Genomic DNA, 57,671 nt, shown 5'->3' on the forward strand with positions numbered 1-57,671 from the left:
ATATTGGCTTTGGTTTATAAAAATCCGTTTCATCATATTTCCCTCATTTTATGGTATATTCGGCAACCAACCCCATAGCATGTGATAAAAAGGCGGCCATAACAATAGAAGAAATCCCATAAAGAGATAAATGGAACTGCGTAATAAAACAGCAACAGAAAAAGTCCGTTTCTTTAACAGGAGCGTTAATATTCCTTGTGCAACAACCCAAACGATGAGAGTGATCACTTCTTTACCAGCATAAGGACCAATCGCCCAACCATATGGCACCCATTTTCCCATTTGAGCAAAAACACGGTTCGCCTCAAGCGGTTGAATGACACTCCACCATTGCAGACCGATTAAACTATAAAGAGCACACCAACTGGAAAAAACGATGGCGCATGTGCTACCTCTCAATCCTTGCTTTACCTGACTCACCCGGCTTCCCACCTTATACTGATTTTAACAATGCTAATCCAAATCCTGTCACAAAACTAAGCAGCAAACATAACCAGGAGGCATAGATAAAAAAGGCAATCAAAGCCGCCAATTGTTTCTCTTCCATCTGCTGATAAGAACGAAGCAGAATGCTGCCAATCACACCAAAAGGCAATGAACCGAGAGCGACAAATTCTTTGAACTCCATGACAATAAAGTGCATAGCTGGCTCATGAAACTGCAGCCATTGCTGCACGCTATCTGGTGCACGGTAACCAATATACAGCCAATTTCCAAAAATAATCGCAAGCAAGATAAGGCCGTTTGTCACCCAGAGCCATTTCGCTAATGGCAAGAGAATCTCATTGTTCCCTTTTACCAGCATGGTAGCCAAATGTACGGTTACAAAAGAGGCGATCATCGTCATAACGGAAGCCAGTCCATGCAAAGTGGCAGCCCATCGATAGGGAGAATCGCTGAACAGATGAACGAGAGGGATCATAAGAAAAAGAAGTGCGGTTACACTCCCCTGTGTAACCGCCAAATCACGCACGTGGATCATCAGTTTCACTTGTTCCCCACCTTTTTCTTACTACGGTTCACCGTAAACGAATCAATCACGTTATTTTCTTTATCATACACTTGGAAGTTCGCTTGTCCGCCGACAACATCTACCACCATATAATGTTCTTTTGCCGCTGGGCCCACTTCGACATTACGAGAATCCTTGTTGGTGTTGTTGAGTGGTGCACCTGCTCCACCCAGCGTCACTTGTTGGATACTGTTGTTAAACGTATATCCGTTACCATTAAAGGAACTATCAATCTTACGGCGGTTGTAGTTATGTTCATGTCCAACCATGACCGCTGTCACATTGTATTTATCCAATACATCCCAAACTGCATCGCGTTCTATTGGATTTGCATCCAGCGACTTGCCGTGGTGAGAACCAATCGGATAAGCTGGAACATGAAACATCACGAAATGATGTGTTTTATCGCTGGTAGCCAGTAGATTTTCTAGCCAATTGCGTTGCTCATCGGTAATTACATAATCTGGATAATGTTGAATATTGACGGCGGTTTTTTTACGATCTGAGTTCATGACGATAAAACGAGCATTCCCATAATCAAAATAATAAGCACTGCGTTGATAACCTGGCAGTTGTTCATTTGGCAGATAATTAAAGACTTTGCTGAAGACCGTTTCGTCATGCTCATGATTCCCTAACGCCGGATAAATCATATTATCTGGATAATAATCATTAACAATGTCTTTCCATTCGATTAACTGAAGCTCGACATCAACACCTCCAAATACTTGATCCCCAGTAAACATGACAAAGTTGGGTTGTACAGATAGCCCCTTAACTTTGTCCATCAAAGAACGGAGTGTGATTTCATTCGTGCCATGTAATTCGCCCCGACTATCCCCCAACACAACAAAACGGAATGAGTTAGTTGCAGCATCCACTTTCTTTTCATAAAATGCCGGAAATTTTGTTGTCGTTAACGAGTTTACAAGTGTTAATGCTAGGCCAGCTCCGGCTATTTTCGTTGTCTGCTTTAAAAAACCGCGTCGACTTAACGGTTTGTTGTCCATCTAGATTCCCTCCTTTATTCTCCCAAAAAACTTTCGCCTCTATTTTCAAGAACCTTTACTATCGTTAGATTCATTCTCAACCAAGTTTCATCTATTATTTTTATATCAAATCCTCTTTTGTTTTAGTTTGAGTGTTATCTACAAAACCTATAAATAGAATGCCAGTTAAGAGAAAATAATGGGTGTAGTGATCTTAAATTTCATCAATTCTAACTCCTCCTTATTTGTTATACAGGAGCCATTATAATCACTGTTTTTTAATTTAATGTTAACTGTATGTAAATTGCATTCAAATTAAATACTACTATAAATCATATATACTTGAATGAAAGTCATATAAAGGAGTGAATGTTATGCATTTAGAACAATTAAAATATATTGTTAAAGTGGCTGAAACACGTTCTATTTCCATCGCCTCACAAAATCTTCATGTTTCACAGTCTACAATTAGTAAAGCTATTACCAATTTAGAAGAAGAACTACAAATAAAATTGTTTAAACGTTCAAGGTTAGGGGCCATACCGACAGTAGAAGGGAAAAACATCATTAAAAAAGCATATGAAATTGTAGTCAAACTTAATGAAATACAAGAAGAAGTGGAAGCGCAAACAACCTTAATAAATGGCGAATTAAATCTATCGGCCAGCCCCAGCTTATTCACGCCAATTTTACTCAAAACGTTATCAAACTTAAAAAAAGACTATCCCAACTTACGGATTGTAATCACGGAAAAAAAATCACCAAATATTATTGAGGATATTTTACAAGGAAAGATTGACATTGGATTAGCCATGATTGATGAAATCAATTGGAAAGCTCATGAAGAGTTAGTTTTCGAAACACTATTAGAAGGGAAAATAATGGTGTGTGTTAGCAAACATTCTCCATTGGCATTCAGTGACTATTTAACTCCTGAGGAGGTAATCAACCAAACAGTAGTGATGTATGATGGAGGCAGATGGAAAGATTACATTTCTATATTTTTAAATAGATATGGCCCCGTAAATTTTTTATTTTCTTCAAACAATACTGAAGTTATTAAAAAAGCCGTTGCAGAAGGATTGGCGATTAGCTTTTTGATGGATATAGCACTAAAAGATGATCATTATGTAAAAAGTGGAGAAATTATCCCAATACCTTTAATTAATTACGACTCCTACCCTCGATCCTTCGGATGGGTACGCTCAAGGAAAAAACATTTTTCTTTAGCAGCCAAAGAGTTTATAAAATGTCTCAAATTACATATCTCCAAATTAAATTGAGGTATAACCACAGCCGTCAATCGACTGTAAATTCATACTACTTATTATCTCAATCTCTTTAAGACAAGTGGAATGGGAATCAGAGCAATTAATAATTAAAAGGGAGCGAGTAATATTCGCCCCCCTTTTTTACGACTCCCAATCTGATACTAATACTTCTTGATCCAATAGTTTTGCATATTCTGATTTTTTATTTATATAAGTGAAAAAACATACTTGTACTATCAGATAAGTGTTTGTACCTCGTAATAAAACCAAACCCCTAAAAGTAAATCGTATTGAGTCGTGAGAGTTTCTAAAGAAATCCATAAAAAAAGAGATTGACTGTAAAAAGTCAATCTCTACGGTTGGAGACGTATGTCAGGAGTGGCAAACCACATACGCCTTATAGGGGTCCTGCCGCATGCCCATCAAGCTAAGAAACTCTAACACCTCAAAACAATAAAAATAAGGCCGGGCTTTTGTGAATTATTACATAAGGAATAGCTTTTTTCTGTTTGGTGGTATCAGAAAATTTGCACGTACTGCTAAAGAATTTACGTTAAATCTTCCTACTCGATAAAAAGAGTCCTCTGTAAGTCATTAACTTCATCAGCAACCCGTATACCTGATTCAAACCTTGGATCCAACCGTGAACGGTTGAAGCGTGTTCACCAGCAAAGTGAACCCGTCCTTCAGGAGATGCGATATAGGGAGAAAGTTCTGTTACCTGTTCCGGTTTAAACATAGCAAAAGCTCCACCAGAATACGGATATCGGATCCAACTGTGGCTCGTTCCTGTTACAAACTCACGATATACCTGTTCACCGTGGATGGTGGCCAAATTTTTCAATGCATATTCCAGTCGATTTTCATTGGTCAAGCTATCCCAAGGTAACGCATCATCTTCCCATGTGTAACTAGCCAAAATGACACCCGGCCCCGATGTACCCACCCCATGGCTCGGATATTGACTATATGTGATAGGCAGGTCAGAAGCTGTGTTTCCCCCAAACATACCTTCTCTTTCCCAGAACCTGCTTTTAAACTGGATGCCGGTTTTAGTGGAGCCAACATAATGAAGGTCACGAATCGCCTGCCATTTGTTTTCGGAAAAAGAATTCCGTGGTTCAACCTCGATAAATTGCAAAATCGAAAAGGGAATAGTCACGATGGCAAGATCACCGGTGATTTGAAATGGTCTCAAGATTTTGGTATGGATGGAGTCAATCGTTACTTGGTTGTTATGCTGCACTATTTTTGTCACTTTTTGTCCAAACATAATGTTATCCTTCAATTGTGGGAGAAATGCTTTAGGAAGTTGGTCGTTTCACCCCGGGATCTCATAGAATCGAACATCAGGGGTATATAAAATCATCACCTCACGCAATAGTTCCAGGAAAGAAAGCTCCGGAAATCCTCCTAGAGAAAGAAGTACTTTAATCATTTCGATGGCAGCCGGAGATAAAGTGACACCAAGCGCGTTATATCTTAAATAAGCATCCATCGAGTATTTATCAAATTCTTTTATGACTATAGGCCAATTTCTCTGCGGGTTTTGGTTGATAAAATCTGTAACCGGTTTTGTTGCTAATGTAAGCAACTCTGCAGCCGTTTTACCTCTTTCATGTGGAGCAACCGGATAGCCAGGGTTCTGTTTATAAAAGGGGATTCCAATTCAAAAATCCTATCTTTGCAATATCATTTTACATTTCCCTTTAAAATATGGAGAACTGAAAGAGCACACTCCAACTTAGACGGAGTGTGCTTTGAATAATTAACCCTTTTGTGAAATGACTTCAATCTACATTTCTATAGATTTATACTAATAATTGTAAAAATAATAAAATTCCCTATATCGGACCTGTTCAACAAGAGCAAACATTAATTGGTGCTTTAATTTTCCCTTATTTTAAGAAAGCATTATAGTATCTCGACATCGCAACCGAGAAATCTCCACGTGTATTTTTTACTAAAGGACTGAATGTTGCGTTAACCATTGGCTTAAGGTCATATGGCCCTTGCGTTACAGCAAACTTTGCATTGAGGATATTCAGATCTAATGCTAGTTGCACATATCCTTTTAAGTGTGCCGGGATTTCTGCTGCATCTTCAATCGCAATTCTTTCATCGTTATACTGGACTGTAAGCTGGCCATTAAAAGTCTCTGCTTCTTTTTGCAGACCAAGCGCCTGTACTAAAGAGTAAGCAAGTTCAACACGAGTAACACCGTCTTTAGGGGCAAATTTCCCGTCTGCTTTTGGCAGAATTACACCCTTTTGAATTTGCTGCTGATCACGTAAAGCTGCTCCAGTTGCAGCGGCCGCTTCAACAAAAGCTAGGTCTGAACTAACTACATCCGAAAAGCTCTTAGTTACTGGCAATGACTGTCGGATTTCCGCACCCATAACCAGATACTTTGCAAGTTCCATCCTTGTTAACAATGCATCCGGTTTGAATGCACCAGTGGAATAACCATCAAACAATCGTTCACTTACACCCATTTTGATAGCATCTGCAGCTGGGTGGCCGGTGATATCGTTCAAACCGTTAAAACCACTGACCTTTTGTGAATGCGAGTGTTCCCTTCACCATCTCTGGCAATGCCGCTCCAATTGGGTTTAGTTCATTACCGCGAAGTCCCCTGATTTCGGCTTTCCAGGTACCGGATGCCGGTGAACTGACCGATACTGTACGATCAGTATATAATGCAAACAGCAGGCTAACACCGGAGCTGTATTCTGTTCCATCCGGAGCAATTAAGACGAGATTAATCGGGTTACCGGTCTCTTCCATCAAACCTTTTCCATCCACTTTGGCGACAAGGCTTGAAATGCTTTCTCCAACTGTAAATTCATACTGGTTTTTTGATACGAATGTTAAAGGGTTATAGTCAAGTGAAAATTCTTTGCGCTCTGTTGAAGACTCGACATGGCTGTTGAAGGTTTGTGTTGAGTTTACAGTTTTACCATAAGCAGTATTATTAAATGCTTTGTCAACAGCAGCGTATGCGTTGACGTATCCTGCACCGGCTTCCCATGATTCATATCCAGGCATGTTTGTGGCTGTCTGTTCCAGAATTTGCTTTACTTCAGCTGGCGACAAAAGCGGATTCGCTTCAAGGATCAAAGCAACAATACCTGCTACATGGGGTGTTGCCATTGAAGTCCCACTCATGGTCGTGTAATAAGGCAAATAGGCTGGCTCAATCGTTGCTGCATCCTGCTCTGCTGCAAGGCTTGAAACCGGTGCAATAACGCGAGTTGAGATGATATCCACACCAGGTGCAGTCACCGTCGGTTCATCCTTCCAAGTCCATTCCTTGCCATCAGCTGTAAAAGAATCACCGACACCCTTTGTTCCTCTTGAAGAGAAATCAGCCAGCTTCCCATCTTTAACTCCTGCTGCTACCGAGATTACCCATGGCGCTTTTGCATAGGGATTGTGCGTGTTCTCTGCAGGCCCTTCGTTTCCTGCGGCGAAAAGAACGGTTATACCGCGGTCATACGCTTTCTTGCTGGCTATATTGATTGGATCATTTGGATCAAAATCACCTGAAGAACCCCATGAATTTGTAATCACACGAATATTGTATTGCTGCTGATGGGTGATTGCATAATCAAATCCTCCAATTCCATCAAGAACAAACAATGCAGCCCCAGATCCGTAGCCAATTAAATCAGCGCCTGGTGCAACACCTTCATATTTCCCTCCAGACATTGCCCCAGTACCGCCGACCGTACCGGCAACATGTGTACCATGACCGGAATTTGTATCAGTATTCGGAATATTTTCTTGGTAAGTAATAGGCAGCAAACCAGGTGCAAGAGCGTTTAAATTGGTAGAACCCAACACATTCTGGACTAGGTTTTTACCAAGCTCGTGATCTTTATGTGTGCCATCAACACCGCTGTCGTTTACAACGACGCCGATTCCTTTACCTGAAACAGGAAGGCCGCCATTCGCTTTACGGAAAGTATCATCAGTTCTCACCTTGTTAACGCCAGTTACTTCCGCTGCCTCAGCATTGAAATAAGACAGCTTTTTATTGAGGTAAATCGAGCGGACTTCCGTGTTAGCTGCAAGCTTCTCAATTTGATTCTTCGTCGCAACCACTCCGGCAATCGGCAGCGACTTCATGCTGACTCCAGTGTCGATTCCGAGCGATTTCAAAAGGGACAGCTGCGTACTATCTGGAGCTCCATCACCTTTAAATGTGACGATTAGTTCTAGTGAACTAGCGGTGTTTAGCGCTTTTTCAACAAGTGGGTCGATAACCGCCGATTGGCTTGGAGCGGCACCAGCCTTTTCCTGCTGTGTTAATAAGGTAGGGACAATGAGCAATAGGGCAAAAAACGTGTAAATTAATCTTTTCATCTTAATCTCCTCTCACACTATAAAATTATGAAAATTCTTAACTTAATTATCATTAAAACAACTAAAGAACTATTCTTCAAAGGTTGTAAAATTTGATTGGGTAATGTCTATTCTTTTGGCGTACAAAAGTTATAGATAGAGTAATGCTAAAAGAGAGTAATCATATTGGGATTAAAATATCATTTACTTTTTGAAAGCAGTGTCTACTGCTTTATAAGCATTGACGTATCCTGCCCCTACTTCCCATGCTTCGTAGTCGGGCATTGAAGTGGCCGTTGTTTCTAGAGCCGATTTCACCTCTGAAGGAGAGAGCAGCGGATTCACTTCATACATTAATGCGATAATTCCTGCAACATGCGGCGCTGCCATCGATGTTCCACTCATTGTCGTGTAAAATGGAACATATGCCGGTTCAATATATTGGGCATCATCTGTTGCCCCAAGCAACGGAATCGGGCTGATTGCTCTGGTAGAAATAATATCGACTCCTGGAGAGGTTACTGTTGGACGGTCTGCCCATCTCCACGTTTGGCCATTGACTGTTACCGTTCCGCCTCTGCCTTCTTCTCCCCTTGATGAAAAATCGGCAAGTTTGCCGGATTTATCACCAGCTGCAACAGTAACTACCCAAGGAGCTTTCTTATAATTGCCGGAAATGGTTTTTGCATTCGGTCCCGAGTTTCCTGCTGAAAATACTGTTACAATCCCACGGTCATACAATCTTTTTGTTGCTACATTGATCGGGTTATAAGGATCAAAGTCTGTTGATGAATCGCTTGTGTCTCCCCACGAATTCGTGATGACACGAATATTGTATTGCTGCTGATGCGTTAAGGCATAATCAAATCCGCCAATCGTATCAAGAATGGCAAGTGCAGCACCAGATCCGTAGCCGATCAAGTTCGCCCCCGGGGCAACTCCCTCATATTTGCCTCCTGAACTTGCTCCTGTTCCGCCGACGATTCCCGCAACGTGGGTACCGTGTCCTGAATTATTATCTGTATTTGGTACACCTTCAAGGTAAGTTACCGGCAGGAGGGCGTCCACTGCATGTAAATTCGTTGATCCTATCACGTTTTGGACGAGATGGCTTCCATATTCCAAGTCCTTATGTGTGCCATCGACACCGCTGTCATTGATTACGACGCCAATACCTTTCCCTGTTACCGGAAATCCGCCGTTCAGCTTGCGCATTTTGTCATCGGTGCGGACTTTGTCTACACCAGTAAGATCAGTTGAAACAGCATTCTCATATTGAAGTGTTTTATTAAGGTAGATTGATAGCACCTGATCGCTTTGCGAAAGCTTCTCAATTTCCGATTTCGTAGCTAAAATTCCTGCTATCGGCAGACTTTCCAGCGCTAACCCTTTGGATATTCCTGCATTTTTTAAAAGCTGCAGCTGTTCAGGCAAGACACCTTTGTTGCTTTTGAATGTAACAATCGCTTCAACAGGCCCGATTGCTGTTAAAAGTGTCTTTGTTAAATTAGTATCAATTACTGCCTTTACCGGCTGATCAGCTTTTGTTGTCGTCCCTGGGACAACCGACGCAAAGACTGTAGCAGCCATTAGAACCAATGATAAAAACGTAGCTTTAAACCTCATCCAGTTCAGCCCCTTAGCTATTTTTCCTTATTCTCTCATGCAGTCCCAACCAAAACTATTCTGCATAAGAGGTAATTTCAGAAGCAAGGGTACTAACCTTGTTAATACTAAAGTAGTAATCTTGAAATTTTTATATAAAAAGAGCTCCTAAGAAGGAGCTCCTATAAAACTAAATTGTATCGTATGAGGATCAATACCTTTGAAGAGTAAAGCTTCACCACGGCGGGAGAAGTGGTGAAGGGTCATTTAGAGAAAAAAGCCTGAACTTATGGAAAACCCTCAATTAAATTTCCACTTTCTCAAAATCATATAGATGGATGAACAGGTGATATATCAATCATAAAAGTATTGAGCATGTACTTCACTCAGTTTCTATTTCAATATTTTATTATTTTGACCTATCTATATTGAACCGTTGGGTGTTGTGGGATTGGGACAAGCTGGTGCTGAACAGCATGGATAACGACTTGGGATCGGCTTTTAACATTTAGCTTTTTAAAAATTTTGCTTACATGTATTTTTACTGTTTTGTCGCTGATATATAGGCGTTCGGCAATTTCTTTATTGCTCAGACCTTCAACAAGACAGAACAGAACTTCTTTTTCTCTTTCGGTTAGCGTTGTATCCTCCTGCTCGGTTTGTTTTTGCTGATGGAAAGCAATCAGCTTTCTTGTCATAGACGGATGGATAACCGATTCCCCGCCTGCCACGGTCCGGATTGCCTCTATCACATGGTCAGAAGGAGCGTCCTTTAATAGATAGCCATCTGCTCCCTCACGGATGGCAGACATGAAATATTCCTCGTGGCTGTGCATGGTCAGCACAAGGATTTTTAGTTGAGGATATTTCTTTTTCAAAATTCCCGTCACTTCAACACCGTTTTTTACTGGCATGTTGATATCCATTAAAATTATATCCGGCTGGCACTTCTCCACTTTTTCCAATGCATCTTCCCCGGATATGGCTTCCCCGACTACATCAATATCTTCCTCTACCGATAAAATATTGCGTAATCCGTCGCGCAAGACTGCATGGTCATCCACTAACATAAGCCTGATCATTGATGCTTCCTCCTTCAAAACCCATTTTTGGTACTTTAATTGATACTTCTGTTCCTGCTCCTTCTTTACTGTCAATCTGCAATGACGCATTAATTTTTTCGGCAGCATCGTTCATCTGCAAAATACCAAAATGCGGTTGACTTGTGGCCTTTAGCATCGCCTGATATAGCGAAAATCCATTTCCGTCATCCTTTATTTTTAATAATATATGCTCAGATTGATAACTTATAAGGATATCAATGTTAGAGGCATTCGAATGCTTGATTGAATTGTGCAAGCTCTCCTGAAATGTATCAAACAAAACTTTTTCGACCATCGGACTTAGCTGAAGCTCTTGCCCCCTGATTTCAAATTGAATATCATGCTGATACTCTTTTTGGACTGCCTCTATTTTACTTAAAATTGCTTTTACGAGACTAGCTCTTTCTGTTGGATAAGGCCTAAGAGCGTAAATGGATTCGCGGACTTCCTTCAAACTCTCCCGGAGACCCATGACGCTTTCCTCGACTAGTTTCATTGTTTCTTCAGGATTTTTATTGAATTTCTTCCCCGCTGTTTCAAGCTTCATAACTGCTCCTGCAAGCGTTTGTGCTACTCCATCATGAATATCGCGGGCAATTCGGTTACGCTCCTCCAAGACAATCCGTTTCTCCTTTTCGGTAAAAAGCATCCTGGTCTTGATGATGACCGCAAGCTGATTGGCCAGCGTCGCAATGGACTGGACATCATCATCCTCGAAGCTCTTTGTCCGACTTCTGGCACTGATGAACATCCCGACAGTTTCGTTTTCAACCACGAGTGGAGTGTATACGAATGCTTTTAAATCCTTATCAAAACAGCAAGCAGCGACTCCCCTTTCATTTTTCTGGTCATTATAGGTAATGGGGTGCTTAATACCTTCAAATTTAAGATAGTCCTCAGGCTTTAAATAACAATCATCTAGTATTCTCCCTTCTTTATAACACAGCTCCCACTGTCCATCCTTTTTGATCCATAATACGCTTGCCTCTACTCGGATGAATTCAGAAAAGCTGCCTTTTAATGCAGAAAGCCACTCCTTGGCAGGAAGCATTTGGTTCAATTCTGTGGTAATCGAAAAAAGCAATTTCAGACGGTGTTTTTCTTTTCTCAGCCTCGCAATCGTTGAACTTAAAAGGGACAATCCAACCAAGGGAGAAAAAAAGAAAAAGTACGAAAAGACATCGATTTCTCCGCGATTCTGGCTTCCGACAAGATAAAGGGTCATCCCATAAATAACAGAGACGGCAGCACTGTTTAGTTCAGTAACTGTCTTTTGCTTCCACATTTTAAAAGAATAAGGCTGTGGCCTTACAATCAGGACTAGGTCTACGATCAAATTATTAATAATAATAAATAAACCCAACAGCAGTGTATATTCGATAATTCCCTGGATGCTTGGAATGTTGACTGCTATATTTTTAAGAAAAGGGCGAAAAAATGACAGCAAAAGAACAGCCACATAAAAACTGAGCACTAGCTGTGCTGGATTGAATAAAACCGTCCTGAGAGGTCGGCGATGAAGGATGTTGACCACAAAAACCGCACCGGCGTAAGCCATTGCAGTATAGGAAAACCCATAAAGCAATTCAATCACATACACGAGCGGAAACGTAATTGCCGTGTAACCTCTCCAGACAGGCATCGGATAATACTCACTAATAAGTAAAAAAAGGATTAAAAGAGCTAAAACACTTGGTTCATTTATTGGTTTCAATTCTAAAAATGAGTAAAAAATCACACTCCAACCAATCAGAGAAACTGATGATAGAAAAAACTTTGAATATGTTTCCCTTAGTTGCGAAAGCTCCTGATTCAAACAGTAGCACCTCTCTTTGTGCGGAATTTTCAGTTAATTAATTTTATCTTGATAATACTTAAAACACAAATAAAACCCGTACACTGGCCGAATGGATGTACCACTAGCCAATGAAGGGTCAAAAACCCTAAAAGAGTTTTGTTGAAACAATTATTCCAAATCCCTTAAAATAATACTATTCATCATATGGGTTATTTTTATAGTACGAATGGTTTAATACTTCCTATTTTTCACAGACGAAATTTGTTATCCATCTGTTAACCTCCCGTTAACTGGCCAAATCACAGGAATAAGGTGCCACCGCTACAGTTGAATTGATATTGAACTGACTGATATGAAGGAAATGCTGTTGATCAAAGAAAAAGAAAGATGGAAATTAACTTTTCATTAGAGGTGAAACTATGAAGTATGGTCTTTGCGCTGTATGTAGACAAACAAAAGATTATACAGAGCTTAAAGAAGTTGAAGATCAATTCGGTAATTATTGGGTTGTATGCCAAGATAGAAAGAAATGTCTTGAAGATCTAGAAGGCAAAAATAATCAGAGTAAATAACTGTGAGCATTTTATATAACGGATTAATTATAGCCCCATTTATCAAAGATTGTTTGCAGTTACGCTGGGTGATATGCAGGAACACAACAATATTTAAATGAATCTTATTATTTAGGCTAAATAGTAAACAGAGCTGCAATCGCAACTGTTGTTATAATGTTATAAATTACCTTGAGGGAGACAGAATTAATAAAAAAACTGACCTTTGTCTATAGGTCAGTTAAGATTCATTATCTACTTTATGCTCTCCATGCAAACTAGCAGATATAGAAGATATTTATCTTATAATAATTGTTACCAACAAGCAAGGACTTCCCATAGATATTAATTGCTGGATCTGCTCCACTACCTCAGTAAGATTTATGAACTATCCGATATAATTGTTTACATTGTTCGACCTGACATGGCTATTTAATTTCTCCAATAAAATCCATTTGCTTCATACCTAATAATCACTCATATATTTTTTACTGATAAAATATTGTGTTCATACAGTTGAGAGCACTTTTATTTAAACATTATTACTCTTGCCATTAAGGATTAGCGTCTCGCGGTAATAGAAAACAGTAGGATACCTGTATAAAACCCACTCTACTTTTGGAGAAAATGATGTTTAAACCAAAACAGGACAAAGTTTATAATATCTGTATAAATTAAAGGACTGGATTAATTCAGATCACAGCTCTTTAATTTATTCTGCTTCGCGGATTTTCAACTTCATTTAGTACAGCAATAACATAATCGACATAACTAATATGACTTTAACCCTTACTATTTAAAATCACATAAGCTATAACTCCATCCCTGTATTTACCAACATTTATTCTGTGTTTACAAGATTTGTCATAATTTTGTTAGCAGCTTTAGGATAGTGCATAGGAGGCATTGAACCTATTAAACTGGTAAAACAATCTAATTCACTACATATTATAGAGCCAAGCACTACCGGCTAAGAATAGTTAGTAAGGATACTAGTTCAAATGAATAGTTAAAGCCAAAACTAGTAATATTTGTCCTATGAGTATTAAGCAGTTTTCTTTAGATATACATGATTCAAAGCAATATCCAGTATTCCTTCCTCAAATTCCTCATTATACATTCCTTTAACCGATTCATATAACCCAGTATTCTCATTAAGAAGAATCATATCTGTTAAATTTTTTCTATTATTTTGGTTATCACAACGAACCATTAGTTTACATTTATAGCATTCGACGTTCTTAATTACATGGAATATGCCTTTGATAGTCAAATACAGCTCGCCATGAATCATTTCACTCTTAACGATCTCAGCATTTGTAAACATAAAAACACCGCGCTTTCTTATTGTTTTATACAATTTATGCGCGGCATTTCTTTAATATGATTATTATCCCATTTATTCGAAATCAAGGTCTTTCTCGGGTAATGAAAATCGCAATAAGAGAAAGCGCTCCAACAAACAGACATCATATAGATCGCAACTGGAATCCATGAATTGTTATAACCACTCATTAATGCAGTAGCAATTTACTTATTAAACAATGAAATAGGGACTATTAAAAGAACGACAATAGATACTTATATTATATAATTAAAAACAACAACAACATTATTAGATAACTTTTAAATGGTTATTTCCCATACACACACTTAAAACTATTCTTTTACGGGAGGCAGAGAGGGCATGCTGCTGTTTTTAAATGCATCCCAAAACCAAAAGTCATATTGTGGCTTTAAGCTCTTAAAATGTTCAAGTTTAAATTGTCTATGAAGGTGGTATTCAACGTCACTCTCCGCATTCCAAACACTTCTATAATTGTTGGGATTTCAGTATCTTTTAACAATCCATCTGGCAATAAACCATTCCATAACGGATAAAACTTTGTATCAATTGGCCTTTGAACCAGACGTTTATTCTCGCACAAAATGTCATATAGTTTGCGTTCAAATGAACTTTCTATTGGTACTCCGTATTTATTAATTGGTAGAATACCAATACTAATAAACTTTGGTGGTCTCCCTTTCCCTACACTTTTTACGAATCCACCTACTATATATGGTCTAGATGAAACATTCAGAGATTCATTTACTTTTCCCCAATGGTTTTTGTTAACAGAAAACTTCATGATCGTTTTATCCTGAGGTGATTCCAGATCAATTAAAATTTCTGTTTCTGTCTCATGAACATCTTGTAAGGGAAATAATACAAATGGGTAAAACTTACCTTCTTGAGCCTGTTCAATGTAATATATTCCGCCTGTTCATTAATCTGATATTCGATGTCTGCGCTGCAATTGCAGATAATATGACTGCTGGGGATGAAGAAAGAAACGGAGGCCCATGTCTTTCTCCAACACCAAAACCCTCAAATCCATGCTTTTCCGCATAAGTAGCTTGTTTTATTATAGATTGGAACTTTTGCTGTGCGGATAATGTTTCTCCGCTTACAGGGTTTTGAAGATTGTTGATCAGAGAAAATAAGAAAAATTTCATATGCAATGCCCCCATTAAAAATCTATTTAAGTTTTCCAACAGAATAGCTTTTCTGTAATTCTTAAATGTTTGTATATTGCTCCAGCAGTTCAATGGTACTTTCATACAAATAATAAGCAGCTTTCAGAATAGCTTTTTCATCCACAGTAAAAGATGGGTGATGCCAGTCTTCATTGCCACTTGTTCCAAAGAAAGCAAATGATCCCGGAATTTTTTGAAGATAGTAAGCAAAGTCTTCACCAGCAGTTGAAGGTTCGGGATCAACCACTTCAAGAGACAGTTTTTCAGCTGCAGTACGAGTAATTTCCGTTATAACAGAATTATTAATCAGGGGTGGCGGCCCCGCAAACCACTGGATTTCTGCTTTTTGTGAAAAAGCTGTAGTAATGTGTTCAGTGACAGTATAAAAACGTTCCTTTACTTCTGATCTAACATTTACATCGAATGTGCGCACTGTGCCTTCAATTGTGACATCACCAGGGATGACGTTCCAGGTACTTCCTCCCTCAATCCTTGTTACACTGACTACAGCACTCTGAAGGGGTGAGACATTCCTGCTGACGATCGATTGAAGAGAGGTAATAAGTTGTGCTGTCGCAGTAATCGGATCACGGCTATTATTTGGTAAAGCAGCATGAGCCCCTTTTCCTTGAATGACGACCTTAAACCTGTCGACAGCTGCCATCAATGGACCATTTTTTAGTCCAATTGTTCCCACTGGTAAATCCGGCTTGTTATGTAGACCAATGACTGCATCTACCCCAGTCAATTGACCATCTTTGATTAGTTTTTCTGCACCTCCCCCTATCTCTTCAGCAGGCTGAAACAATAATCGAACATTCCCTTTTAAATTCTCCTGATTTTCTTTTAAAAGATACGCAGCTCCAATAGCTGCAGCGGTATGAAAATCATGCCCGCAAGCATGCATGACTCCTTTAACTTTTGAGGCAAAAGGTAAGTCTGTGTTTTCTTCTATCGGCAATGCATCAATATCGGCACGCACAGCAATGGTTGGACCTGGTTTATCTCCTTTAATATCAGCAAATACACCAGTTTTTAGAGTCGTTGGCCGAATCTCAATCTTTTTTTCTTGAAGCCATGATGTAATTGACTTCGTTGTTTCAAATTCCTTTCTCGACAGCTCCGGATACTGATGTAAATGGCGTCTTATGGAGATTAAATATGCTTCTAGTTCCGCCTGGTTCATGAGGTTCACCTTCCCTTTTTAAATTAAACCGATAACATTTAACAAGAACATTTTGATTCGTAAATTCTTTTGATTGGTCACGCGTAAATCCAAGCCATTCATATAATTGAATTGCCTTATGCATAACGTCACTAGAATGCAAATATAAACTATCTGCTCCTTTTGATTTAGCATAGATAAGGCTTTCGTTCAATAATGCCCGCGCAACACCGCGTCCCCTTGCATCAGGATGGACGGCAAGCAACCTGACAATCGGAGATGAAATTTCCAGCTCCGGTCTGCCATATGCTGTTTCAGATGTTTCAAACAATTGAAGGGTCCCGATTACGGATTGACCCGTCTTAGCTACTAAGATTCGATCTATTTGCATATTATCAACCGAGGCTGAAATATTTTCCAAATAGGCCTGCCAAGATTCTGGACTATTAAATTCTTTTTCATATTGTCTGTAGCTTTCGATCAGCAATTGACGAACGGTTTCTCTATCGTGTTCCTCTAGAATATGAATCGATAATTCTTGATTCATTTATATCCGCCTCCTTAATATTTCGACTCGTCATTTAATGTACCAATTATTTTACAGACCGAATATTTGGAGATCTTTTTTCTTGTCTATTGATATAACAAGTGACAAATTCGGTTAGCTTAAAAGTCAGTCCGCCACTTCCAAACCTAATAAATTTTCGGGGTTCTAAATCATTATTTTCATCTTTCACAAAGCTCAAGAAAGCTAAAATATATATTCTTCTGTATAGAACATTCAAAATGCCATATTCATAAAACCAGTTGTCAATAGTGTTATACACCCCTCTATTTATAGAATATTGCTGGTAGCACTTACTATAAAAAATCAAGTCAGGAAGATTTAAATATTGGCTTTCCATTAAAGAGGTCTTGCTCTTGTGCTGAAGTATATCCAATGAAGTTAAAACGTTTCTCTGCATATAAAATATCCCCCTTGATTTGATTTGTCAGCAGCTCTAAAGAATCAAACTTCTTTTCTTCTCTTACTTTAAAAAGAATGTGGCATCTTAGGTTTTCTCCGTAAATATCCCCCTGAAAATCAAGTAAATGTATTTCACATGTTTTTTGTGAATTAGAGTCAACAGTTGGCTTCACACCAACATTCATAACACCGAAGTATCTTCTTTCATGCAAAATGACCATTGCACCATATACTCCGTTACTCAGTCTGCTTACATTTGAATCAATATTTGCGGTAGGAAACCCCAGTTCCCTTCCAATTTTTCTTCCGGTAACGACTCTTCCTTCAATAAATACATCCGTTTTAATATCAGATAATAAGTTGTCTGTTCCCAATATTGAACCCTCCTGTATATAAGCAAGTAACCTGTTAAGTTTTCAAAAAAGGCCCAACCATATTATAAAATGGTTAGGCCTTTGGTTATCCAATCGACTCGATTTATTATCTTACATATTCAGTTTTGACTCCGTTTTTTGATTTAGTTTAAATAAAAAGACATAACCCAACAAAAAGGGTTATGCCTTCGGTTATCCGATCAGCTTTACTAATTTGATTATTACAAATTGTAAAACATATTATTCCTACCTGTCAACTCAAATTTAAAGCCATAAACCTTAATATTAGAATGTAACACAATTAATGTAGTTTTCCATTTAGTGATTCATTCCCACTACCTTTTTTAATAAGGATTTTTGAAAAGTTTACTTGATGATTTGACCTAGCCAAATTACTCTAAGGTCTCCCATTAATAAAATGCCACTTGTCATTACACTTACAAAAAAACGTCTCCTTGTCTGTTGAATTAAATCCTCATTGTTTAATTTAAATGCATTTTTATTTTTTTATTATCCCTGCTTCTTCAGTAATCCTGCCCTTTCGTATTATAAGGTCAATCAGTTAATTCTAATTGGTTTGCATTAAATGACTATTTTAATCATTGACTTTTGAAGGTACGTTTGAATTCTTCTTCAAGCTCAGTTAGTGTTAATTCGAAAAGATGCAGATCATTTTTCTTGTAAATGCCATTGCTTAACAGTTTACTTATCAAATGACTCTTTCTTTTTTCAATAGCTTGACGAATAATATTACCCATTGCGAACACCCCTTTATTGAAGGGTTTTATAGCAATTAAAAACCCCTTCTGTTTTTAAGAAGAGGTTTCATCGCTTTTTAGCTTACCTCTTCTCATCTTCCAAGCACATTGCTTGTTGGATTTAGCACAGTCTTCTAGTGATAGAATCTGTTGCTGAGGTTTCATCGGGCCATTCCCTCCGCCTCTCTTGATAAGAAGAAAATACATTAATTTTTTACTAAAGATATCTCAATCTATATTATTAGAATTTGTGTAAAATATACCTACAGATATACTAGCCCTTTCAATCATCCCAAAATACAAATTTCTCATAACTATCTAATTGAGTAATTTCACCGTTCAGAAATGCACCGTTAAATTTCCATCCTTGATCGTATTTATTAATTCAAGAACCTTACTAACGGCTTCCTTCTGGGAGTCTTTCACCAATTTATACCTTCTTATTAAACAAAGCCCATACCGCTTTAGGGTATGAGCTTTCGGATGACCGATCAGCAAAACTTTATAATTTTTTTTATTTAGTACATCCCTTAACCTACTATTATTTAAGAAATCTCCTGTATTAACTGAGGTCTTATTCTTTTCAAAAATTGCTTTGTACGATCTTCTTTTGGATTTGTAAAAATTTCAATTGGGGACCCTTCTTCTACGATTAATCCCTGATCCATAAACACCACGTGATTAGATACTTCTCTTGCAAATCCCATTTCATGCGTAACAACGATCATTGTAATACCTTCTAGAGCTATCTTTTTGATTACCTCAAGGACTTCTCCCACAAGTTCCGGATCAAGCGCAGAAGTTGGCTCATCAAAAAGGAGCACCTCTGGATTTAAAGAAAGGGCACGGGCAATTCCTACACGCTGCTGCTGCCCACCAGATAGCTGACTTGGATACGCATTAATTTTCTCAGATAGTCCTACCTTCTCAAGCATTTCTAAAGCTATTATTCTAGCAGCTTCCGGTTTTTTCTTTTGAACAATCACAAGCCCTTCCATTACATTCTCAAGCACTGTTTTATGTTTAAAAAGATTATATTGCTGAAAGACCATAGCGGTTCTTTTTCTCAAAGTAAGAATGTCGAGCTTGCTTGGTCTCTTGCAATCTACTGAATAGTCACCTATCGCAACTTTTCCATCACTTGGCTTCTCAAGAAAGTTTATGCAGCGCAGAAAGGTTGTTTTTCCAGATCCGCTGGGTCCTAGTATGACAACGATCTCGCCTTTCTTTACGGTTAGATTTATCCCTTTTAGGACCTCCTGGCCATGAAATGATTTTTTTATGTTAGTTAGTTGGATCATACTCATACTCCCTTCTCATAAACAAGAACTCTTCTTTCAATCCAAGCTGCCACTTGCTCCACTATAATAGTCAAGCCCCAGTAAATAAGCGCAGCTGCAATATATGCTTCTAAGAATTTCAAATTGCTGGAAGCTACAATATTGGCAGCACCGTTCAGCTCCTTTAAGGAAACAATAAAAGCAATGGAAGAGGCGTGCAAAAACCCAACAAAAATATTCGTTAAATTAGGTATAGCTGCTGCGAATGCCTGAGGAATAATAATTCTTCTGATTGTCTGGACAGAGCTCATTCCAATAGAATAAGCCGCCTCTATTTGACCTTTGTTTACAGCAAGGATTCCGGAGCGAATAATTTCAGACATATACGCACCAGCATTTAAAGAAAAGGCAATGAGAACAAACACGACAATTGGAATAGAGTTTGATTTAAACGCCCACCCATATTGATCTGCCATGGTGTCATACACCATTGGAATCCCTAAATAAATCACCATAATATGAAGCAAAATCGGTGTACCCCGGAAAAAAGATACATAAAAATCTGCTATGCGATGAATAAACTTGATTTTATACATCCGAATAACAGCGATCACCAGACCTATCCCCAAGCCTGCCAATAATGGGATGATCGTAACTGTAAGTGTTAGAGGCAAAGCTTTAATAATTTCGAGAAATGCAGTCAAGATAAAAAGAGTATCAATAACCATCCATTTCCCTCCTTTTTAATTTGCTGCAATCCCATGGTCATATCTCTGGAGATGAATTTCTGATTTTTTAAATACTTTTTCAAGCAGAATGGCAATAATATAGTAGATAATAGATAAGGATATATAGACCTCTAACGCATGCGCTGTTGCAGCAATCAGCGTATCACCCCTGCCAAGCATATCCATTACTCCAATTGTAAACGCAAGGGATGTGTCTTTTAGAAAACCAATGACAGAGTTCCCGAAATTAGGAAATGCAATTAAAAGAGCCTGGGGCAGAATAATTCGATAAAACGTCTGCCTTTTATTCATTCCAATGCTGTATGCAGCTTCTTCCTGACCTTTTTCTACGCTTGCTACACTGCCGCGGATAATTTCCGAAAATGTCGCACCGCTGCTTAACGCATACGTAATTATGACAAAGTTCATAGGGTTCATACGAGTAATATCAACACCGACAACCTGCAGAATTGCAGGCAAACCATAGTAAATTAAGAACAATTGAATGATGATAGGTGTACCCCGCATAAATGAAACAAATAGGATAGCCGCTCGATTTAAACCTGGAATTTTATATATTCTGGGGATCGCAATCATAAAACCTATAACGATTCCTAAAAGGATGGAAAACACTAATATAAACAAGGTAATGTGCAAATACGAAAGCAGTTTTGGAATAAAATCCAGGATAAGGGTGAAATCAAATGCTTTACCCATTATTCAATCCCCCCTTTAATTTGATTCAACTGAATAATCATCTCCAAGCCACTTTTTGCTCAGTTTGGTCAGTGTTCCATTTTCTTTAAGCTTCTTAAGTGCTTCATCAACTTGTTCCTGCAACTCCGTTTCCGCCTTATTAAACAAGAAATACACCTTAGAATTTATAATGATATCACCAACAACCTTTTGCTCTGCGTCAACGGCTTTATTGCTGAAGTCTACCGCAAACGGCGTGGCAAGTGTCGCACCTACACGGCCTTTTTTCAACTGCGTGGTTGCATCGTCTGATCCCTGACCAGCATAAACAATATTGATTTTATTGCCGTGTTCTTTATTGTATTTCTCCAAAAAGACAGCCGCATTGCTTGTGGCACCAACTATGATTTTTCTGCCATTTAAGTCATCAAGCGTTTCGATGTCATCGGTTTTCTCATTGACAGTGATATAAAGCGGTGAATAATTGTATGTTTCATCATTAAATAAGAATTTCTTTTTTCTTTCTTCATTCTGAGCCATATTATGGGCAATCATATCAATCTTCTTCGTTTCGAGACTTAAGAGAAGATTAGAGAATTCCATGGTGTTAAAATCGAATTCATAATCAGGTAAGAGCTTATCCATGGCGCGGATAACTTCCACGTCGTACCCGGTTAATTTCCCATTTTCATCAATAAAACAAATGTTGGGGAACTGGGTCCCAGTTCCAACCACCACTTTTTTCACTTCACCGTTTTTATCCCCACCTTCAGCATTCATCGTTTGTTTTCCACCGCATCCTGCGGTAATAGCAAGTAAAAGAATAAACATTAAGATAGGTCCTATTTTTCTCATTCCAGCCTCCTGATTAACCAGTTTTTAGTTGGACACTGTATAATCAGCACCAAGCCATTTAGTGCTAAGTTCTGTCAGCGAACCGTCTTTTTTGATTTCCTTTAATGCGCCGTCTACTTTATCCCTAAGCTCCTTGTCGCCTTTTTGAAGCAAAAAGAACACTTTAGAATTAGATAGTGCTGGACCGACGACTTTTTGCTGTGCATCTGCTGCATCATTTAGAAAATCAACTGCAAATGGAGTGCTGATGGTTGCATCTGCTCTTCCCGTTTTAAGCTGCGTTTTTGTATCATCTGATCCTTGACCAGAATAAACGATATTAATTTTTCCGCCATTCTCTTTATTGTACTTTTCAATCAGAACAGCAGAATTGCTTGTCGCACCAACAATCACTTTCTTTCCTGCTAGATCCTCAACGGACTTAATGTCCTGATTATCCTGGTGGACAACAACATTCAGAGGAAACACATTATAAGGTTCATTGTTGAATAGGAATTTTTCCTTTCTTTCTTCATTTACCTCCATTTGGTGGGCAATAAGATCAATTTTTTTAGTTTCAAGACTTAAAAGCAGATTTGAAAACTCCATCGTTTTGAACTCAAACTCATAATCAGGGAGACGTTTATCAATTTCACGGACAATCTCTACGTCATACCCTGTTAATTTTCCTTTATCATCCAAGAAGCAAATGTTGGGAAACTGTGTACCTGTCCCCACTATGATTTTCTTCACATTATTCTCAGCCTCTGCTTTGCCTCCAGATGCCGTGTCGGAGATAGAACCGCATCCTGTAAGCAAAATTCCTAACACAATTATGACTGTACTTATATTAAGTTTTTTCATATTTCCCCCCTGATTGGTTTATTAGAAGTAACCTGTTATCCAGTCCTTTTTATCTCTAATTTTTCATGTTTTAAAAATTTTCTGCGTCTTATCTAACATTAATGCCCCTTCCGGCAATCAGGCTTTCAATCAGAGTGAAATCTTTTTCGATTACACCATGGAAAATATGATTTGAACCAATTTCTACTACAGGTACATGACGAATGCCATATTTCAGTTCAAGAATATCTCTCAGATGGTCTTTTCCTTCTACATCTACCGATGTGTACTCATACTCATTTTTTTCAAAGAATTCTTTTATCTCATCGCAATAATGACATCCTTTTCTGCTCCATAAAATGACCTTGCTTTGCTGTGGCATAGTAATCCTCAATCCTTCCTTTGATATGTTTTTAAAGATTTGATGATAATTCATGAACAAGTTCCTTTTTCAAAAACACGCCTTTTCCTTCTTCTCCGTAGTCCCTTTCATAGAATCGGACGTATCCATTCCTCTCGTACATCTCAATTAACCAAGGATGACGATCTGATGTTCCAAGTGCAACAGCCTTTGCATTTAAACGATCTCTTAATATGTCTTCAACATAGTGCAATATCCTTTTACCATATCCCTTTCCTTTAAATGCAGTGTCAACTGCAAACCACCAAACGCAAGGAAGGTCTGTAACTTCTTCAAACCTTCTGATTGTAATCGTTGATACAATCACTTGATCTACTTCTAATACGTAACAAGTGTGCTGAATGATGTTTTGTTTTACGAGCTCTAAGTCTGCTGTAGCTGCAGGAAACTTTATATTCAGCTTTCTAATAGGCTCATAGGCTCTTAGCGTTAAGCGCAAGAGCTCTTCTGCATCTTCGATCCTAGCTAATCGATAGATATGACTCATCATTTCACCCCTGCATTCAATTGCTCTAAATGATTTCTGGGTGACGTATATCTGTTTTCAGGTTTTTTCAGATCTAAATTCCCGCGGAGAGTGTCTTGCTCATAGTCATATCGGAAAAGGCCTCTATTTTGTAAAATTGGCACAATTTCGTTTGCAAAATCATCTAAACCGTCAGGCAAAACAGCACTTCCGATCATAAAACCATCTGCTGCTCCTTCTTCAAACCACTTTTGGATTAAGTTTGCAATTTTTATTGGTGTTCCCGTAAACTGACTCCTAGGTGTAGTCACTCTCAATGCAACCTCACGAAGTGTCAGATTTTCTTCTTTTGCCGTTCTTTTAATCCTGTCTGTCGTACTCTGAAAACTATTTTTTCCTAGTTCACCCAAGTCCGGGAATGGGTCATCCAGAGGAAACGTCGAAAAATCGTAATGATCAAAAAATCTTCCTAAATAATCAATCGCATTTTCTATGGTTACTAAACTTGCAATCTCTCTGTATTTCTTCTCCGCTTCCTCTTCTGTCCTTCCAATGATTGGACTAATTCCAGGGAAGATTAGGATGTCATCAGCAGCTCTCCCATATTCAACTGCTTTACGTTTTACTTTTTGATAGAATTCTTTTGCCTGTTTAATCGATTCATGTCCAGTAAAAACAGCATCTGCCTCTTTAGCAGCTAAGTTAATGCCGGCTTCAGAAGATCCTGCCTGAAAAACGACTGGATGTCCTTGCTTGGACCGGTCTATATTAAGCGGTCCTGCAATAGAGAAATATTCACCCTCGTAATTAATGCGGTGCAATTTATCAGGATTAAAAAATACACCGGATTCTTTATCTCTTATAAAAGCATCGTCTTCCCATGAATCCCATAACCCTCTTATCACTTCTAGATATTCTCCTGCAATTTTATAGCGATCCGCGTGAGTTGGATGTATTTTTTTGCTGTAATTTAAGGCTGAGCCTTCAAGTGGTGATGTAACAGCATTCCAGCCTGCACGGCCGTTGCTTATTTTATCTAGAGATCCGAATTGTCTGGCTACAGTGTATGGTTCGCTGTATGAAGTAGAAAGTGTACCGACCAATCCTATACGCGAAGTAACAGAAGCAAGACTTGAAAGAATGGTGATGGGTTCAAAGCGATTCAGAAAATGAGGCAGCGATTTTTCATTTATAAACAGTCCGTCTGCAATAAATAAAAGATCAAACTTTGCATCTTCTGCTTTCAGAGCCATTTCTTTATAAAACTGGAAATTCACGCTTGCATCAGCTGTTGCATTTGGGTGTCTCCAAGACGACATGTTGCCGCCAGCACCATGCAATAAGGCTCCTAGTTTTATTTGTCTTTTCGTCATTCTGTTCCCACCTTTGTCAAAGTTTTTTTTGAATCACCTGCTTCTTCTGAAAAAGCTTCACCTAAAAGCGAATATGATTTTTGTTTAGTCTCAGCATCCACTAGAGGCGTTGAAACAATGAATTCCTTTACCCCTAAAGTTTTTTGCAGTTCTAAGACCTGTCTTCTTACTGATTCTTTCGAACCGTATATAACGGCTGCTTCTTGTTCTTCTATGGAGTAAGTTTCACCAGCCTGTTTTGCAAATTTTTCCGCCTGCTCAATGCTTTTAACCGTTACATGTCTTCCGCTTTCCAAATTCACCCTTATCAATTTGCTCTCACCCTTGAGATTTTCTGCTTCACTATCTGTATCAGCAACAATGATAGATAACGCTAAATGAAAGTCTTTATTGTTTCCTCCTACATCAAGGTAGGCTAGAAGTGCATTTTTCAGTTCATTTTGATCACTGTTGATAAATTGAGCATAAACAAATGAAATGTTCAATTCTGCCGCTAACTTCGCACTATTCTCACTCGCTCCAAGGAGAAAAAGATGCGCCGGTTCAGGCGGAATAGGATAAGCTGATACACCGTATAACTCGTGTTTCTTATGTAAGCTATTATGCATGAGACTTTTTAAATCACTTATTTTCTGCTGAATGCTTTGACCATCGTTCATACGATTTTGCTGCAGCGCTCTTGTGGAAAGAGGCAGCCCTCCTGGTGCTTTTCCTATTCCTAGATCAACTCTGCCTGGAGCTAACGATGACAAAACGTTGAAGATTTCAGCAACTTTATAAGGACTGTAATGTTGAAGCATAACTCCGCCAGAACCTATTCGAATCTGTTTTGTTTTTGCCAGTAAGTAGGAAATGAGGGCTTCTGGCGCAGAGCCAGCTAATTCCTCTGAATTATGATGCTCAGATACCCAAAAACGGTGATAACCCCACTTCTCGGCGAGTATTGCTAGCTCAACTGTTTGTTTTAATGCATCAGCTGCTGTTTCATTTTCTCCAATAGGACTTTGATCAAGAATGCTTAATTTTATAGACACTTTTTCTTCCTCCTATAAACATTTCCTTTAGGTAAGTCCTCACTGCCTTTTCTATTGTGCCACCAGAGACCAGTCAGAAAAGGAAGGTACAAAAAAGGCCCCCCAGATAAGATTGCATATCTTATCTGGAGCGCCTCCGGTTGACCAGTGGGCATTACATGTTAATTCACTGCGTTGAATTCTGAAAATTTAGATCTATTGAAAGAATAATAATCCTATTTTTCCGATAAATCAAGTGGGTTTTATAAAAATATTTTCGGACTATAAATAGGTCTATTAATCAATGCAGAAAAATTCAGCTGTGTTCTGGTCAGCTGTGTTCAACATTTTTTATCACAAAGTGATTTTCAGGGAATTTCAGACCTAAGTTCTCCCGAAGAGTAACACCTTCATACTCCGATCGAAATAAACCCCTTTCTTGAAGAATAGGCACGACTAATTCAATAAATTCCGTCAGAGAATCAGGTAAAATAGAAGGTATAATCATATATCCATCCGCTGCTCCGCCTTTAAACCACCGTTCTAGCTCATCAGCGACCTTTTCAGGCGTTCCAATAAAGTTAGCTTTTGGAGCAGCATTACTCACCTTGTTATAAAGCTCACCGACTGTGGGATTCTCCTCCCGAATAATACGCTGTATTTTTTCATAATCACTTTTAATGCTGTTAACCTCTCTCCAAGGAATTTCAGAAGCAGGGGTATCATGTTTAAATTGTGTCAAATCTATATTTCCAACATATCCAGATAAAAACCTTAGAGCTTGTTCAGGCATCAGTACATCCTCAAGCTGACGGAGTTTCTCTTCTGCCTCCTGTTCTGTTCTTCCAATTACAGGATTTATTCCTTGCAGGATAAGAAGATCATCTTTTGTACGTCCGAATTGGCTTAGTTTATTCTTCAACTGAAGATAAAAGGCACGAGCTTCTTCAAAATCAGCTTTATGGCTAAATACAACTTCAGCACTTCGGGCTGCAAGTTTTTGACCTGGTTCAGATGATCCGGCTTGAAAAATGACAGGGTGGCCTTGTGGAGATCTCCCAATATTAAGAGGTCCCCTGACATTAAAGTAGGTCCCCTCGTGATTTAACACATGCACTTTTTTTTCATCATAAAATTGACCAGATTCTTTATCGCGAATAAATGCATCATCCTCCCAAGAATCCCAAAGTCCTTTCACTACATCAAAAAATTCCTCTGCCATTTTATATCGTTCATCATGAACAACATGTTTCTTTCGGCTGAAATTTAGAGCTGTTAGACCAGTTGCATCAGCTGTTGTGACTAAATTCCATCCTGCCCTTCCATTGCTTATATGGTCAATCGAGGCGAATTGTCGTGCAAGGATATAGGGTTCGCTATATGTAGTTGAGGCTGTTGCTATTACACCAATCTGACTCGTGGACCCAGCGATTGCAGTAATTAAAATGGCTGGGTCAAATCGATTCAAAATATGAGGGTGTGAGTTTGCATCAATAGCTAAACTATCCGCAATAAAAACAGCATCAAATTTTCCGCGTTCTGCTTCTTGTGAAATTTTCTTATAAAAGGAAACATTAATGCTGGCATCTGCTTGAACATGAGGAAGACGCCATGATCCGAGATGCATGCCCGAACCAACAATATAAACGGCAAATTTCATGTTTTTGTGTTTAGCCATATAAATCATCCCTTCACAAATGGGCAGTATCAGATAATTCCAGTAACGAGTTGTCTACCAGCCTTCAATAAAGCGTCTATATTAATTATTTACGATTTCTTCAACTGGTTTTTTCACTGGGATTTTGGTTCCGCCAAATTCCTTCTTTATGAATTCCTGAACTTCTTTCGAATGATAAATACTACTTAATTTATTTAGGTTTTCATTTTTTTCGTTTTCTTTTTGAGTAACAAGAATATTAATATTAGCCTGTGTATCTTGATTGATTTCTTCATGATAAATAGAATCTTTAATAGAATTCAGTCCAGCATCAAGAGCGACGCTGTTTCCAATTAAGGAGGCATCTACATCAGGGAGTGACCTTGCTGTCGATGATCCGTCTACCGGAACAAATTTAATATTTTTAGGGTTTTCTACAATATCTTGAATTGTTCCAAATGAATCAAAATCATCCTTTAACGTAATGACACCTGCATTTCGCAATACGCGAAGAGCTCGAGCTGTATTTGCTGGATCATTAGGAATGGCAATTTCAGCATTTTCCGGAAGTTCTTCAACTGATTTCAAGTCTTTAGAATAAATACCCATTGGTTCTAAATAAGTTGTTGCTATTGCGACTAAATCTGCATTTTTACTTTTCACATAATCTTGAAAATATGATAGTGATTGAAAAGCATTTACATCAAGAATTCCATCATTAGTAGCTTCGTTAATTTGCAGACCGTCATTAAATTTTTTTACTTCAATCTCAATACCGGCTTCTTTAGCTGCTTTTGATTTTGAGATAAAGTTCCATACTTGAGCATCTGATCCTGATGATCCTACGATAATTTTGTTATTTTCAGATGCATTTGAGCTTAGGTTGCATGCTGATAAGATAACGAATATGATTCCGGCTAGAAGTGTAATTGATAATTTTTTCATTTTTATCTCCCTTTTTCAATCTTTTATTAAATCCTTAATATTTTCGCCATCACCACCCTTCAAAAATTGAGTAAAATAAAAACCCCTTCTAAAAATAAGAAAGAGTTTCGGTTTAAAACGAATATCTCATCTTATCTTTCAAGCACATTCATGCTTGTTGGAATTGGCACAGTACTTTATAAAAGCCTGTTGCCGAGGTTTCATAGGGCCATTCCCTCCACCTCTCTAAATAAGAATATATGTTTTTATGCATTCCTAAATGAACTCATCTCCTCCTTAGTTAATGTTGATAAATACACGAAAGGCTTCCATCTCAAGTTCTCAGGGTACTTGAATGAAAGCCTCTGGTTTTCCAGTGAGCGAATTTCTATTGAAAAATTTGTTAATATCAAATTAATACAATAAATCAGATGTGTCAAGTCGGAATTTAAAATAATAGTTAGTTTTTATACTACTCAATGAATATATCAATTATATAGAATGGTCATAAGATATTCTTAATTACTTCAAAGAAATCATCAAAGCACGTGCATCTGCATCTAATTTCTTTTTAGCATTGCTTGAAATGAAGCCTTGTGATGACTTACTGTGTAAATGCTTTAGGAAATCATTCATATATTTGACACTCTTTTGATTGTCGTCCTTTTCTGTATAACTCTGCTTTGAAAGCTTTAAATCGTTATTCAAAAGATCCTTCAGCTTCCCTTTCAATTCACCGGATTCCGCAAAATCATCCAACACTTTTTGGATTATGTCAAAATCGGAAGAAAGGTCCTTTCCGAGAAACTCCACTTCTGCCAATGAAGTACTTGAATGGCCTCCATTTTCAGTAATTTCCACCTTATAAAAAACGAATTTTCCTGGATGCTTAATTGTAAAGGCGCGCGTATAGAGACGCCATTCGAATTTTTCATTTTTTCTTTCATCAAGGACAGTCCACGACTTGCCATCATTTGAGCCTTTTACCACCCAGCTTTTTGGGTCTGCTGCTTGTGAATTCGCATCATTGGTAAGGCTTGCTCCAGAAGTAAAGGTGTACATTTTGGCCTGTTGCTTCCGTGCCTTAAATTGATATTGAACAGACGGGTTTTGGCTGTTAAACGTCGTTCTCGTTGAAGAGGTATTGTCGAATAACGGATCTACTCTATTGCTTTCTCCATCTGTTGCACTTCCTGGTTCTGGCATCGTCAGGTCTTTCAATGGTTTTGGTGATAAGGTTGATCCATCGGTATTACCTGGAGTGATGGAGTTTGGTATGTCTTTTTCTCCGCTGCCCCACTTCGAAGGCTTGGATCCCATGTCAAAATCTAGTCTTGCACCATTTGAAAGGTCAGTGTGCATAATGTAATTTTTGGTATGGTCTTTGCCATTTAATTTTAAGCCTTGGACATATTTATTGTCCTTGCTGTTATTAGGTGCGTTGATGACGATTTTTTTCCCATTCTCTAAATGGATCGTCGCTTTCTTAAACAAAGGTGCCCCTATGGCGTATTCCGGGCTTCCCATTTTCAACGGATAGAAACCAAGTGCACTGAAGATCTGCCACGCGGACATCTCTCCATTATCTTCATCACCAGCATATCCTTGCCCGATTTCACTTCCAATGTATAGGCGGTCCAATGCTTCACGAACCTTCTCCTGTGTCTTCCAAGGCTCGGCAGTATAATTGTACATATACATGATATGGTGAGATGGTTGGTTGCTGTGTCCATACATCCCCATACGGACATCTCTCGCTTCCCTCATTTCATGAATGACACCGCCATAGTGACCAGCAAACAATCCTGTTTCTGGCGTATTAAAGAACTCATCCAGCTTGCTGCTTAATCCTTTTTTACCATCATACAGGTTAGCAAGTCCTTGCCCATCCTGTGGTGCATGGAAGGCCATATTCCAGGCATTTGTTTCTGTGTAATCCCCGCCCCATTCACGCTCATCAAATTCTTCTGCCGTTGATCTCCACTCACCGGATGCATTCCTTCCCATGAAGAAGTCTACTTCCGGATTGAACATGTTGACATAGTTCTGGGCTCGGCTGAGATAATAGTTAGCATCAGCTTGATAATTAGATAAATATAGGTCTTTTTTGTCTGCTTGCTTATCAAGTGCCTTTGCAAGATTTGCAATGGCATAATCGTTGATGTATCCATCCATGGCCCAAGACATTCCTTCACCAGTTGAGGTATTGGTATAGCCATCAAACACGGATGTAGCCATTCCTTTTCGACCCGTTCCTGGATTCGGGCTTACAACTGCAGCATTCCGGACAGCCGATTGGTAGAAGCTTTTTACATCAAAATTTTTGACCCCTTTAAGATAAGCATCCGCAAATGCCACATCGGAGCTAGTTCCTACCATAAGGTTGGCATAGCCAGGGGAGGACCATCTTGAAATCCAACCGCCGTCCCTGTATTGCTGGACGAATCCGTCAATCATTTCCCCTGCCTTGGTAGGAGTTAATAGAGAGTAGGCCGGCCAGGTGGTCCGGTACGTATCCCAGAAACCATTGTTTACATACGTTTTACCGTCTACAACTTTAGCACCGGTTTCTGTTGGTGTGTTTTGTCCGGATGCAGGGGAAAACGGGCTTGCATACTTATATTCAGGTTTTTTCGTTGTACCCACGTTTTCGTACCCTGAGTTTGGATATAAGAATAGACGGTACATATTTGAGTATAAAGTGACTAATTGATCTTCACTTGCTCCTTCGATTTCAATGATTTTTAATTTATCTTCCCATTTCTTTTGCGCTTTTTCTTTTATCGTTTCGAACGTGTCTGAAGACTTGATTTCCTGTTCCAGGTTTTTCTTAGCTTGTTCCACAGAAATCAGTGAGGTTGCAATCTTCATCGTGACCACCTTATCACTTTTTCCTTTTGTATCAAAGCGAATGAACCCAGTAACATTATCTCTGCCTTCTCCAGAAAGCTTACCGCTGTCAATAATCGGCTTATCAAATGTAGCATAAACGAACATCCGGGTGGCTCCTGCAGAAAGGCTGCCGCTTTTCACATCAGAGTAGCCTGTGATTTCCCCTGTTTCTGCTTTGATTGTAAGGCCGCCATTATTATTGACATTGTCAAAAATAAGGCTTGAGGTATCACCTGTAAATGTGAAACGCTGCATTGCCGCATGATCGGTCGGCGAAATTTCCGTCCGAATGCCGTTTTCGAATTTTACGCTGTAATAATGAGGCTTTGCGATTTCATTTGAATGTTTAAACGCTAATGCACGTTCTTTCTTATTCGCGCTAGGCTTTGCGTCTGTAGAATTAGACGGCATCACTTGGAACGTCTGGCGGTCACCCATCCATGGACTTGGCTCATGGCTTAAAGAGAATGACTGAATTTCCGGAAGGTTATCCGCATTATTATTTTGATTATAGCTGTAGAGCCAGCTTGTGGAATCTGCGTTTGTTGCAGGAGTCCAGAAGTTGAATCCATGAGGCACCGCTACAGCAGGAAAATTGTTTCCTCTTGAGAAAGTACTATTTGATTGAGTTCCTCTCAAAATATCCACATAATCTGTAAGACTAGTGTACTTTTTCTTTACTGGATTTCCAGTAATTTTGATATCATCGACAGTGCCCTTAAAGGCTGTAGGCCCTTTAGGATTATCATAAGCTACGAGAATCCGGTCAATCGTTTTACCTGCAGCTACCTCACCTATATTGGATTCTTTATAATTCCACTGATTGACATACAGTGTTTTCGATTTCCCCTGATCTTGTGGATTAAGCTTGATACCATGCTGATCCAACGCATCAAGATCGTGAAGATAGGACCCATCAGTAAACGCAAGGTCTATCGATGCATAAGTGCTTGAATAATCCGTCTGTTCGCTGTCTGTAAACTCCGGATGAATGTAATATGAAAGTTCTGTATCGCGGGTGATATTAAGATTTACATCGTACACTTTGTTGTAGGAATATGCTCTTTGATCCGTTAAATGAGTACCGGAATAGGTGAACGCTTTCGTACCTGTCCATCCAGCTTTTGTTTTAGCAGTATATGAACTTGTCGGGCCATCACTTATTTCTGATTTCATGTCTGCAGGCGGGGGTGGTGGTACGTCAATTCCGTTGGAGAGGGCGATTTCCGCAAGCTGTGTAATACCATCCCCAGCGTTTTTAGTAATATCAATCCGGTAATAGGAGTATTTATTATCATTCTTGAATTCATAAAGGTTCCTCTGAAAACGCTTAATAAAGTCTTCATCCGTCCTCTTATCCAGGCTTACCCAGTTCTCACCATCGTTAGAGCCTGAAAGTGTCCACTCTTTTGGGTCTCTGCCATCAGCATCATTAGCAGAAGTTAAAGCATATTTTACAACAGTCTCTGGTTCAGAAAGCTTTAGTTCGATTGATGCTGTCGGTTCAAAAGCTAGCCATTTCGTATTCACATCTCTGTCCGTTAATTTTTCATCCGTTTCATTCGGCGGGTTATTTGCGCTGGCGGTTGCTTTCACTACTTTATGTGTAATATCCCCCTGAATGCCATCGTATTGAATGTTACCATCAATACCTAAGGAAATTTTTTTTCCTTTTGCATCGGTTTCTACGTGGTTTTGCCAGGTCGGCTGTGGATTCTCTTCCTCAAATGACGTGAAGAAGTCGTTTGCAGTTTTTGTTTGTGATTCGGCAGAAACATTCTGAGCAGTCGGATTATATAAGATTCCTGCCAGTAAAGCCGAACAGGTCAGAACATATAAACCTTTCTTAACGTTTTTTCTGTTCAATTAATTCACACCTCCATTAGATTATTATTCAAAACAGCAATGAAAAAGTTATTGCACCCCCCTATAACTTTATGATTATTTAGAGATAACAGGCCTCCATTTGGCCAGTCATCTTAAATACTTGTCACCCTTTTACTGATCCCGCAAGTAATCCCTTTACAAAAAACTTCCCTAAGAAAATATAGACTAATAGGGTGGGAAGGGCAGCGAGCAGTGCCCCAGCCATTTGTACATTCCATTGAACGATTTGGCTTCCTGATAAATTCTGAAGGGCGACCATAATCGGCTGTTGGCTGGAAGTCGTGATAGTCACGGCAAACAAGAACTCATTCCAGATGTTCGTGAACTGCCAGATGGCGACCACAACAAATCCAGTAATTGAAAGTGGAATCATGATATAACGGAAAATCCGGATAAACCCCGCTCCGTCAATCTTGGCTGATTCTATCATTTCGTCCGGAATGCTAGCATAGAAGTTTCGGAACATAAGAGTGGTGATCGGGATCCCATAAACCACGTGTACAAAAACGAGTCCCGCGATGGTATTGTACAATCCAATTTCCCGCAGGAATTGAATCATCGGAATTAGGATGCTTTGGTAGGGAATAAACATCCCAAATAGAATTAAGGTAAATACAGTGTCTGCGCCTTTGAACTTCCATTTGGATAAAATATAGCCATTCAAGGATCCCAAAAGTGCCGATAAAAGCGTGGCCGGAATGACGAGATAAAAAGAGTTCAATAGGTTAGGTGCAAGCTTAGTAAACGCCACAGAATAACTGCTGAAATCAAGTGTTGCAGGCAGCTTCCACATCTCTGTCAAGGTGACTTGGTCCAAAGGCTTCAAACTGGTCACGATCATGACATAGACTGGCATCAGGAATAAAAGGCTGATTCCGACTAACATAAAATATAACAACGGTTTGGTAACGGTTCTAATTGTCATTTGGATTCCCCCTTTCTACTGGAGATCAGATAAGGAACAATAAAGATAGCTACCGAAATAAGCATAACGATGGCGATCGCTGCACCATTTGCATAATAGTTTCCTCGGAAGGTCGTCTCAAACATGTAAACACCGGGAACATCGGTGACAAAGTTTGCCCCTGAACCAGTCATCGCATATATCAGGTCAAATATTTTCAGCGAAATATGGGCCATGATGATGACAACACTTACCGTAATAGGCCGAAGCAAAGGCAGGATGATATTACGGTAAATTTGAAATTCCGTAGCACCGTCCATTCTCGCAGCCTCTCTAATCTCATCAGGAATTCCCCTAAGGCCTGCTAAATACATTGCAACCGAGAACCCTGTCATCTGCCATACTGCCGCAATGACTACAGCAATAATAGCGACAGGGATCCCAAATTCGATTTTCCCCCACTTAAATCCGGCTAATATATTCGTATCGGTATACCATCTTGAATCAAGCCCGATTTTTGTCAAAAAGAGGTTAACTCCTGTCGAAGGATTCAACAACCATTGCCACACGACTCCTGTTACGACGAAAGATAATGCCATGGGGAAGAAAAAGATATTCCGGAAGAGCGATTCTCCCTTGATTTTTTGATCTAATAAAACCGCAAGGAACTGACCAATAATTATGATTGCCGCAATGAATAAGACGGTAAAAACAATAGTATTGCGCAAATCAGCCTGAAAACGAAAATCGTTAAATAAAAATTGATAGTTTTTAAATCCTGCAAATGAGAAATCCGGAACGAGAGAATTCCAATTACTGAGTGATACATAACCCGTCCAGCTGATGAATCCGTATACGAAGACCGTAATGAAAAGAATAGATGGCAAGATAAATGCAATGGCTAGAAGATGGTCTTTCGTTAGCTTTTTCTTTCTTTTGCTGTATAGTCCAATGGACGTTCCGGTCGTTTGGGTTTGTTTGATGATGGGCTGCTGCATCCCTCTGCCTCCTTTAATGAGAAAAAAGAAAAGAGGAAGCAAAAAATCTCATCCTCTTTTAGATGGTTATTTCAATTCAGAAGAAGCTGCTGTTAGGGTTTCCACAAACCCCTTCACATCTTTCTGTGTCACAAAAATATTGACCGCCTGATTGACCTTGGTCAGATAGCCCTCAGGTGCTGCTGAGCCATGGGCCAAGCTTGCAGCTAATTTTGCTTCTTTAAATTCTTCAATCGTATCCTTTCCATACTGATCATATTTAGAAACGTCTGCATCCGTACGGGCAGGAATCGAACCTTTTAATGGGTTAAAGGCGTCCTGGCCCTCCACAGAGCCTAATACAGCAAGGAATTTCTTCACATCATCCGGATTCTTGACGCCTTTTGGAAGCCCGAACGTATCAGTCACAACCATGAATTGCCCTTCTGTATCAGGTGTTGTAATATATCCAAAGTCTTCATTGACTTTGAGCTTCAAGTCATTCACAAAGTAACCTTTTGCCCAGTCGCCCATGACATTCATTGCTGCTTCTCCATTTGCCACTAATTGGGAGGCATCTTGCCAGTTCCGTGAGCTATGGTCTTCGTTGATGTATGAAAGCATTTTCTTGAACGTTTCAACCGCCTCGACTACGTTTTTGTCGTCAAGTGCAAGTTCACCCTTCCAAAGTTTGGTGTATTCCTCGGCTCCAAGCTTGCCTAACAATACAGTTTCAAATAAATGGGTAGCTGTCCAAGACTCTTTATCACCCAGCGCTAACGGAGTGATACCCTTTGCTTTTAACTTATCTGCCACTTCAAAAAACTCGTCAAAAGTAGTCGGGGCTTGGAGGCCATTTTCTTCAAATAACTTTTTGTTGTACCATAGAACATTTCCGCGATGAATATTAACAGGAACGGAGTAAATCTTTCCATCCTTGCTTACCATATCTATTAAATCTTGTGGAAACTTGTCCTTTAATCCTTCTTTGTCGTATAAATCATCGATTGGTTCCATTTTACCCGCCTTTACCCATCCTTCATTCAACTCGGCTCCGCCATGGATCTGGAAGGTTGCAGGAGGATCGTTTCCTTGCATCCGGCTTGCCAGGACCGCTTTCGCATTCGTTCCGGCACCGCCTGCAACGGCTGCATTTTCAATCGGAACATCCGGGTATTTCTCTTCGAAAAGCTTTATTAGTGCTTTTAATCCATCTTCTTCACCGGCTCCGGTCCACCAGCTAAAGATTTCAATTTTCCCTGAATCCTTTTTATCTCCGCCATCCCCTGCGCTCTCTGATGAGCTGCAGGCAGAAAGAATCAAAGAAAACGCCAATAATATAGGTAACCATATCCTCTTTTTCAAGCTTTATTCCCCCTTCGTTTGTATGAAAACGTTTACAGTTACATTATAAAAAAAGATTCTAGCTAATATAGATAGAATTTTCTGCATTTTATTATGATTTTCTGTACTTTTTTAGGGTCTGAACCCCCGAACTTAAATACTTCGCTAACTTCTGCTTCAGTCACCAGAATGCTGCTTATTAAATTGCTTCGGCGAAATCAGGTAGTGTTTTTTAAATACCCTGCTAAAGTAGTTTGGATCCTTGTAGCCAATCATGTGGCTTATCTCTTTCAAACTATATGTATTTTCATTTAATAATTGTCTTGCTTTGGCAAGTCGAGCCTCAGTGAGATAATCTATAAATGTCGTTTGGGATGTCTCCTTAAAAAGCTTTGTAAAATAGGTAGGACTTAGTTTTACATGATCAGCTACCTGTTCCAGGGTGATTGGTTCTTGGTAGTACAAATCGATAAATTTTTTAGCTTTTTCAATCGGATTATTTGAATGATAAAACTCCGATACCTTCATACAGAGATTTTGTATAAATTCCTTCCATTCGACTTCTGTTTGCGGAAAAGAAAGTTGATGGATAGATATCGAAATGCCTTCCCGTACAAGCCTTTCTCTGATTTTTATATACAACTCGTTCTGTTCCATTTTTCCTAGAAGCTGCTTAACTATTGAAAGGGCTGAGGGTATTTCACCCTGAAAAACACAGAAGAATAATTCTTCTAATTCCTCAATTAACTCTTCTTTCTTAGCAAAAGGAAGACAATATAGAGTCTGGTTGTCTTTTTTCAATGCCCGAAGAGTTTGTAACGCTTCCTGATATGAATAGGGAAGTTGCTCCACTTTTGAATAAGGATATCCTATGCCAATCCAGATCCTTGTTGTGATAGCGGATACGATTTTCTTCGCTAAAACGAGCGCTTCCATCTTGGGATGCTCTTTTGTACTAATAAATAGGGTTACATACTTTTGGCCATAGTAAACAGTAATATGCGGATACGGGGAATACCGTTTCAGCAACTGCTGAAATAAATCGTCATTCCCACAATCCCCTAGATCTGCGACAAAGAAAAAACCGCTTTGCATGTCCGGATACAGTTGCCTTTGCTGTGTCAGCAATTCCTCCCTCACATCATATTGGAGAATCTTTAAGAGGAAGTTTTCCTGAGCAAAATACATATACTCTTCTTTTTGGTGTGAGACTGCTCTCTCGTTTATTATTTCTTCACAGACTCTTGATATCGCTTCCATCGTTTCTTCTTTCTTTCCCGGCTTCAAGATATATTCTTTGACGCCCTCTTTCATTGCCTCTTTGGCATATTCAAAAGAATCATAAGCCGAAACCAAGATGAATTTGATTTCCATCTTCCTTTTCCGGATCTGTCGAATGGCCTCAATTCCATCAATCCCTGGCATTTTAATATCCATTAACATAAAATCAGGTTGAAGAAGCTCTGCTAATTCAATTGCCTCCCTCCCGTTTGAAGCCTCTCCTGCCACTTTAATATCACTGAAATTTTTTTCTAGAAACATTCTCATAGCCTTGCGTTCTAGCATTTCATCATCAGCGATCACTACGTTCATATAACTTCCCCTCCTTTGGCAACAGTAATTTTATAGATGTTCCTTTCCCAGGGGCTGATAAGATCTCTATAACATGGTTGTAGTGATAAAACAGCTGAAGCCGTCGAATCACATTTATTAGACCGATACCTGTAGAATGACCTACGTGAGGAAGTTGATGTCCACTGGATGAAAAGGTTAACAAAGAATTAATCTGTTCCCCTGACATCCCTGCGCCATTGTCCCTTATTTCTACAACTGTGTTCTGTTCCTCTTTATATACGTGAAGGGATATTTCCCCTCCTTCTTCTTTACCCTCCACCCCATGAATGAAGGAGTTTTCAACCAGGGGCTGTAAGGACAGTCTCGGGATTTCAATATCTAAACATTTATCCTCTACATGCTTATGAAAGGTAATCCGATCGCCAAATCGGGTTTGCTGAATATAAAAATAGTCGGTTACGGCATCTACCTCTGCCCTTAACAATACGGATTTTTTATTATCGCCTAAACTATACCGTAATAAAGAAGAGACAGAATCTATCAAACGTGATGTATCTTCTGCATTTTCGAGATACGCCATCCTTGAAACCGTATTCAATGTATTAAATAGAAAGTGGGGATTAATCTGATTTTGCAGATGCTTTAGTTCCAATTCTTTAAACAGCCTGTCAAGCTCTGATTTCTCTTCCATTTCAATGATGTACTGACGGATATTGTCACGCATTGTATTAAACGTATTTCCGAGGAGCTTTAACTCATCATTGGATTCAATGTGAACGGCTTGACCATCAAACTTTCCAGCAGAGATTTCATTGGCTGCTCTAGATAGGCTTTGAATTGGACGGTTAATGCCCTTTGAAAACCATATTGCAAAAGAAATGGCCAGTAAGACCGTAGTATTAAACAGAAAAAAGGTAAACCACTTGAATGATTCATTTCGCTGTTCCATTCCTGCAAAGAAAGATTGATAGTCTGTTAACTCTAAATCAATTAGAGACATAGTCGTCTCTTGTAAATAAGTTGAAGTCTTTCGTGCTTCTCTCAGATGTTTCGTATATTGGACAATGTCATCACGAATGACAAATCCGACCGTCATCTCACATTCTAATATAAAATTCTTGATGGTATTGATATATTTCTGGAGTTGGATGGGGTCTAGGCTATTTTTATTCGTCTTCAGCTCTATTATGCTACTTTCTAATAAATGGCGAACCTTATGAAACTCCTGAATGGAAGTTTGATTTTTCTCAACCACATAAGCATTGGTTTTTTCATATAGAAGATTTGAATTTTGCGAAATTTGATTCATTAATAAAAAACGTTCGAAACTTGCATCATACTCTAACAAGAAAGTTCGACTGCTAAAATAAATAGAAACAGACACTACATTAAATAAAACAACAAAGGCAAAAAAGGAAAGGAGCAGCTTACTTCGTATGGTTTTCATATACAGTTCCCTTCTCATATAAGTCTTGAATGTCGTTACGGTGGATTACCCTAGTCAGGGTATGATGTAGTGTCTTACTTTCATCTCCAGTTTTTAACTGAAGCAATGCTTCAACTGATTGATATCCCATTTCATATGGGTATTGGACAACAGATGCATCTATAGAGTCTTCTTCCAATAGATGAAGTGTTTGCGGCAAAATATCAAAACCAATAATATACGTCCTCTGCTTTAATTTAAACTGATTGACCACTTGGGCAATCCCCGAACCATCAAGAGCACTAGTCCCATAAAAAGCATTTATATGAGGATGCTTCTTCAATAAATCGTATGTAGCTTGCAGTGCTCCGCTCTTTGTAATATTGGATACTTCAATATCAACCAGTTTTATACGGTTTTCCTTTTTAATTGCATCCTTGAACCCTTTTATTCGAAGCTGTTGGTTCAAAGCGTCCAACCTTCCGGTTACAATTCCGACATATTGATCTCCCTTTGTGTCGCCGATCATAGCGCTCCCTGCCTGTACTCCTGCCATATAATTATCTGAACCGACAAATGCCTTCCGCTCACTGTCAGCGACATCCGTATCAACAGTCACAATCTCTATCCCCCGTTCGAATGCTTTGTTTGTGAGCTGGTTAAAATTCGAATGAGCAATCCCTTGAATGATGATTCCATCCACCTTACCAGTAATAGTCTTATCCATAAACTTTAACTGTTCAATGTTATCAGCCTGTTTAGGGCCTAGATATTCCAAATAAACATTGTATTTTCCAGCTGCATCTCTTGCTCCTTTTTCTATTAACCTCCAGTATTCATTGTCTACTTCTTCCGATATTAAAGCGAAATGATTGTCATATTGATGAGGTGGTTTCACCCGATCCTGTGCTTCAAATGTTTTTTTTCCGTAAACAAGCATTAAGAAGAGATTGATCATAAATAGTAAAAATAAAAGAAGATAAAACCAACGTTTGAATTTCATTTCATCACCTAGTAAATATATTCATATTTTTTAAAAATTAAAAACTATTAATTATTTTATAATACCTTCGTTAAACATTGCTATATAAAGGCTTAACCAATTTAAATTCATTTAAATTCTGAAATTTAATTACGCATAATTGATATTTGCTTCTTAATCTTATTCAATACAAAAAGACTCTTCACATATTTTATGGAAAAGTCATAATGTTTTAATATCGATTACTTATCTTCTTCCATTCTTTTTAACGTGCTCTGTGCGAATAGTCATGGGACTCTTTTTATCATTCTTTATGTTCTCTAAATACTTAACCAAATACGTTTCCGTTATTCTTACAGGTACATATCCTAATCGCTGTCGGATGATATTTTCAATAACAAACATCTTTTTAGACAGATATATATAATTTCTGCCGGTTTCTTTTTCTATCTTTTTATATCGATCTGTATCTTCTTGTTCACCTGCCCGATGGAAAATTTTCATATGGTGATACATATCTCTTCTCTCTTTTCTGATGAACTTTAATAAATACAAAAGCTCGAAAGATGAAAAAGTCATTAATTCAGGAGTGTTTTTATCAATATAATGATCAGCTACAAATTCCCTCACCCTCACTTCCAGCCTTTCATTGTTCTGCATTGCCCTATTTGAATTCACTCTCATATCGCAGAACCCACAGTAATACTGAAATTCATTCATCTTTTTAATGTCACTTCCGCAATATGGACATGTTTTCTTATTCATCTTGCTCTCCTCCTTAAGGAATTGAACATGGTTAAGAGATTTGGATTATGCTGCTGCGGCAGCAGCCAATAACAGGCTCGATGCCTGTTAGATCTAATACTTGAAAATCGAGTGTTTTTTCTTCCATTCGTATAGATTTATAAATTCATTCATAACTTAACCTTTAATATTATATAAACAAAGGGGCTATGCCCCTTTGTTCTAAATCTTACAGATAGCCTTTTTCTTTCAAGCTTATATGGTTTCCTTTATGGGTTACAATGATATGGTCAAGAAGCGCTATTCCTAAGGTCTTCCCTGCATCTGCAATTCTCCTTGTAACTTCTATATCTTCTATGCTTGGTGTTGGGTCGCCGGAGGGATGCTGATGACTGACGATAATAGAGGCTGCGTTGTTTAAAATAGCTGATTTCATCACCTCTCTTGGATGAACAACACTTGTATTTAAACTTCCAACGTGTGCCCGGTGTAACCCTATAACCTCATTTTTCGTATTAAGCATCATGACGAGAAATACCTCTCTGTCCTCATCTGCAATATAGGATGCCGCAAGCTTCTCTGCATCCATTGGGGAAGTTATTTTGTATGCGGCAAAAACTTCTTTTGCTTCCCTGATTTCCTGTCTGATTCGTACCACTTCAAAGATAGATTCTAAAGTCATTCTTCATTCTCCTTTGTAATTATGATTTTGGATTTTGCTTTTCAATATTTCTTGAGTGTTTTAAGGTTGTTTTCTTCCCTCCTTTTCTTTTTAATCTTCGGTTGTCCCTTTTGAAGGCGAAGCGCTGATGTTCCCCAAAGGGGGATGATTTTTCCCCTTTTGCAAGGAGAACGAAAAACACGCATAGACAATTGGTCAAGGGTGGTTTGAGCACAAAAAGTTTTTTATGCTGCAAGCATCTTATAAAAAAGTTTTTTGCCCCTTGAACGATTGACTCGCCGTCTTCATCTCCTGCCGGAAAGGTTCGGGTTCCTGCCGGCTGAAGATGTAGTCGGCTTGCGCTGTTTTACGATTCGGATTCAAAAGGGAAAAGCACAATAAAAAGCAGCCACGATTGGCTGCTTACCTTTTGATCTCTTTTTATTTTATTTTTGCACCTTAATATTTTCAGGTTTTCGGCTCGTTCGGTATGGCGGCTTGCCGCAAATGTAACAGGAACCTACGGCATGTAGGCGAATGCTATACAGACCGTGGTTATCGGGCCATTTAATGCCGAAGCGATACATACAGAATGACAGAAAGATGTTATTCCCTTTCTGATCAGTCTGTTGTGCTGCCGCCAAAAGAATACAAAAAGATTTAGTGCTAAAAGTTCAAAATACAAAAACAACAGCCTTAAGACTGCTTTGTAGATGTGGTACAAAAAAGATATCAATTTAATCAGCCTGATCATAATCATGTATGCTGACTCTATACGTATTAAAAATCAATATTTAGCGAATACATCTACTTAGCATCTTTCATTAAATCATCAATTACAATCATTTTATAATTTTATAAGCCGTTCTTTTTATGAACATAAACATTGAGGTATTCCAAATCAATTAGTTAAAAACATATATATATTATATACAATAACATATATGTTGTTGTATATAATATCTCTAAAGTTAATATTAAAGATATTATTATTTATATATAACCACGAACATAACACTATAAAGATTTCATTGTATTTCCTTTTAAGTCCTGTAAATCTCTGTTAACACCCCTTCTATTAGAACTATAGATGTTTTTTATTGAAAATAGTTTGAATTTTAAGAATAATTGTTGTATTATCTTATTAAAATGAACATGTTCATTTAATGAACATGTTCTAAATTTTAAAGGAGGTCTTTAAAAATTGACTACAAAAACATTTAACTTTTTACAACGAGTAAAAAACTTACGAAATGAGATGAGTAAAAAAAATATTTTTGTTTCATTGGTTTGGGATCCAGATAACCAGTATTATCTTAGCGGATTCCGTGCTATTTCCTACACGAGACCTATTTTATTATTCGTGTATGAAGACAAGCTGGAATATATCATTCCAGCTTTAGAAGAGCTTCACGCCAAGGAAAAATCTTTAGCTGATATACATCATGTGTACTATGAGCAAAACAATTACATTGGAAAACAAGTCACTTATCATCATCACTTTCAAGAAATCATTCAATCCTGGCCGAAAAACGTAAAAGTTGGGTTAGAAAAATCGATTGTTCCTGCATCTGTTTATGATGACTTATTAAAGATTGGAGCAGAAGTGGTATCAATTGACCAAGATCTTATTAATCTAAGAGCCATCAAAGATGAAAACGAAATGAAGTGGCTTGAAGAGGCAGGATGGCTGTCCGATGTAGCGATTACGGAATCATTAAAAAATGTACAGGCTGGTATCAGTGAATTAGAGTTTGATGCTATTGGTGATTATAAGCTCTTAAATGTCGCAGCTGAAAAATATCCTAATACAGTTGTTGGTTATGAAAACTGGACTTGTTCAGGAATTGAAAGATCAGTCATGCCTCACCTTTATTCCGGAACAAGAAAATTTCAAAATGGTGATGTAGTCATACATAGCAGGCAAGTTTGGGTAAATGGCTATCGAGCCGAAAATGAAAGAACATTTTTTATAGGGACACCAAATAATGAGCAGAGATACCTGTTTGATTTAGCGATCGAAGCACAAAGAGTGGGAATCGAAATGATTAAACCAGGTGTTCTAGCAAAAGATGTAGATATTGCATCCTTTGAAGTTTTTGCAAAAGCAGGCTACGGTGATTACGTGAATCATCGCATTGGACACGGTTTAGGATTGTCGGAGCATGAAGAGCCATATTTAAGATTTGATAATGATTTAATTCTCCAAGAGGGAATGGTGTATACCATTGAACCCGGTGTTTATGTTCCAGGAATTGGTGGGTTTAGACATTCCGATACTGTAATCTTGACTAAGAATGGCTGCAAGACCATTACAAACTACCCAAGACTAGCTGATGATTTAATTTTTTCTTGAATCATTAAGGACTATCAGAATAAAGGGATGATGCAGGTTGAATAAATGAAGAGAACCAAGGGGGAAGATGAATGAAAAAGGCTTCGGTTGATCACGTGATTTTTTGGCCATCTATTATTCTTGTGATTGTGGTTACTTTGTTACTGGTTTTCTTTCAAGCAGATGCGGAACCATTTATTAATAATGCTTTAAGTATAATTACGAATAAAACGGATTGGGTATTTCAATTTTTAACAGTTGGGATATTTGGGATATTACTTTGGCTAGCTTTTGGTAGATATGGAACGATTAAGCTTGGTTCAAAAGAAGATCTGCCTGAGTTTTCTAACTTCAGCTGGGGAGCCATGCTATTTTGTGCAAGCATGGGGACAAGCATCATGTTTTGGTCTGTTGTCGAACCGCTATACTACTATACGGGACCTCCTTTTGGGATTGAGGCCAATTCTAAAGAAGCTGCGGATATAGCGCTAAGCTATGGATTGTTTCACTGGGGAGTTTCAGCTTGGGCTCTTTATACCCTGCCAGCAGTAGCGATTGCCTATTCGTTTTTTGTAAAAAATAATTCTACCCTTCGCATTAGCTCAGCATGTAGAGGGGCACTAGGCAGACATTCGGACACTTGGGTAGGTAAAACTTTAGACGTTGTGATCATTTGGAGTATGGTAGGTGGATTGTCGACCTCTCTAGGTCTTGGGGTGCCAATGATTTCTACATTAATCGGCGATTTATTCGGAATTGAACAATCCACTGAATTGAACATTGCTATCATAGCGATTTGGACTGTGATTTTTAGCGCAAGTGCTTATATGGGGTTATACACTGGTATAAAAAAATTAAGTGACTGGAACGTTTATATGGCTTTAGGTTTAGCAGTCTTTGTTATGATTGTTGGCCCAACTTCATTCATTTTTTCATATTTTTCAAATAGCTTAGGAATTATGATAGATTCATTTGCCAAAATGAGTTTCTATACAGATCCTATTCAAAAAAGTGGGTTTCCACAATCTTGGACAGTGTTCTATTGGGCATGGTTTGCTGCAACCGCTCCTTTTATTGGGTTATTTATTGCAAGAATTTCAAAAGGCAGAACGATTCGTGAATTGATTTTCAATGTTCTACTTTGGGGAACGATTGGAAGCTGGTTATATTTCGCTGTTTTTGGCGGATATGCGATGAATTTAGAATTAACTGGAGAGCTATCACTTACTACTATTCTCTCTGAGCAGGGTGGACCAGCTGTCATATTAGCAGTTTTGAACTCTCTTCCTTTTACTACTATTGTAATGGTATTCTTTATAATATTGGGCTTTATCTTTTTATCCACTTCATTAGATTCTGCAACCTACGTTATAGCTAGCATTGCAACTAAAAAATTACATCATACCGAAGAGCCAGCCAGATGGCAGCGGATGGTGTGGGGAATTGTTCTAGCTTTCATGGCGGTGTCCTTAACATTGATCGGAGGATTGAGTATTGTACAAACATCTTCTGTCCTTGTAAGTATACCGGTGGTGGCAATGTACTTTTTACTAACTTATTCTCTCATAAAATGGCTGAAGACTGATTTTCCAAATGAAGAAAAACAACACGATATACAATTAAAAAAGGTTAATTAATCGTAACATACGAGAGATACTGTTTGTGAGACTCTTCCACTAATACTAGTCATTTTCTATGATTGGAAGAATAAAAAGCAGATCTCACATTATAAATAAAGGCTTTATCAATACTCACTGTTGATTTTGATTCAATGGTGTGAAATGTATATTTCACACCATTGAGCCAAAATACCAATATATTGTATAACAGAGCCAAAATAAAAATAAGATAAATTAATAGGTTAGGTGTTTAGAATGAAGGGCAAACAAATACAAACTGAACGAGTGATGAGATATTTTATTGATGCTGCTGCAGAAATCATTGAAAATGAAGGGATAGAGCAAGTTACAATCAGAAAGGTAGCAGATATTGCTGGTTACACTAGCTCAACAGCGTACAATTATTTCAAAGAGTTTACCCATTTATTATTTTTTGCATCAATGAAATTTACAAAAGACTATATTAAAGAGCTCCCATTATTTTTAGAAAAGGGAGAAAATACGATTGAGAAATGGCTTCAAAGTTGGATTTGTTTTTGCCAGCATTCTTTTGAAAGTCCACAAATTTTTTCTATGATCTTTTTAAGTGATTTAGGAGAGAACTCCGATAAACTACTAGAGCAATATTTTTCATTGTATGAGAAAGAATGGAGCTTTCTTTCTGATGAAATGAAACCTTTTGTATTGGAACATAGCTTTCAAAAAAGAAGTACTAATTATTTAAGACAGGCAGTAGAAGAGGGATTCTTACACATTGATGATGTTGAGCCGCTTGCAGACATGACCTTCTTAATCTGGAAAGGGATGCTATCTTCTATTATTAATAATAGAAGAGATGATTCAGACAAAGAAGCTCTTCATAAAACAATTCTCTATGTAAAAAAAATCACAATAGCAACTGTCGTCCAAGATAAAAAAGATCTCATTAAATTCGATATATAATCAACACCATGTTCTCATCACCTTCAAGAAAGAGTGAATTCTTTGAAAGAAATTTTACTAATCATTTTGCTGTAGCTAATCTATGTGCCATTGCTGTCACTACGTACAATATTTATGGTAAAAGGGCAAACGTTTCTGTCCGCTTTTTGTGGTATGGTGGAGGCACTTGTTTATGTATTTGGATTATCACTCGTTTTTACTGGAGAACAGAGTGGAATTACTATGGTTGTTTACGCTATAGGTTTTGGATTGGGTATTCTCGTTGGCGGATATGTAGAATCACGGTTAGCAATTGGTTATACAAGTTTAATTGTAAAAATTACAAATTCCAATGAAACTCTTATTATCCATCTCCGCGAATTGGGTTTTGGTGTTACGGTATTTGAAGGCCTAGGAAGAGATGGAATACGTTATCAGCTTGAAATTTTGACAAGAAGAGACCGTGAAAAGGAACTTTTGGATTTAATTCAAGAACATGAACCCCGTGCCTTTATCATCTCTTATGAGCCGCGGAAATTCAAAGGTGGATTTTTATTAAAAAGCATGAAAAAAAGAGGAATAAGAATGGACTAACATCACCGAAGCGACACAACAGACTGACCATATTATTCTCTTTCTGATCAAGTCTGTTGTGCTGCCGCAATAAATAGTTTTTAAAAAGGAAATGAGCAATACAGTGCTTCATAGAGTCCTGATTTTAATACTTATAAGCTTTAAAACGTTTAATTAAAAAGTTAAATAGTGCCCTTTCATCAAGTGTATGGCTTCAACGACAAATATATCAGAAGGATAATCAGTTGGATATCAGATGGTAAAAGATAAATGAGCTGAGAATATATAATTAATTTTATTTTCATTAAAAAGGCAAAAGCCTACATAACGGGTAATCAAAACCTCTAATATTTTTCTCAATATTAACTTTCACCAAGATTTCACTCCGTATATAACTAATATAAACGGCAACAAAGAAATAATGTAAGGTTTATTTTTCAGGTGAATTTGCAGCAACACCTTCATTTGCACCGCAAGTCTTCTTGGTGTTAAAAAAACATTTACCTCTCAAAAAGGGATACTTTTCTCCTTCAGCCAGTTCGTTGCTTTTAAAGAAAGCTGATTCATTGCATCTGTTACAAATCCTGCAGGCAGTTCCCAAAGTCCGAGTTCAAGCAGCAAATCGTGTTTACTCATCTGTTTTAGCCTCCTCCTTTTTCAGCATTGGAAATCTCCACGAACATTGTACATGTAATGCATATTCTGCTGTTTCTTCTGTTCTGCCTCTCCTAATAATTTGAACCATTTCTCCAAATCCGATCCTAAAGAGGTTTGTTGATCTTCCTGCTTACTGCATTTTCAAACCCATTATTTTTTTACACTAAAGCCAATGATACATATTTTTATATTTTTTTTGTCATTTGATTATGTAATATTATATTTTTCAACTTATATAATCTTAACCACCATATTACCTCATTCCCCCTGCACCAATTTCTCCATTGTTAAACAAGGAATGGAAGTACCATTACTTAAGCATTGCGCCATTTATTAATAAAAAAACGTATATATATTGGTTTTCAAGATGATCTATAACTATCAATTTTAACCCTATTTTCCCCTCCAGACTTACAAAATAATGTAATATTTCCTATATTTTGAATAACTCTAATATACTCATTACATTATTTTTAAAATAACGTATAATTTTGGATGCGATGCAAACACCTGAATATTCTAAAAATTATTAAATTCTAGAGTTTAATGGGGGAGGTTGGAAATAGTGGCACCACAAAAGTTAAGTAGACGTAAGTTTTTAGGTTATCTGGGAGCTGGATTAGTAACGGTAACAGCAGTTAGTTTGCCTATTAAAGCATTTGCAGGATTAAACGGTACGAAAGCTACATCTGAGCTAAATTCAGAGGATTTACCGAAAGAACCTGGTACATGGGGAGATACAATTTTAGACATGGAAAATGAGCTACCTCAAGATCCAAATGTGCTCCTGATGGATGTAGAAGCCATTTATAAATTAAATCAATGAAATTGAATAATAAATCGGGAGGTAGTTTTTATGTCTTTACGAATAAATATGGTCAACACAGCCATATCTCAGATTGGCACATTGGAAGGGAATAATAATGACAATAAGTATGGGAGATGGTTCGGTCTAAACAATCAGCCATGGTGTGCCATTTTTGTGAGCTGGTGTGCTACTAATTCAGGTAATATGAACTTCAATGGGGAACACCGTCCACTTTTTGCTCGCAGTGCTGCAGTAAGAGAGCATCGATGGTTTCATGAAAATTTTGGTGAGTATTTTTCTAAATCAGGATTCATCAATTATATTGGGAATGACTCCAAGAAGGTTGCCAGAGCGACAGGATGCCTTATTTTTTTTAGTGGAGACTCGCATATAGGCATCGTAGAACAATATTATCCTGGGGAACAAGCAGTGCTTACAGTAGAAGGAAATACTTACACCCCCTCTAAAGGTGAGCAAATTCAAGGCGTGTTTCGTCGTTATCGACGTCTATCAGATTCGAAAATAGTGGGATTTGCTCTTCCTTACTATGAATTTTATAGCAGCGGATCCCCTGAGGGCGTAAAGCCTGTACCACCTCCTTACGGCAACAGTGGTACTGTAGATAACCCCACATCATTCCCTGGAGCAAGGTATTTCTATATTGGTGCCTACAATAACTATGTCACCCTATTAGGAAAAATGCTAATAAAAGCTGGATATGGTAATTTCTATCAAGTAGGAGCAGGTCCTCGCTTTACAGAAACAGACCGGCAAGCTTGCGCAGCCTTTCAAAGAGCACAAGGCTGGAGTGGAAGTGATGCAGATGGTTTTCCTGGATCATCTACGTGGGAGCGCCTTAGTGCCATCTATTATGGTGGTGGCGGAAGTGGTGAAAGCAACTGGCCTCCAGCATTTCCAGGTGCACAATATTTTAAGGCTGGAGCCTCTAACCAATACGTAAAATTATTGGGTGTGCAGTTAGTGAAGGCTGGATTTGGTCGACACTATTCCGTTGGACCGGGTCCTGCGTGGAGTGAAGCAGATCGACTAAACTGTCAAGAGTTCCAAAAAGCACAAGGGTGGACTGGCAGCAATGCAGATGGATATCCGGGTCCTACGACATGGCAAAGATTGTTTGATATAGTTGGCAGCCCACCAAATGTTTCCACATTCCCAGGAAGCCATTTCTTTGGCCCTGGTGCAAATAACGAATATGTTACAACAATGGGTAAACGATTAATTAACAAAGGGTATGGTCAGTATTATTCTGTCGGAGCAGGTCCAAAATGGAGTGAGGCAGACCGTCAAGCTTGCGCTGCTTTCCAACGTGCTCAAGGTTGGTCTGGGAGTGATGCAGATGGCATTCCCGGTCCCTCAACATGGCAAAAGCTCTTTGCATAAAAAAATTAACAGAGAGGAAATGATAAAATGCCAAACATTGGAGTTCCTGGATTAATACTTATATTAGTAATTGCGCTTATTATTTTTGGGCCGTCAAAACTCCCTGAAGTTGGACGTGCCTTTGGTAACACATTAAAAGAATTTAAAAACGCAACCAAGGATCTAGTGTCTTCAGATTCTAAAAAGGAAGATTAATTCAAATAATTGGATAGTAAAGTTATTGGTTTGGAAAGAGATATATGTCTTATCTCTTTTCTTTCCTTTTAAGAGGTGAATATATGAAAGATGAGGAAATTGATTTAATTATCCATTTTGAAGAAATGAGGAAAAGATTAATCTATATCCTTAGTAGTTTTTTAATCTTTTTCTTTTTTTCGTTTGTTTTTGTGGAAGATGTATACGCATGGTTAGTTAAAGACCTAGAATTTAAGCTTGCCATACTTGGTCCAGGTGATATTTTATGGATATATTTTAAAATATCTGCCGTAATATCTGTTGCCCTTACCACACCTCTAACTGCATACCATGTTTGGAAGTTTGTTTCGCCAGCACTTCAAAATCATGAAAGAAAAGCAACTTTTATGCTAATACCGGCTTTATTTCTTCTGTTTATTATCGGGATTTCTTTTGGTTATTTTCTTGTATTTCCTATTGTTCTTTCCTTCATGCAAGAATTGGCTGGAGGTGGTTTCCAAGAATTTTACACAACAGAGAAATATTTTAGTTTCCTGATTAGCCTTACCGTACCATTTGGTTTTTTGTTTGAATTACCTGTTGTCGTTCTTTTTCTAACAGCTATTGGCATCTTAAATCCGCAAATGTTAAAAAAATCTAGAAAGATCGCTTATTTTATTCTCACCTTAACATCTGTTTTAATAACACCCCCAGATTTTATATCAGACATTTTGGTTTTAGTTCCACTTATATTAATTTATGAACTAAGCATTAATTTATCATCCTTCATTTATCGAAATAGGATACAAAAAACAGAAGTTTTTTGATTGATTTAAATTTCTTTTTAATATCAATTTATATTAATATTTGATGGTGAAGCTTAGGGTGTGTAATTTTGGGTGGGAAAATTAAGATTCAGTGTAATTTCTGAAGAAGCAGAAACAAGCTCATTCTACACAATAAGGAAGTAGTTGCTAAGGTGTCTCCTGAATTAATTCTTGATACACCTTCTTTACTGTTTTTTTCAAAGATTTATTTATATCTAAATTCATCAACATATATGATGATATATATTTAGTGTTATATGTCCAAATTATTATCAATATTATTGTATCATGTATTGTAACCGTTTAATTCAAAAGAATGAGCAGAAACTTTATGCATTATTAATAGACAATTACAAGTTAAGGAGAAAAGTTAATGACCCTTAAATTGAGCAACTCAACTGGTGCCCTAGTACTCTTTGGTGCTGCAGTAGGAGCTGTTTTGGGATTGGTTGCATATGTGAATAATTGGCTGGGATAAGGATTTTAATGTTGTGTATTATTTAATGGTGTAAACGGCGATTAGGTTAACAAGCTGCATCCGGACAATGTCATTAAAGCTATTAACCACCCTTATCTCGCCTGCTTTTTCATTCCAGTAATGAACGGTGCCGATAAAATGCATGACATGATCACCATGCAGATAAACAAATGATAAATCAAAATGAAACTCCATTGATTCACTGATTAACAATTGAATGCTGTCATGTTTCTCTTTAGGGATCATTATCAAGGTTTTACCTTCTTTCTAATAGATTCATTACCCATTATACGAATGTTTGTTCTTATTTTCAATGATTGAAGAATCAATTTGGTTGTGAGAACTTTCAATTAGCTTTTAAGACAGGCTCGTATGTTTCCCTCAAAGGAAAAAACGCATGTTTTTTTCACCCATGCGTGCTGATGGCACCGGCTTTTACGCCGGCGCCAATTGCTTTACCTTTCATACTTACTCTGAATCCTCCTCCCAAATTGCTCCCAGAATATAATCAGAGGCTTTCTGAGCCTGTGAGGCTGCCTTCAGTACAATGCGCTGATCTTTCTTTAGAGTCCGTATCTATGAGTCAATATAGCTGGCACTGTTATCTATCGTACTGTTGTCAATCCCTGCTACCCCGCACAGCATGGCCGCGCCCATTTCAGCAACCAGTTCTTCTTTGGAATAGACTTCATCTCCGAAGGCTACACCATCTGTGGTGATGCCAGGGCGGGCATGTCGGCTGATATGGCCCGTGCTGTGAATCATTTCATGAAACAAGGTGCAGTAGTATTCTTCCGCAAACTGAAAATCATGGATAGGCGGACAATTAATACTGTCCCAAGTTGGATAATAAACAGCTTGGCCGGACTGAAAGGTATAGCTGGGCGAATTCGTATAACCGTTAAAAATCTCCTCTCCCTTTAGAATGGGATTGTGGTCATATGTTTCATAACTGCTTTTTCTTTTAAGGCCTGTGCATTGCTTATTAATCTCCCAAACCCGGTAATAGAAGGGTTTGGCATATTTCTTTTTTTCCTTCGTTTCTTCGTCTTCTTTCTCTTTCCAGAGCCAATAAACAATAATGTGCGAATGCTTCATTTCTTCTTTTTTAATACGTCCTCCAGCTTCTAAAACCTGTTTCTTAAAAAGTTTTTTATGCTGCAGGCGATTTTATAAATAAGTTTTTGCCCCTTACCGATTGACTCGCCGTCTTTATTTCCTGCCGGAAAGGTTCAGGTTCCTGCCGGATGGAGATGTAGTCCGGCTTGCGCTGTTTTACGATTCGGATTCAAAAGGGAAAAGCACAATAAAAAGCAACACAGACCGTTGTTATCGGTCCATTTAATACCGAAGCGACACGTACAGACTGACAGAAAGTCGTTCTTTCCTTTCTAATCAGTCTGTCGTGCAGCCACCCAATCATATGAATATTTCAATTAAAAATGTATTCCTAATTTCTAAAGAAAATATGCAGTCTAGACTGCCTTGGTCAATAGAGAAGATTGTTTAATTAGAGAATCCATAAATTACACCTCGCCGAAATAGAACATATGTTTTTATAATGGATGAATTGAAAGGTGGCGATGATCCCTTGCTTAGAGACCGGGGAAAAATAAAGTGGCAAGGTTTCTTTATGACGGAACATGTAAAGCTGCTGTGGGATATAAAGGTCTTTTATCAGTAATCTTGCTAGATAAATCTTACTCGAAATCAACACAAAAAAGGTAGATAAGACTGAACTTCTATGATATTAAAAGCTGCTTAACTTGCAATAGGTTAAAGTGACATCATAAATAATTATTTATTTTCATAACCTCAACACGCTTTATTTCGTTCTATTAGGTCAGTTAGATTCAATAAAAAATCCGCACTTTTAAAGTGCAGATTTATTTTGAATTTTTTATTTAGTTACTGCTCCTGCTTCAACGAGTAATTCTACAAGATGAATGGCTCTTATTCTTTCTTCTAAACCTTCCCTTTTGATACCCAATTTCATTTGTAACAAACAACCCGGGTTTGTTGTAACAATAATAGAGGCTTTAGTATCCTTTACTTTTTCCATTTTCAAATCTAAAATGTCCATCGATTCTTCGTAATTGACTAAATTGTAAATACCTGCTGATCCACAGCACCTATTATAATCTTTCATCTCTTGGTAGCGTATACCTAGAACTTGATTTAGAAGGAAAAGTGGTTCTTCAATAACCTTCTGCACATGTGTCATATGACACGATGATTGATAAGTCACAATAGAGTTCATTTCCTTGGTGAAATTTAATCCATCTAATTCACATAAAATTTCTGAAATATCTCTTATCTTATTAACAAAGTTTTTAGCACGTTTATGCCAACCCTCTTCATTATGAAAAAGATGGTCATATTCAATTAAAGTTGCACCACACCCACCGGCATTATTAACAATATAGTCCACATTTTCGCTTTCAAAAGCTTCAATATTTATTTTAGCAAGTTTTTTAGCAGAATCCATTTTTCCCGCATGAGCGTGCAAGGCCCCACAGCACGTTTGAGCTTCCGGTATAATAACTTCTGCCCCTGCCAAGGTTAATAAATCAATAGTTTTTTTATTAATATTTAGGAAAATAGCGTCCATTACACAGCCTGTCACAAAGCCAACTGTCATTTTCTTTGTTCCCTTTACGGGGTAATGTCTAGACATTTTTTTACGACTCAAAGGTGAAGAGATATCTGAAAGAACGGATTCAAAGTTTCCTAGTTGGAAGGGAAGCATCCTAGTGATTCCCGTCTTTTGAGTGATTTGTTGTAGCCCTGATTTCTGATATAGCCACGTAGCGTTCCCAATAAAATCCATCCATTTTTTCGAGGGAAATACATGGTCAAAAATTACATTTTCAGTAATTTTTTGCGTTGTTGTTTTTTCTGCTGATTCCTCTAATACCTCTTTCGCCCCTTCTAAGATCTTGCCATATTGGACATTTGTAGGACAAACTGTTACACAAGCACGGCACCCAAGGCATTTTTCAATTGGTTCTCTTAGGTCTTCTATTGTGATTTTACCTTCTGCTAGCATTTTAACGAGGTTAATTCGACCCCTTGGAGAATGGGACTCGATTTTCATAGTTTCAAATGTCGGACAAGCTGGTAAACAATATCCACATTGGACGCAATTGAAAGTTTCATCATAGTTTAATTTTCTTTGGAGTTCAGAAATCGCACTCATTCCCTCAACACCAACTTCTGTCCCTTTTCTGGGAATATTTTCCCAGGATTTAATATATTATTTGGATCCCAAGCTTGTTTAACACGTTTCATCATATCTAAACCGAAGTGTCCCAACTCCATTTCCATAAAGGGAGCTTTCAATGTTCCAATTCCATGTTCTCCTGACAAAGTCCCCCCTAATTTAATTGCAGCTTCAAATATTTCTTCAACTGCTTTTTCTACTCGTATCATTTCTTCTACATCCCGTTTGTCACAAATAATATTAGGATGAAGATTTCCGTCCCCTGCATGACCAAAGACAACAAGATGAACTTTATATTTTTCACCAATTTCTTTTAATCTTTGAAACATATCCGGAATCTTACTACGGGGTACTGTGGCATCTTCTGAAACCTTTGTAGGTTTTATTTTGACTATAGCTGGTGAAACCAACTTTCTTGCCTTCCAGTATATCTTTGCTTCATTATCGTTTTTTGCTATTTTTACATCAACAGCTCCAATCTCTTTAAAAATCTTCTCAACTGTATTCATTTCCTCTCTAATGGCAATTGGATGACCATCAAGTTCGATTAAAAGTATCGCCTCAGATGCGATAGGAAGACCTAATGGTTGATAGTTCTCAACAGCTATCATAGAATGCTGATCCATTATTTCCATTTTTGAAGGAAGAATGCCTGATGTTAAAATTTTAGATATTGCTTTTCCGGATAAAATAAGATCATCAAAAACAGCCATCAAAGTTAAAGTAGCAGGTGGTTTAGGAATCAATTTTAACGTGGCCTCGGTTATAATGCCGAGTGTTCCTTCAGATCCTACTATTAGTTTCGTTAAATCGTAACCGGTTACATTCTTTATTGTTCTCCCGCCAGTTTTTATTATTTCCCCTTCAGGGGTTACAACTTCTAAGCCAATAACATAATCCTTTGTCACGCCGTATTTTAGTCCTCTTGGACCTCCGGAATTTTCTGCTAAATTGCCTCCAATTGTAGAAACATGTGAACTGCTAGGATCAGGTGGATACATGAGTCCGTGTCTTTCAGCAGCTTCATTGATCCTAGCTGTGAGCACCCCAGGAGAAACAACAGCAATCAGGTCATCCGGCTCAATACTCAAATAACTATCCCATTGAGACATATCTAAAACGATCCCCCCTTTTACAGGCAATGGACCTCCACTTAGAGAGGTCCCTTGCCCACGAGGGTAAACTGGAATTTTATACTTGTTAGCCAATTTTAAAATTGATGAAACTTCTGATTTATTCTTCACCTGAATCACCATATCAGGGAGAAATGTGCCAAAAGAAGCATCGTAGCTATAACTATACCTATCAGATAAATCCGTAAAAATTTGGTTAGAAGGAATGACTTCCTTAACTTCGTTCAATTTCAAGTCCATTTTCATTGACTCCTTCGATTAACCAATATTTAAAGAAACAAATTTCTCTTCTAAATATTCTTTAATCCCATATTTCCCCCCTTCTCTTCCAACACCGCTTTCTTTCACTCCTCCGAATGGGGCTTGAGCTGTTGTAGGCATAGAATCATTGATTCCAATTATTCCATATTCAAGAGATTCCATCACGCGGAATGCACGATTTAGATCTGATGTGTAACAATATGAGGCGAGTCCATAATCTGGATGGTTCGCTCTTTCAATTGCTTCCTCTTCTGTTTTAAAAGTAAAAATTGGAACAACTGGACCGAATGTTTCTTCAGTAGCAATTTTCATAGATTCATTTGCATTTTGTATGACAGTAGGTTCATAAAAGACACCTTTATCATAGTTTTCCACCTTTTTTCCTCCGCACACGATAAGACCGCCTTTTTGTTCAGCATCTTCTACATGCTCGATGACTTTGGTGAGACTGTCTTCATTGATTAATGGACCAATGTCAGTGCCTTTCTCCATGCCATTCCCAATTTTTAATCGTTTTACTTTTTCAACAAATTTGTTGGTAAATTCATCAGCCACTTCTTGATGAACATAGATTCGATTCGTACAAACGCAAGTTTGCCCTGCATTTCTAAATTTGCTTGCTACAGCTGCTTCTGCTGCTTTCTCTAAATCCGCATCACTGAAAACAATGAATGGAGCATGTCCACCCAATTCCATTGAAACCTTTTTCACCGTACGGGATGCTTCACTCATCAGTTTCTTTCCAATCTCTGTCGAACCTGTGAAAGTCAATTTCCTTATTTCCTTGCTGTCTAATAGTGTCTGGGCGATCTCACTAGAAGATCCGATAACCAAGTTGGCAACTCCCTTCGGTAGCCCTGCTTCATCAATCGCTTCAAAAATTTTAATAGCAGTTAAAGGAGTAGTTGATGCTGGTTTTAATATAACTGGACATCCTGCAGCCAACGCCGGAGCAAGTTTTCGAGTCACCATTGCAGCTGGGAAGTTCCAAGGTGTTATAGCTCCTGTAATTCCAACTGGCTCTTGCAAAACTAAAATTCTTTTATCCGGACTAGATGCAGGAATCGTCTCACCGTAAATCCGTTTTGCTTCCTCTGCATACCAATCGATGTAAGCTATCGCTAATTTTACTTCACCAAGAGATTCTTTAAGTGGCTTACCCATCTCCTTTGTGATA

At 38.2% G+C, this 57,671-nt stretch carries 51 protein-coding genes, 1 pseudogene and 2 riboswitches (2 of these 54 cut by a window edge); of the genes and pseudogenes, 10 read left to right on the forward strand and 42 right to left on the reverse strand.

Annotation, left to right across the window (positions count from 1 at the left end; all coding sequences use genetic code 11):
* The 4 genes in view from QFZ72_RS27580 to QFZ72_RS27595 are tightly spaced (at most 15 nt apart) and all read right to left on the reverse strand, a layout consistent with a single transcriptional unit that may run on beyond the window.
* Positions 1 to 33: the start of a hypothetical protein gene (locus QFZ72_RS27580; protein WP_307440171.1), read on the reverse strand. It extends 1,338 nt beyond the left edge of the window; 33 of the gene's 1,371 nt are visible here — the first part of the coding sequence; its start codon is at positions 31 to 33; the stop codon falls past the left edge of the window.
* Positions 34 to 48: 15 nt separating this feature from the next.
* Complete coding sequence (locus QFZ72_RS27585) at positions 49 to 420, reverse strand: hypothetical protein (protein WP_307440173.1); 372 nt, start codon at positions 418 to 420, stop codon at positions 49 to 51.
* A 13-nt stretch (positions 421 to 433) separates the two neighbouring features.
* The gene (locus tag QFZ72_RS27590) at positions 434 to 991 is read right to left on the reverse strand and encodes a hypothetical protein (protein ID WP_307440175.1); all 558 of its coding nucleotides are present in this window, start codon (positions 989 to 991) and stop codon (positions 434 to 436) included.
* On the reverse strand, positions 988 to 2,022 hold the full coding sequence (locus QFZ72_RS27595; protein WP_307440177.1) for a metallophosphoesterase family protein: 1,035 nt from the start codon (positions 2,020 to 2,022) through the stop codon (positions 988 to 990). The genes QFZ72_RS27590 and QFZ72_RS27595 overlap by 4 nt, the downstream gene beginning before the upstream one ends.
* 353 nt (positions 2,023 to 2,375) lie before the next feature.
* Here QFZ72_RS27595 and QFZ72_RS27600 point away from each other — a divergent pair, with 353 nt between their 5' ends.
* Positions 2,376 to 3,284: a LysR family transcriptional regulator gene (locus QFZ72_RS27600; RefSeq protein WP_307440179.1), complete on the forward strand. Its 909-nt coding sequence runs from the start codon at positions 2,376 to 2,378 to the stop codon at positions 3,282 to 3,284.
* Between the two features lie 551 nt (positions 3,285 to 3,835).
* Here QFZ72_RS27600 and QFZ72_RS27605 read toward each other — a convergent pair.
* From QFZ72_RS27605 to QFZ72_RS27630, 6 genes and pseudogenes are all read right to left on the reverse strand, one after another.
* Positions 3,836 to 4,917, reverse strand: a pseudogene (locus QFZ72_RS27605) (flavin monoamine oxidase family protein); the annotation flags it as partial.
* A gap of 253 nt (positions 4,918 to 5,170) precedes the next feature.
* A complete protein-coding gene (locus QFZ72_RS27610; RefSeq protein ID WP_307440181.1) occupies positions 5,171 to 5,809 on the reverse strand; it encodes an S-layer homology domain-containing protein in 639 nt (212 codons plus the stop codon).
* 4 nt (positions 5,810 to 5,813) lie between these two features.
* Positions 5,814 to 7,640 (reverse strand): S8 family serine peptidase, encoded by a 1,827-nt coding sequence (locus tag QFZ72_RS27615; RefSeq protein ID WP_307440183.1) that lies wholly within the window; start codon positions 7,638 to 7,640, stop codon positions 5,814 to 5,816.
* Between the two features lie 183 nt (positions 7,641 to 7,823).
* Positions 7,824 to 9,245 carry a S8 family serine peptidase gene (locus QFZ72_RS27620; RefSeq protein ID WP_307440187.1) on the reverse strand — a complete coding sequence of 474 codons (1,422 nt, stop codon included), beginning with the start codon at positions 9,243 to 9,245 and terminating at the stop codon, positions 7,824 to 7,826.
* Positions 9,246 to 9,643: 398 nt separating this feature from the next.
* Entirely contained in the window at positions 9,644 to 10,306 is a 663-nt protein-coding gene (locus tag QFZ72_RS27625) for a response regulator (protein WP_307440189.1), read from the reverse strand.
* A complete protein-coding gene (locus tag QFZ72_RS27630) occupies positions 10,281 to 12,143 on the reverse strand; it encodes a GAF domain-containing sensor histidine kinase (RefSeq protein ID WP_307440191.1) in 1,863 nt (620 codons plus the stop codon). The genes QFZ72_RS27625 and QFZ72_RS27630 overlap by 26 nt, the downstream gene beginning before the upstream one ends.
* A gap of 401 nt (positions 12,144 to 12,544) precedes the next feature.
* On the opposite strand from QFZ72_RS27630, the gene QFZ72_RS27635 reads away from it, so the two are divergent.
* Entirely contained in the window at positions 12,545 to 12,697 is a 153-nt protein-coding gene (locus tag QFZ72_RS27635; protein ID WP_307440194.1) for a hypothetical protein, read from the forward strand.
* A 1,715-nt stretch (positions 12,698 to 14,412) separates the two neighbouring features.
* Here QFZ72_RS27635 and QFZ72_RS27640 read toward each other — a convergent pair.
* The 26 genes from QFZ72_RS27640 to QFZ72_RS27765 form a co-directional block, all read right to left on the reverse strand.
* The gene (locus QFZ72_RS27640; protein ID WP_307440196.1) at positions 14,413 to 14,805 is read right to left on the reverse strand and encodes a hypothetical protein; all 393 of its coding nucleotides are present in this window, start codon (positions 14,803 to 14,805) and stop codon (positions 14,413 to 14,415) included.
* 112 nt (positions 14,806 to 14,917) lie between these two features.
* Positions 14,918 to 15,172: an LLM class flavin-dependent oxidoreductase gene (locus QFZ72_RS27645; protein ID WP_373464731.1), complete on the reverse strand. Its 255-nt coding sequence runs from the start codon at positions 15,170 to 15,172 to the stop codon at positions 14,918 to 14,920.
* A 61-nt stretch (positions 15,173 to 15,233) separates the two neighbouring features.
* Positions 15,234 to 16,379 carry an amidohydrolase gene (locus tag QFZ72_RS27650; protein WP_307440198.1) on the reverse strand — a complete coding sequence of 382 codons (1,146 nt, stop codon included), beginning with the start codon at positions 16,377 to 16,379 and terminating at the stop codon, positions 15,234 to 15,236.
* On the reverse strand, positions 16,294 to 16,905 hold the full coding sequence (locus QFZ72_RS27655; RefSeq protein WP_307440200.1) for a GNAT family N-acetyltransferase: 612 nt from the start codon (positions 16,903 to 16,905) through the stop codon (positions 16,294 to 16,296). The genes QFZ72_RS27650 and QFZ72_RS27655 overlap by 86 nt, the downstream gene beginning before the upstream one ends.
* A gap of 329 nt (positions 16,906 to 17,234) precedes the next feature.
* On the reverse strand, positions 17,235 to 17,699 hold the full coding sequence (locus QFZ72_RS27660) for a riboflavin kinase (RefSeq protein WP_307440202.1): 465 nt from the start codon (positions 17,697 to 17,699) through the stop codon (positions 17,235 to 17,237).
* A gap of 599 nt (positions 17,700 to 18,298) precedes the next feature.
* Positions 18,299 to 18,457: a Fur-regulated basic protein FbpA gene (fbpA, locus tag QFZ72_RS27665; protein WP_307440203.1), complete on the reverse strand. Its 159-nt coding sequence runs from the start codon at positions 18,455 to 18,457 to the stop codon at positions 18,299 to 18,301.
* An 89-nt stretch (positions 18,458 to 18,546) separates the two neighbouring features.
* Positions 18,547 to 18,654, reverse strand: a riboswitch (SAM riboswitch).
* A 348-nt stretch (positions 18,655 to 19,002) separates the two neighbouring features.
* A complete protein-coding gene (locus tag QFZ72_RS27670) occupies positions 19,003 to 19,758 on the reverse strand; it encodes an amino acid ABC transporter ATP-binding protein (RefSeq protein ID WP_307440204.1) in 756 nt (251 codons plus the stop codon).
* Between the two features lie 2 nt (positions 19,759 to 19,760).
* Positions 19,761 to 20,465, reverse strand: coding sequence for an amino acid ABC transporter permease (locus QFZ72_RS27675; protein ID WP_307440205.1), 705 nt, complete (start codon positions 20,463 to 20,465; stop codon positions 19,761 to 19,763).
* Between the two features lie 15 nt (positions 20,466 to 20,480).
* Positions 20,481 to 21,182, reverse strand: a complete 702-nt coding sequence (locus QFZ72_RS27680) for an amino acid ABC transporter permease (protein ID WP_307440207.1) — start codon at positions 21,180 to 21,182, stop codon at positions 20,481 to 20,483.
* A 15-nt stretch (positions 21,183 to 21,197) separates the two neighbouring features.
* Positions 21,198 to 22,016 carry an amino acid ABC transporter substrate-binding protein gene (locus QFZ72_RS27685; RefSeq protein WP_307440208.1) on the reverse strand — a complete coding sequence of 273 codons (819 nt, stop codon included), beginning with the start codon at positions 22,014 to 22,016 and terminating at the stop codon, positions 21,198 to 21,200.
* Positions 22,017 to 22,040: 24 nt separating this feature from the next.
* Entirely contained in the window at positions 22,041 to 22,859 is an 819-nt protein-coding gene (locus QFZ72_RS27690) for an amino acid ABC transporter substrate-binding protein (RefSeq protein WP_307440210.1), read from the reverse strand.
* An 88-nt stretch (positions 22,860 to 22,947) separates the two neighbouring features.
* Positions 22,948 to 23,220, reverse strand: a complete 273-nt coding sequence (locus QFZ72_RS27695; protein WP_307440212.1) for a glutaredoxin family protein — start codon at positions 23,218 to 23,220, stop codon at positions 22,948 to 22,950.
* Positions 23,221 to 23,251: 31 nt separating this feature from the next.
* Positions 23,252 to 23,746 carry a GNAT family N-acetyltransferase gene (locus QFZ72_RS27700; protein WP_307440214.1) on the reverse strand — a complete coding sequence of 165 codons (495 nt, stop codon included), beginning with the start codon at positions 23,744 to 23,746 and terminating at the stop codon, positions 23,252 to 23,254.
* On the reverse strand, positions 23,746 to 25,098 hold the full coding sequence (locus tag QFZ72_RS27705; RefSeq protein ID WP_307440216.1) for an LLM class flavin-dependent oxidoreductase: 1,353 nt from the start codon (positions 25,096 to 25,098) through the stop codon (positions 23,746 to 23,748). Before QFZ72_RS27705 ends, QFZ72_RS27700 begins: the two co-directional genes overlap by 1 nt.
* Positions 25,095 to 26,132 carry an LLM class flavin-dependent oxidoreductase gene (locus tag QFZ72_RS27710; protein WP_307440217.1) on the reverse strand — a complete coding sequence of 346 codons (1,038 nt, stop codon included), beginning with the start codon at positions 26,130 to 26,132 and terminating at the stop codon, positions 25,095 to 25,097. Before QFZ72_RS27710 ends, QFZ72_RS27705 begins: the two co-directional genes overlap by 4 nt.
* Positions 26,133 to 26,442: 310 nt before the next feature.
* Entirely contained in the window at positions 26,443 to 27,789 is a 1,347-nt protein-coding gene (locus QFZ72_RS27715) for an LLM class flavin-dependent oxidoreductase (protein ID WP_307440220.1), read from the reverse strand.
* A gap of 81 nt (positions 27,790 to 27,870) precedes the next feature.
* Positions 27,871 to 28,713, reverse strand: coding sequence for a MetQ/NlpA family ABC transporter substrate-binding protein (locus tag QFZ72_RS27720; RefSeq protein WP_307440222.1), 843 nt, complete (start codon positions 28,711 to 28,713; stop codon positions 27,871 to 27,873).
* Positions 28,714 to 28,841: 128 nt separating this feature from the next.
* Positions 28,842 to 28,949, reverse strand: a riboswitch (SAM riboswitch).
* 265 nt (positions 28,950 to 29,214) lie between these two features.
* Positions 29,215 to 33,450, reverse strand: a complete 4,236-nt coding sequence (locus QFZ72_RS27725) for a GH92 family glycosyl hydrolase (RefSeq protein ID WP_307440224.1) — start codon at positions 33,448 to 33,450, stop codon at positions 29,215 to 29,217.
* Between the two features lie 124 nt (positions 33,451 to 33,574).
* The gene (locus QFZ72_RS27730; RefSeq protein WP_307440226.1) at positions 33,575 to 34,396 is read right to left on the reverse strand and encodes a carbohydrate ABC transporter permease; all 822 of its coding nucleotides are present in this window, start codon (positions 34,394 to 34,396) and stop codon (positions 33,575 to 33,577) included.
* Entirely contained in the window at positions 34,393 to 35,373 is a 981-nt protein-coding gene (locus QFZ72_RS27735) for a carbohydrate ABC transporter permease (RefSeq protein ID WP_307440228.1), read from the reverse strand. The genes QFZ72_RS27730 and QFZ72_RS27735 overlap by 4 nt, the downstream gene beginning before the upstream one ends.
* Before the next feature lie 66 nt (positions 35,374 to 35,439).
* Positions 35,440 to 36,717 carry an ABC transporter substrate-binding protein gene (locus tag QFZ72_RS27740; protein WP_307440230.1) on the reverse strand — a complete coding sequence of 426 codons (1,278 nt, stop codon included), beginning with the start codon at positions 36,715 to 36,717 and terminating at the stop codon, positions 35,440 to 35,442.
* Between the two features lie 156 nt (positions 36,718 to 36,873).
* A complete protein-coding gene (locus tag QFZ72_RS27745; protein WP_307440233.1) occupies positions 36,874 to 38,289 on the reverse strand; it encodes a response regulator in 1,416 nt (471 codons plus the stop codon).
* Positions 38,270 to 39,718: a sensor histidine kinase gene (locus QFZ72_RS27750; protein ID WP_307440234.1), complete on the reverse strand. Its 1,449-nt coding sequence runs from the start codon at positions 39,716 to 39,718 to the stop codon at positions 38,270 to 38,272. The genes QFZ72_RS27745 and QFZ72_RS27750 overlap by 20 nt, the downstream gene beginning before the upstream one ends.
* Positions 39,699 to 40,700, reverse strand: a complete 1,002-nt coding sequence (locus tag QFZ72_RS27755; protein ID WP_307440236.1) for a sugar-binding protein — start codon at positions 40,698 to 40,700, stop codon at positions 39,699 to 39,701. Before QFZ72_RS27755 ends, QFZ72_RS27750 begins: the two co-directional genes overlap by 20 nt.
* Before the next feature lie 225 nt (positions 40,701 to 40,925).
* Entirely contained in the window at positions 40,926 to 41,444 is a 519-nt protein-coding gene (locus QFZ72_RS27760) for a hypothetical protein (RefSeq protein WP_307440238.1), read from the reverse strand.
* Positions 41,445 to 41,652: 208 nt separating this feature from the next.
* Entirely contained in the window at positions 41,653 to 42,105 is a 453-nt protein-coding gene (locus QFZ72_RS27765; protein ID WP_307440239.1) for a JAB domain-containing protein, read from the reverse strand.
* A 1,183-nt stretch (positions 42,106 to 43,288) separates the two neighbouring features.
* Between QFZ72_RS27765 and QFZ72_RS27770 the strand changes: the two genes are divergently transcribed.
* The 4 genes from QFZ72_RS27770 (at position 43,289) to QFZ72_RS27785 (ending at position 47,553) form a co-directional block, all read left to right on the forward strand.
* Complete coding sequence (locus tag QFZ72_RS27770; RefSeq protein ID WP_307440241.1) at positions 43,289 to 44,440, forward strand: M24 family metallopeptidase; 1,152 nt, start codon at positions 43,289 to 43,291, stop codon at positions 44,438 to 44,440.
* 71 nt (positions 44,441 to 44,511) lie between these two features.
* Entirely contained in the window at positions 44,512 to 46,056 is a 1,545-nt protein-coding gene (locus QFZ72_RS27775; RefSeq protein WP_307440242.1) for a BCCT family transporter, read from the forward strand.
* A gap of 237 nt (positions 46,057 to 46,293) precedes the next feature.
* Complete coding sequence (locus QFZ72_RS27780) at positions 46,294 to 46,980, forward strand: TetR/AcrR family transcriptional regulator (protein ID WP_307440244.1); 687 nt, start codon at positions 46,294 to 46,296, stop codon at positions 46,978 to 46,980.
* A 78-nt stretch (positions 46,981 to 47,058) separates the two neighbouring features.
* On the forward strand, positions 47,059 to 47,553 hold the full coding sequence (locus QFZ72_RS27785; RefSeq protein WP_307440650.1) for a DUF2179 domain-containing protein: 495 nt from the start codon (positions 47,059 to 47,061) through the stop codon (positions 47,551 to 47,553).
* 486 nt (positions 47,554 to 48,039) lie between these two features.
* Here the strand turns inward: QFZ72_RS27785 and QFZ72_RS27790 are convergent, their stop codons facing one another.
* Positions 48,040 to 48,168: a hypothetical protein gene (locus QFZ72_RS27790; protein ID WP_373464732.1), complete on the reverse strand. Its 129-nt coding sequence runs from the start codon at positions 48,166 to 48,168 to the stop codon at positions 48,040 to 48,042.
* 586 nt (positions 48,169 to 48,754) lie between these two features.
* Here QFZ72_RS27790 and QFZ72_RS27795 point away from each other — a divergent pair.
* The 4 genes from QFZ72_RS27795 to tatC all read left to right on the forward strand — a co-directional run bounded on the left by QFZ72_RS27795 (position 48,755) and on the right by tatC (position 51,399).
* Positions 48,755 to 49,015: a twin-arginine translocation signal domain-containing protein gene (locus QFZ72_RS27795; RefSeq protein WP_307440247.1), complete on the forward strand. Its 261-nt coding sequence runs from the start codon at positions 48,755 to 48,757 to the stop codon at positions 49,013 to 49,015.
* Positions 49,016 to 49,045: 30 nt separating this feature from the next.
* Positions 49,046 to 50,398, forward strand: coding sequence for a peptidoglycan-binding protein (locus tag QFZ72_RS27800; protein ID WP_307440249.1), 1,353 nt, complete (start codon positions 49,046 to 49,048; stop codon positions 50,396 to 50,398).
* A gap of 27 nt (positions 50,399 to 50,425) precedes the next feature.
* Positions 50,426 to 50,593 (forward strand): twin-arginine translocase TatA/TatE family subunit, encoded by a 168-nt coding sequence (gene tatA / locus QFZ72_RS27805; RefSeq protein WP_307440251.1) that lies wholly within the window; start codon positions 50,426 to 50,428, stop codon positions 50,591 to 50,593.
* An 83-nt stretch (positions 50,594 to 50,676) separates the two neighbouring features.
* Entirely contained in the window at positions 50,677 to 51,399 is a 723-nt protein-coding gene (tatC, locus tag QFZ72_RS27810; protein ID WP_307440253.1) for a twin-arginine translocase subunit TatC, read from the forward strand.
* A gap of 496 nt (positions 51,400 to 51,895) precedes the next feature.
* On the opposite strand, the gene QFZ72_RS27820 is transcribed toward tatC, so the two are convergent.
* From QFZ72_RS27820 to QFZ72_RS27840, 5 genes are all read right to left on the reverse strand, one after another.
* Entirely contained in the window at positions 51,896 to 52,129 is a 234-nt protein-coding gene (locus tag QFZ72_RS27820; RefSeq protein WP_373464733.1) for a YolD-like family protein, read from the reverse strand.
* Positions 52,130 to 52,453: 324 nt separating this feature from the next.
* Positions 52,454 to 52,975, reverse strand: coding sequence for a zincin-like metallopeptidase domain-containing protein (locus tag QFZ72_RS27825; protein WP_307440255.1), 522 nt, complete (start codon positions 52,973 to 52,975; stop codon positions 52,454 to 52,456).
* Positions 52,976 to 53,777: 802 nt separating this feature from the next.
* Positions 53,778 to 55,076 (reverse strand): (Fe-S)-binding protein, encoded by a 1,299-nt coding sequence (locus QFZ72_RS27830; protein WP_307440256.1) that lies wholly within the window; start codon positions 55,074 to 55,076, stop codon positions 53,778 to 53,780.
* A complete protein-coding gene (locus tag QFZ72_RS27835) occupies positions 55,073 to 56,479 on the reverse strand; it encodes an FAD-binding oxidoreductase (protein WP_373464734.1) in 1,407 nt (468 codons plus the stop codon). The genes QFZ72_RS27830 and QFZ72_RS27835 overlap by 4 nt, the downstream gene beginning before the upstream one ends.
* 12 nt (positions 56,480 to 56,491) lie before the next feature.
* A protein-coding gene (locus tag QFZ72_RS27840; RefSeq protein WP_307440261.1) for an NAD-dependent succinate-semialdehyde dehydrogenase crosses the window boundary here: on the reverse strand, positions 56,492 to 57,671 show its 3' portion. Its footprint extends 245 nt past the window's final position; 1,180 of the gene's 1,425 nt are visible here — the last part of the coding sequence; its start codon lies off the right edge, out of view; it ends in the stop codon at positions 56,492 to 56,494.

It is taken from the genome of Bacillus sp. V2I10, assembly GCF_030817055.1.
Taxonomy (GTDB): Bacteria; Bacillota; Bacilli; order Bacillales; family Bacillaceae; genus Bacillus_P.

Coding starts and splice junctions, on each gene's coding strand:
- QFZ72_RS27635 (WP_307440194.1), top strand. CDS start 12,545: ATGAAGTATGGTCTTTGCGCTGTATGTAGACAAACAAAAGATTATACA.
- QFZ72_RS27790 (WP_373464732.1), bottom strand. CDS start 48,168: ATGAGTAAACACGATTTGCTGCTTGAACTCGGACTTTGGGAACTGCCT.
- tatA (WP_307440251.1), top strand. CDS start 50,426: ATGCCAAACATTGGAGTTCCTGGATTAATACTTATATTAGTAATTGCG.
- QFZ72_RS27680 (WP_307440207.1), bottom strand. CDS start 21,182: ATGGGTAAAGCATTTGATTTCACCCTTATCCTGGATTTTATTCCAAAA.
- QFZ72_RS27690 (WP_307440210.1), bottom strand. CDS start 22,859: ATGAAAAAACTTAATATAAGTACAGTCATAATTGTGTTAGGAATTTTG.
- QFZ72_RS27775 (WP_307440242.1), top strand. CDS start 44,512: ATGAAAAAGGCTTCGGTTGATCACGTGATTTTTTGGCCATCTATTATT.
- QFZ72_RS27640 (WP_307440196.1), bottom strand. CDS start 14,805: ATGAAGTTTTCTGTTAACAAAAACCATTGGGGAAAAGTAAATGAATCT.
- QFZ72_RS27675 (WP_307440205.1), bottom strand. CDS start 20,465: ATGGTTATTGATACTCTTTTTATCTTGACTGCATTTCTCGAAATTATT.
- QFZ72_RS27750 (WP_307440234.1), bottom strand. CDS start 39,718: ATGAAAACCATACGAAGTAAGCTGCTCCTTTCCTTTTTTGCCTTTGTT.
- QFZ72_RS27655 (WP_307440200.1), bottom strand. CDS start 16,905: ATGAATCAAGAATTATCGATTCATATTCTAGAGGAACACGATAGAGAA.
- QFZ72_RS27620 (WP_307440187.1), bottom strand. CDS start 9,245: ATGAGGTTTAAAGCTACGTTTTTATCATTGGTTCTAATGGCTGCTACA.
- QFZ72_RS27760 (WP_307440238.1), bottom strand. CDS start 41,444: ATGAATAAGAAAACATGTCCATATTGCGGAAGTGACATTAAAAAGATG.
- fbpA (WP_307440203.1), bottom strand. CDS start 18,457: ATGGGTAATATTATTCGTCAAGCTATTGAAAAAAGAAAGAGTCATTTG.
- QFZ72_RS27650 (WP_307440198.1), bottom strand. CDS start 16,379: ATGAACCAGGCGGAACTAGAAGCATATTTAATCTCCATAAGACGCCAT.
- QFZ72_RS27600 (WP_307440179.1), top strand. CDS start 2,376: ATGCATTTAGAACAATTAAAATATATTGTTAAAGTGGCTGAAACACGT.
- QFZ72_RS27645 (WP_373464731.1), bottom strand. CDS start 15,172: ATGAAATTTTTCTTATTTTCTCTGATCAACAATCTTCAAAACCCTGTA.
- QFZ72_RS27685 (WP_307440208.1), bottom strand. CDS start 22,016: ATGAGAAAAATAGGACCTATCTTAATGTTTATTCTTTTACTTGCTATT.
- QFZ72_RS27595 (WP_307440177.1), bottom strand. CDS start 2,022: ATGGACAACAAACCGTTAAGTCGACGCGGTTTTTTAAAGCAGACAACG.
- QFZ72_RS27615 (WP_307440183.1), bottom strand. CDS start 7,640: ATGAAAAGATTAATTTACACGTTTTTTGCCCTATTGCTCATTGTCCCT.
- QFZ72_RS27835 (WP_373464734.1), bottom strand. CDS start 56,479: ATGAAAATGGACTTGAAATTGAACGAAGTTAAGGAAGTCATTCCTTCT.
- QFZ72_RS27800 (WP_307440249.1), top strand. CDS start 49,046: ATGTCTTTACGAATAAATATGGTCAACACAGCCATATCTCAGATTGGC.
- tatC (WP_307440253.1), top strand. CDS start 50,677: ATGAAAGATGAGGAAATTGATTTAATTATCCATTTTGAAGAAATGAGG.
- QFZ72_RS27765 (WP_307440239.1), bottom strand. CDS start 42,105: ATGACTTTAGAATCTATCTTTGAAGTGGTACGAATCAGACAGGAAATC.
- QFZ72_RS27780 (WP_307440244.1), top strand. CDS start 46,294: ATGAAGGGCAAACAAATACAAACTGAACGAGTGATGAGATATTTTATT.
- QFZ72_RS27695 (WP_307440212.1), bottom strand. CDS start 23,220: ATGCCACAGCAAAGCAAGGTCATTTTATGGAGCAGAAAAGGATGTCAT.
- QFZ72_RS27720 (WP_307440222.1), bottom strand. CDS start 28,713: ATGAAAAAATTATCAATTACACTTCTAGCCGGAATCATATTCGTTATC.
- QFZ72_RS27715 (WP_307440220.1), bottom strand. CDS start 27,789: ATGGCTAAACACAAAAACATGAAATTTGCCGTTTATATTGTTGGTTCG.
- QFZ72_RS27755 (WP_307440236.1), bottom strand. CDS start 40,700: ATGAAATTCAAACGTTGGTTTTATCTTCTTTTATTTTTACTATTTATG.
- QFZ72_RS27700 (WP_307440214.1), bottom strand. CDS start 23,746: ATGAGTCATATCTATCGATTAGCTAGGATCGAAGATGCAGAAGAGCTC.
- QFZ72_RS27825 (WP_307440255.1), bottom strand. CDS start 52,975: ATGAAGCATTCGCACATTATTGTTTATTGGCTCTGGAAAGAGAAAGAA.
- QFZ72_RS27830 (WP_307440256.1), bottom strand. CDS start 55,076: ATGAGTGCGATTTCTGAACTCCAAAGAAAATTAAACTATGATGAAACT.
- QFZ72_RS27735 (WP_307440228.1), bottom strand. CDS start 35,373: ATGCAGCAGCCCATCATCAAACAAACCCAAACGACCGGAACGTCCATT.
- QFZ72_RS27670 (WP_307440204.1), bottom strand. CDS start 19,758: ATGATCCAACTAACTAACATAAAAAAATCATTTCATGGCCAGGAGGTC.
- QFZ72_RS27705 (WP_307440216.1), bottom strand. CDS start 25,098: ATGACGAAAAGACAAATAAAACTAGGAGCCTTATTGCATGGTGCTGGC.
- QFZ72_RS27625 (WP_307440189.1), bottom strand. CDS start 10,306: ATGATCAGGCTTATGTTAGTGGATGACCATGCAGTCTTGCGCGACGGA.
- QFZ72_RS27730 (WP_307440226.1), bottom strand. CDS start 34,396: ATGACAATTAGAACCGTTACCAAACCGTTGTTATATTTTATGTTAGTC.
- QFZ72_RS27745 (WP_307440233.1), bottom strand. CDS start 38,289: ATGAACGTAGTGATCGCTGATGATGAAATGCTAGAACGCAAGGCTATG.